General features: G+C 72.9%; 36 protein-coding genes (1 of these 36 running past the window's edge). 23 read left to right on the top strand and 13 right to left on the bottom strand.

All coding sequences use genetic code 11. From position 1 onward, the window contains the following. The 12 genes from ACH4OW_RS25920 to ACH4OW_RS25975 form a co-directional block, all read left to right on the top strand. On the top strand, positions 1 to 12,984 hold a 12,984-nt coding region (locus tag ACH4OW_RS25920; RefSeq protein WP_398030236.1), incomplete at its 5' end, for an SDR family NAD(P)-dependent oxidoreductase. A gap of 70 nt (positions 12,985 to 13,054) precedes the next feature. Next, positions 13,055 to 19,180 carry a type I polyketide synthase gene (locus ACH4OW_RS25925; protein WP_398030237.1) on the top strand — a complete coding sequence of 2,042 codons (6,126 nt, stop codon included), beginning with the start codon at positions 13,055 to 13,057 and terminating at the stop codon, positions 19,178 to 19,180. A gap of 324 nt (positions 19,181 to 19,504) precedes the next feature. Beyond that, positions 19,505 to 20,737 carry a glycosyltransferase gene (locus ACH4OW_RS25930; RefSeq protein WP_360140718.1) on the top strand — a complete coding sequence of 411 codons (1,233 nt, stop codon included), beginning with the start codon at positions 19,505 to 19,507 and terminating at the stop codon, positions 20,735 to 20,737. Continuing rightward, on the top strand, positions 20,734 to 21,447 hold the full coding sequence (locus tag ACH4OW_RS25935) for a PIG-L deacetylase family protein (RefSeq protein ID WP_360140715.1): 714 nt from the start codon (positions 20,734 to 20,736) through the stop codon (positions 21,445 to 21,447). The genes ACH4OW_RS25930 and ACH4OW_RS25935 overlap by 4 nt, the downstream gene beginning before the upstream one ends. Positions 21,448 to 21,494: 47 nt before the next feature. Then, positions 21,495 to 22,742 (top strand): nucleotide sugar dehydrogenase, encoded by a 1,248-nt coding sequence (locus ACH4OW_RS25940; protein ID WP_398030238.1) that lies wholly within the window; start codon positions 21,495 to 21,497, stop codon positions 22,740 to 22,742. 42 nt (positions 22,743 to 22,784) lie between these two features. Then, complete coding sequence (locus ACH4OW_RS25945) at positions 22,785 to 23,996, top strand: glycosyltransferase (RefSeq protein WP_398030239.1); 1,212 nt, start codon at positions 22,785 to 22,787, stop codon at positions 23,994 to 23,996. 170 nt (positions 23,997 to 24,166) lie between these two features. Further along, entirely contained in the window at positions 24,167 to 24,328 is a 162-nt protein-coding gene (locus tag ACH4OW_RS25950; RefSeq protein ID WP_360140706.1) for a hypothetical protein, read from the top strand. Positions 24,329 to 24,356: 28 nt separating this feature from the next. Then, positions 24,357 to 26,069: an MDR family MFS transporter gene (locus ACH4OW_RS25955; RefSeq protein WP_398030240.1), complete on the top strand. Its 1,713-nt coding sequence runs from the start codon at positions 24,357 to 24,359 to the stop codon at positions 26,067 to 26,069. A 145-nt stretch (positions 26,070 to 26,214) separates the two neighbouring features. Beyond that, positions 26,215 to 26,532, top strand: coding sequence for a hypothetical protein (locus ACH4OW_RS25960; protein WP_398030241.1), 318 nt, complete (start codon positions 26,215 to 26,217; stop codon positions 26,530 to 26,532). A gap of 9 nt (positions 26,533 to 26,541) precedes the next feature. Further along, positions 26,542 to 26,697, top strand: a complete 156-nt coding sequence (locus ACH4OW_RS25965; RefSeq protein WP_360140697.1) for a hypothetical protein — start codon at positions 26,542 to 26,544, stop codon at positions 26,695 to 26,697. Positions 26,698 to 26,780: 83 nt separating this feature from the next. Beyond that, positions 26,781 to 27,881: a histidine kinase gene (locus tag ACH4OW_RS25970; protein ID WP_360140694.1), complete on the top strand. Its 1,101-nt coding sequence runs from the start codon at positions 26,781 to 26,783 to the stop codon at positions 27,879 to 27,881. A 139-nt stretch (positions 27,882 to 28,020) separates the two neighbouring features. After that, on the top strand, positions 28,021 to 29,487 hold the full coding sequence (locus tag ACH4OW_RS25975) for an FAD-dependent oxidoreductase (RefSeq protein ID WP_360140691.1): 1,467 nt from the start codon (positions 28,021 to 28,023) through the stop codon (positions 29,485 to 29,487). A 172-nt stretch (positions 29,488 to 29,659) separates the two neighbouring features. On the opposite strand, the gene ACH4OW_RS25980 is transcribed toward ACH4OW_RS25975, so the two are convergent. Then, the gene (locus ACH4OW_RS25980) at positions 29,660 to 31,063 is read right to left on the bottom strand and encodes a class I adenylate-forming enzyme family protein (RefSeq protein WP_360140688.1); all 1,404 of its coding nucleotides are present in this window, start codon (positions 31,061 to 31,063) and stop codon (positions 29,660 to 29,662) included. Between the two features lie 210 nt (positions 31,064 to 31,273). Beyond that, entirely contained in the window at positions 31,274 to 32,932 is a 1,659-nt protein-coding gene (locus ACH4OW_RS25985; protein ID WP_398030242.1) for a flavin monoamine oxidase family protein, read from the bottom strand. 261 nt (positions 32,933 to 33,193) lie between these two features. Between ACH4OW_RS25985 and ACH4OW_RS25990 the strand changes: the two genes are divergently transcribed. Then, positions 33,194 to 34,144 carry an ACP S-malonyltransferase gene (locus ACH4OW_RS25990; protein WP_398030243.1) on the top strand — a complete coding sequence of 317 codons (951 nt, stop codon included), beginning with the start codon at positions 33,194 to 33,196 and terminating at the stop codon, positions 34,142 to 34,144. 34 nt (positions 34,145 to 34,178) lie between these two features. Here ACH4OW_RS25990 and ACH4OW_RS25995 read toward each other — a convergent pair whose 3' ends face one another. From ACH4OW_RS25995 to ACH4OW_RS26010, 4 genes are all read right to left on the bottom strand, one after another. Next, positions 34,179 to 35,948: an acetyl/propionyl/methylcrotonyl-CoA carboxylase subunit alpha gene (locus tag ACH4OW_RS25995; RefSeq protein ID WP_398030396.1), complete on the bottom strand. Its 1,770-nt coding sequence runs from the start codon at positions 35,946 to 35,948 to the stop codon at positions 34,179 to 34,181. 69 nt (positions 35,949 to 36,017) lie between these two features. After that, on the bottom strand, positions 36,018 to 36,251 hold the full coding sequence (locus ACH4OW_RS26000; RefSeq protein ID WP_398030244.1) for an acyl-CoA carboxylase epsilon subunit: 234 nt from the start codon (positions 36,249 to 36,251) through the stop codon (positions 36,018 to 36,020). Further along, on the bottom strand, positions 36,248 to 37,852 hold the full coding sequence (locus tag ACH4OW_RS26005) for an acyl-CoA carboxylase subunit beta (protein WP_398030245.1): 1,605 nt from the start codon (positions 37,850 to 37,852) through the stop codon (positions 36,248 to 36,250). The genes ACH4OW_RS26000 and ACH4OW_RS26005 overlap by 4 nt, the downstream gene beginning before the upstream one ends. Then, on the bottom strand, positions 37,849 to 39,636 hold the full coding sequence (locus tag ACH4OW_RS26010) for a fatty acyl-AMP ligase (protein WP_398030246.1): 1,788 nt from the start codon (positions 39,634 to 39,636) through the stop codon (positions 37,849 to 37,851). Before ACH4OW_RS26010 ends, ACH4OW_RS26005 begins: the two co-directional genes overlap by 4 nt. Positions 39,637 to 40,354: 718 nt before the next feature. Here ACH4OW_RS26010 and ACH4OW_RS26015 point away from each other — a divergent pair. Continuing rightward, the gene (locus ACH4OW_RS26015; RefSeq protein WP_398030247.1) at positions 40,355 to 43,183 is read left to right on the top strand and encodes an AAA family ATPase; all 2,829 of its coding nucleotides are present in this window, start codon (positions 40,355 to 40,357) and stop codon (positions 43,181 to 43,183) included. A 130-nt stretch (positions 43,184 to 43,313) separates the two neighbouring features. Here the strand turns inward: ACH4OW_RS26015 and ACH4OW_RS26020 are convergent, their stop codons facing one another. From ACH4OW_RS26020 to ACH4OW_RS26030, 3 genes are all read right to left on the bottom strand, one after another. Further along, positions 43,314 to 44,096, bottom strand: a complete 783-nt coding sequence (locus ACH4OW_RS26020; protein ID WP_398030248.1) for a thioesterase II family protein — start codon at positions 44,094 to 44,096, stop codon at positions 43,314 to 43,316. A 195-nt stretch (positions 44,097 to 44,291) separates the two neighbouring features. After that, positions 44,292 to 45,020, bottom strand: coding sequence for an alpha/beta hydrolase (locus ACH4OW_RS26025; RefSeq protein WP_398030249.1), 729 nt, complete (start codon positions 45,018 to 45,020; stop codon positions 44,292 to 44,294). A 136-nt stretch (positions 45,021 to 45,156) separates the two neighbouring features. Continuing rightward, positions 45,157 to 45,753 carry a TetR/AcrR family transcriptional regulator gene (locus ACH4OW_RS26030; protein WP_360139519.1) on the bottom strand — a complete coding sequence of 199 codons (597 nt, stop codon included), beginning with the start codon at positions 45,751 to 45,753 and terminating at the stop codon, positions 45,157 to 45,159. A 111-nt stretch (positions 45,754 to 45,864) separates the two neighbouring features. Between ACH4OW_RS26030 and ACH4OW_RS26035 the strand changes: the two genes are divergently transcribed. From ACH4OW_RS26035 to ACH4OW_RS26070, 8 genes are all read left to right on the top strand, one after another. Then, the gene (locus ACH4OW_RS26035; RefSeq protein ID WP_360139596.1) at positions 45,865 to 46,893 is read left to right on the top strand and encodes an NADP-dependent oxidoreductase; all 1,029 of its coding nucleotides are present in this window, start codon (positions 45,865 to 45,867) and stop codon (positions 46,891 to 46,893) included. A 231-nt stretch (positions 46,894 to 47,124) separates the two neighbouring features. After that, positions 47,125 to 47,949: a HipA family kinase gene (locus ACH4OW_RS26040; RefSeq protein ID WP_398030250.1), complete on the top strand. Its 825-nt coding sequence runs from the start codon at positions 47,125 to 47,127 to the stop codon at positions 47,947 to 47,949. Further along, positions 47,946 to 48,341 carry a DUF3037 domain-containing protein gene (locus ACH4OW_RS26045; RefSeq protein WP_398030251.1) on the top strand — a complete coding sequence of 132 codons (396 nt, stop codon included), beginning with the start codon at positions 47,946 to 47,948 and terminating at the stop codon, positions 48,339 to 48,341. Before ACH4OW_RS26040 ends, ACH4OW_RS26045 begins: the two co-directional genes overlap by 4 nt. Positions 48,342 to 48,530: 189 nt before the next feature. Next, positions 48,531 to 49,292 carry a 3-oxoacyl-ACP reductase FabG gene (gene fabG, locus ACH4OW_RS26050; protein WP_360139528.1) on the top strand — a complete coding sequence of 254 codons (762 nt, stop codon included), beginning with the start codon at positions 48,531 to 48,533 and terminating at the stop codon, positions 49,290 to 49,292. 17 nt (positions 49,293 to 49,309) lie between these two features. After that, positions 49,310 to 50,080, top strand: a complete 771-nt coding sequence (locus tag ACH4OW_RS26055; RefSeq protein ID WP_360139531.1) for an SDR family oxidoreductase — start codon at positions 49,310 to 49,312, stop codon at positions 50,078 to 50,080. Between the two features lie 170 nt (positions 50,081 to 50,250). Continuing rightward, positions 50,251 to 51,219: an aldo/keto reductase gene (locus ACH4OW_RS26060; RefSeq protein ID WP_360139534.1), complete on the top strand. Its 969-nt coding sequence runs from the start codon at positions 50,251 to 50,253 to the stop codon at positions 51,217 to 51,219. A 91-nt stretch (positions 51,220 to 51,310) separates the two neighbouring features. Beyond that, positions 51,311 to 51,988, top strand: a complete 678-nt coding sequence (locus ACH4OW_RS26065; protein WP_360139537.1) for a uracil-DNA glycosylase — start codon at positions 51,311 to 51,313, stop codon at positions 51,986 to 51,988. A gap of 109 nt (positions 51,989 to 52,097) precedes the next feature. Then, complete coding sequence (locus ACH4OW_RS26070; RefSeq protein ID WP_398030252.1) at positions 52,098 to 52,580, top strand: hypothetical protein; 483 nt, start codon at positions 52,098 to 52,100, stop codon at positions 52,578 to 52,580. 99 nt (positions 52,581 to 52,679) lie between these two features. On the opposite strand, the gene ACH4OW_RS26075 is transcribed toward ACH4OW_RS26070, so the two are convergent. After that, positions 52,680 to 53,159, bottom strand: coding sequence for a hypothetical protein (locus ACH4OW_RS26075; protein WP_360139540.1), 480 nt, complete (start codon positions 53,157 to 53,159; stop codon positions 52,680 to 52,682). Positions 53,160 to 53,348: 189 nt separating this feature from the next. On the opposite strand from ACH4OW_RS26075, the gene ACH4OW_RS26080 reads away from it, so the two are divergent. Next, a complete protein-coding gene (locus ACH4OW_RS26080) occupies positions 53,349 to 54,254 on the top strand; it encodes a Gfo/Idh/MocA family protein (protein ID WP_398030253.1) in 906 nt (301 codons plus the stop codon). Positions 54,255 to 54,272: 18 nt separating this feature from the next. Here the strand turns inward: ACH4OW_RS26080 and lnt are convergent, their stop codons facing one another. The 3 genes from lnt to ACH4OW_RS26095 all read right to left on the bottom strand — a co-directional run. Beyond that, the gene (gene lnt / locus ACH4OW_RS26085) at positions 54,273 to 55,802 is read right to left on the bottom strand and encodes an apolipoprotein N-acyltransferase (protein ID WP_398030254.1); all 1,530 of its coding nucleotides are present in this window, start codon (positions 55,800 to 55,802) and stop codon (positions 54,273 to 54,275) included. Positions 55,803 to 55,873: 71 nt separating this feature from the next. Beyond that, complete coding sequence (locus tag ACH4OW_RS26090; RefSeq protein WP_398030255.1) at positions 55,874 to 56,371, bottom strand: nuclear transport factor 2 family protein; 498 nt, start codon at positions 56,369 to 56,371, stop codon at positions 55,874 to 55,876. A 101-nt stretch (positions 56,372 to 56,472) separates the two neighbouring features. Beyond that, a protein-coding gene (locus ACH4OW_RS26095; protein ID WP_360139549.1) for an ABC transporter ATP-binding protein crosses the window boundary here: on the bottom strand, positions 56,473 to 57,671 show its 3' portion. 718 nt of this gene lie beyond the right edge of the window; the window shows 1,199 of its 1,917 coding nt (coding positions 719-1,917); the start codon falls outside the window, past its right edge; it ends in the stop codon at positions 56,473 to 56,475.

Consider the following 57,671-nt stretch of genomic DNA (forward strand, 5'->3'; position numbering starts at 1 on the left):
GAGCTGGTGGCCGGGTGCGAGGCGGAGGGGGTGCGGGCGCGTCGTATCGCGGTGGACTACGCCTCGCATTCGGCGCAGGTGGACGTGTTGCGTGACGAGCTGCTGGACGTACTGGACTCGATCCGGCCCCAGACCTCCCGCATTCCGTTGTTCTCGACGGTGACCGGTGACTGGCTGGACACCACTGCCATGGACGCGGGCTATTGGCACCGGAATCTGCGCCAGACGGTGGAGTTCGAGACGGCGACGCGGTCCCTTGCCGAGCAGGGCTTTGGCTTGTTCGTTGAGGTGAGTCCGCATCCGGTGTTGACGGTGGCGGTGCAGGATGTGCCGGCGGTGGGGACGCTGCGGCGCGACGATGGTGGCTGGGACCGGTTCTTGGCGTCGGCGGGTGAGGCGTTCGCCCAGGGCGCGGAGGTGGACTGGTCCGGCCTGTTCCCCGCGGATACGGCCCCGGTGGACCTGCCGACGTATGCCTTCCAGCACGAGCACTACTGGCTGGAGTCCGAGCAGCTCGACGAGGTGTTTGCCGACCCGGCGGATGCCCGGTTCTGGGAGGCCGTGGAGAACGCGGACCTTGACACGCTCAGCGCCGAGCTGGGGCTGACCGGCGAGGAGCAGCAGCACCTCGTGCGCTCGGTGCTGCCCGTACTGGTGAACTGGCGGCGGGAGCGCCGCGACCGGGCGGCCGTCGACTCGTGGCGGTACGAGGTGACCTGGCGGCGGGCGGACGACGGCGCCGCGTCGGCGCTGGACGGGGCGTGGGTGGTGGTGGCCGAGCCGGGGGCCGGCGAACGGGTCGCCGCGCTGCTGGCCGCGCACGGTGCCACGGTCGTCCCGGTGGACTGGCGGGCCGCCGACACCGACCGCGCAGCGCTCGCCGGCCTGCTCGGTGAGGCAGCTGCCGCGGCTGACACGACCGAGAACACCGAGGGCGGCATCCGCGGGGTGCTTTCCCTGCTGGGCTCCGCCGAGGCGCCGCACCCCGACCAGCCTGCCGTACCGTCCGGGACGGCAGGCACACTCACCCTCGTCCAGGCGCTCGGTGACGCCGGGATCGACGCGCCCCTGTGGCTCCTCACCCATGGCGCGGTCCGGGCCACCCCGACCGACCCCGCCCCGTCGCCGGAGCAGGCGCAACTGTGGGGTCTGGGCCGGGTCGTCGGTCTGGAGCACGCCGAGCGCTGGGGCGGCTTGGTCGACGTTCCGCAGGACCTCGACGACCGGTGCGGAGCCCGGCTCGCCGCCGTGCTCGCGGGCGGCGGCGACGAGGACCAGGTCGCGGTGCGGGCGGACGGTGTCCGGCTGCGCCGGCTGACGCACGCCCGGCCCGCCGGCGCGCCCGCCCGGCCGTGGACGCCGCACGGCACCGTGCTGGTCACGGGTGGCACCGGCGCCCTCGGTGCCCACGTCGCGCGCTGGCTCGCCGAGCACGGCGCCGAGCACCTGGTGCTCACCAGCCGCCGCGGCGAGGCCGCCCCCGGCGCCGTTGCGTTGCGGGACGAACTGGCCGCACTCGGCTGCCGGGTCACCGTCGCGGCCTGCGACGCCGCCGACCGGGACGCGCTCGCCGTGCTCCTTGGCGACCTGCCGGCCGACGCGCCACTCACCGCCGTCGTCCACACCGCGGGCGTCGCCGACGTCCGCGCGCTCGACGCCACGTCCCTCGACGACCTCGCCTACGCCGCCGAAGGCAAGGTCACCGGTGCCCGCAACCTCGACGAGCTGCTGGCGGACACCCCGCTGGACGCGTTCGTGCTGTTCTCCTCCAACGCCGGGGTGTGGGGCGGCGGCGGGCAGGGCGCGTACGCCGCTGCCAACGCCGCCCTCGACGCACTGGCCGAGCAGCGCCGCGCCCGCGGCCTGGCCGCCACCTCGATCGCCTGGGGCCTCTGGGCGGGCGACAGCGGGCTCGCCGACCAGGGCGGCCTGGACTACGTCCTGCGCCGCGGGGTGCGCCCCATGGCCGCGCCCACGGCGGTCAAGGCGCTGGTGCAGGCCGTCGAGCTCGACGACACCTTCGTCGCGGTCGCCGACGTCGACTGGGCGCGGTTCGCTCCGTCCTTCGCCGCGGCCCGTCCCCGCCCGCTGATCGCCGACCTGCCCGAGGTGCGGCGGCTCGCCGCGGCCCAGGAGCCGTCCGGCGAGACCTCGGCGCTCGCCGTCCGCCTGAAGGACGTGGCCGAGGCCGACCGGACCGACGTGGTGCTCGGGCTCGTACGGGAGCACGCCGCCGCCGTCCTCGGCCACCCGGACGCCTCTGCCGTCGAGCCGCGGCGCGCCTTCCGCGATCTCGGCTTCGACTCGCTCACCGCCGTGGAGGTACGCAACCGCCTGGGCGCGGTCACCGGGCTGCGGCTGCCCGCCACGCTCGTCTTCGATTACCCGAGCGCCGCCGACGTGGCGGAGTACCTGGTGGCGCAGGTGGCCGGCGACGGCGGCACGGCCGCCGGGCGTACGTCCGGCGCCGTCGCGGTGGCCCCGGGTGGGGTTGACGAACCGATCGCCATCGTCGCGATGAGCTGCCGCTTCCCCGGCGGTGCCGACTCTCCGGAGCAGCTGTGGGACCTCGTCACGTCCGGTACCGACACCGTCGGTGACTTCCCGCAGGACCGTGGCTGGGACCTCGACGGTATCTACCACCCCGACCCGGACCACGCGGGGACGACCTATGCCCGTGAGGGCGCGTTCGTGCACGACGCGGGCTCCTTCGACCCGCAGTTCTTCGGGATCTCGCCGCGCGAGGCGCTGGCCATGGACCCGCAGCAGCGGCTGCTGCTCGAAGCGGCCTGGGAGACCCTGGAGCGGGCCGGTATCGACCCGGCCACCCTCCGCGGCAGCCGCACCGGCGTGTTCGTCGGCGCCAGCGCCCAGGGCTACGGCGCCGAAGGCTACGAGGTCCCCGAGGGCGGCGAGGGCTACTTCGTCACCGGCGGCCAGACGTCCGTCGCCTCCGGCCGGATCTCCTACACCCTCGGCCTTGAGGGGCCGGCCCTCACCGTGGACACGGCGTGCTCGTCGTCGCTGGTCGCGCTGCACCTGGCGGCGCAGGCGCTGCGCCAGGGCGAGTGCACCGCGGCGCTGGCCGGCGGGGTGGCGGTGATGGCGAGCCCGGGCGCGTTCGTGGAGTTCTCGCGCCAGCGGGGCATGGCTGCCGACGGCCGCTGCAAGCCGTTCGCGGCGGCGGCCGACGGCACGGGGTGGGGCGAGGGCGTCGGCCTGGTGCTGCTCGAACGTCTCTCCGACGCCCGCCGTGCGGGCCGTACCGTTCTCGCCGTACTGCGCGGCTCGGCGCTCAACTCCGACGGTGCCTCGAACGGGATCAGTGCGCCCAACGGCCCTTCGCAGCAGCGGGTCATCCGCGACGCCCTTGCCGGCGCCCGGTTGACCACGGCGGATGTGGACGTGGTGGAGGCGCACGGTACGGGGACGACGTTGGGTGACCCGATCGAGGCGCAGGCGTTGCTGGCGACCTACGGTCAGGACCGTCCCGAGGACCGCCCCCTGTGGCTGGGGTCGGTCAAGTCCAACATCGGGCACACCCAGACAGCGGCTGGTGTGGCGGGTGTGATCAAGATGGTGCTGGCGATGCGGCACGGTGTGCTGCCGCAGACGTTGCACGTTGACGAGCCGTCGCCGCATGTGGACTGGGCGTCGGGGGCGGTGCGGCTGCTGACGGAGAACCGGGCGTGGCCGGAGCTGGACCGGCCGCGCCGGGCCGGTGTGTCCTCGTTCGGCGTCAGCGGCACCAACGCGCACCTGATCCTCGAACAGGGCGACGCCATCGAGGAGTTCGCCGAGGAGGCGGCTGCTGAGGACGGTGGCACGCCGGTGCCGTTGCTGCTCTCCGCCTCCTCCGGTGAGGCGCTGCGCGGACAGGCCGAGCGGCTCGCCGCCTGGCTGACCGAGCGCCCGGGCCTCCGCCCGGCCGAGGTGGGCCACGCGCTGGCGACGACCCGGGCTTCCTTCGACCACCGGGCCGCCGTACTCGCCGCCGACCGCGCCGAGGCACTCGCGGGGCTCGCGGCGGTCGCCGAGGGCACTGCCGGGCCGGGTGTGGTCACCGGCACCCCCTCGGGCGGGAAGGTGGCGTTCTTGTTTGCGGGGCAGGGGAGTCAGCGGGTTGGTATGGGGCGGGAGTTGTATGAGGCGTTTCCGGTGTTCCGGGAGGCGTTTGATGAGGTGTGCGGGGTGTTGGATGGGTTTGTGGGGCGTTCGGTGCGGGATGTGGTTTTCGGTGCTGGGGGTGGGGCCGGTGTTGGGGTGTTGGATCGTACGGGGGTGACGCAGCCTGCGTTGTTTGCGTTTGAGGTGGCGTTGTTTCGGTTGGTGGAGTCGTGGGGTGTGCGGCCTGATGTGTTGTTGGGTCATTCGGTGGGTGAGTTGGTGGCTGCGTGTGTGGCGGGGGTGTTGTCGTTGGGTGATGCGGCGGAGTTGGTGGCTGCGCGGGGTCGGTTGATGGAGGCGTTGCCTGAGGGTGGGGCGATGGTGGCGGTGGAGGCGTGTGAGGAGGAGGTGGTGGCGTCGTTGGTGGGGCGTGGTGCTGGTGTGGGGGTTGCTGCGGTGAATGGTCCGCGGTCGGTGGTGGTGTCTGGTGTGGAGGGTGTGGTGTTGGAGGTTGCGGCCGAGTGGCGGGGGCGGGGTCGTCGTACGCGGCGGTTGTCGGTGAGTCATGCGTTTCATTCGCCGTTGATGGAGCCGATGGTGGCGGAGTTTCGTGCGGTGGCGGAGCGGGTGCGGTATGGGGTGCCGGTGGTTCCGGTGGTGTCGAATGTGACGGGTGGGGTGGTGGAGTTTTCGGCGGATTACTGGGTGGAGCATGTGCGGTCTGCGGTGCGGTTCGCGGATGGCATGAAGTATGTGGCGGGGTTGGGTGCGTCGGTGTTTGTGGAGATCGGCCCGGACGGGGTGCTGTCGGGCATGGCCCAGGACAACGCCGACGGGGAGTTCGTCGCCGTCCTGCGGGGCGACCGCCCCGAGGTTCCCTCGGCGGCCACCGCGCTCGCCCGGCTCGCCGTCCACGGCGTACCGCTGGACTGGGACACGGTGTTCGCCCACCGCGGCCCGCGGCGGGTCGAGTTGCCGACGTACGCCTTCCAGCGCGAGCACTACTGGCTCAAGCCCGCCCGCACCGACGGCGATGTGACCACGGCCGGGCTCGGCGCCGCGCAGCACCCGCTGCTCGGCGCGGTGGTCGCGCTGCCGCAGTCCGACGGCGTGGTGCTGACCGGCAGGCTCTCGCTCCAGCAGCTGCCCTGGCTGGCCGAGCACGTGGTGCTGGACGACGTCCTGCTGCCCGGCACGGCCTTCGTCGAACTGGCCCTGCGCGCCGGGGAGGAGGTCGGCTGCGACCGCATCGACGAACTGACCCTCGCGGCCCCGCTCGTCCTGGCCGAGGGCGGCGGAACCGATCTCCGGGTCGTCGTGGGCGAGGCCGGACCCGACGGCCGACGGGAACTGTCCGTCCACGCCCGCGCCCAGGGCGCGGCACCGGGCGAGCCGTGGACCGCGCACGCCACCGGACTGCTCGCCACCGCCGGCCTTGACCTCGGCACCGACCTCGCCGCTTGGCCGCCCGCGGACGCCACGGCCCTCGACGTCAGCGAGCTGTACACGGACTCGGCGGAGCACGGGTTCCGCTACGGGCCGGTGTTCCGCGGGCTGCGTGCGGCATGGCGCCGCGGCGACGAGGTGTTCGCCGAGGTCGCCCTGCCGCAGGATGCGGACGCCGGCGCGTTCGGCCTCCACCCGGCCCTGCTGGACGCCGCGCTGCACGCCGTCGGGCTCGGCGGGTTCTTCGCGGACGACCGGCCGCGGGTCCCGTTCTCGTGGTCCGGTGTGACCCTGCGCGCGGCCAACGCTGCGGCGCTGCGGGTACGTCTGGCGCCCAGCGGCGCTGACACCGTCACGGTCACCGTGGCCGACGGCTCCGGAGCGCCGGTGGCGTCCGTCGAGACGCTGCGGTTCCGCGAGGTGACCGGGGCCCCGGCCGCGGCCCGCGCCGCCGGACTGCTCCACGACGTGGTGTGGCGCGGGATACCGGCACCGGACGCCGCGCCGGACGTCTCCGTCGCCGTCCTCGGCGCCCCGGCCGGCGACCTGCCGGGGTACCGGGGGCCGGCCGAGGTGCCGGGGCCGCTCGACGCGCTGGTGCTGCCGGTGGCGAACGAGGACCGGGACCCGCGGGCCGTCCGCGGGGAACTGGCCGCTGCCCTGACGCGCATCCAGGACTGGCTGGCGGACGAACGGTTCTCCGAGGCGCGGCTGGTCGTGCAGACCCGCAACGCGGTCGAGGCCGCCGAGGGCGGGCCGGTGGACCTGGCGGCGGCGGCCGTCAGGGGGCTGGTCCGTACCGCGGCCCAGGAGAACCCGGGCCGGTTCCTGCTGTTGGACTGCGACCTGGCGGCCGTCACCGCAGACCTGGTGTCCCGGGCGCTCGCCGCCGGCGAGGACGAACTCGTGGTACGCGACGGTGTCTTCCGCGCACCGCGCCTGGTCCGCCGTGCTGTCACCGACCGTAAGCCGTCCCTGGGTTCGGGGACGGTGGTGATCACCGGTGGTACGGGTGGGTTGGGTGCTTTGGTGGCGCGGCATGTGGTGGTGGAGCACGGGGTGCGTGAGTTGCTGCTGCTGAGTCGTCGGGGGGCTGGGGCTCCGGGTGCGGTGGAGTTGGTACGGGAGTTGGAGGGGTTGGGTGCTTCGGTGTCGGTGGTGGCTTGTGATGTGGCGGACCGGGTTGCGCTGGAGCAGGTTCTTTCCGACGTTGAGGTGTCTGCGGTGGTGCATACGGCGGGTGTGGTGGATGACGGTGTGGTGGGTTCGTTGACGCCTGAGCGGGTGGCTGCGGTGTTGCGGCCGAAGGTGGATGCGGCCTGGCATTTGCACGAGCTGACGCGTGGTCGGGAGTTGTCGGCGTTTGTGTTGTTCTCGTCGGCTGCTGGTGTGTTCGGTACGGCGGGGCAGGGCAATTACGCGGCGGCCAATGCGTATCTCGATGCGCTGGCGGCGCATCGCCGGGCCGCCGGGCTGCCCGCCACCTCCCTCGCCTGGGGCATGTGGAACACCACGGCCAGCGCGATGACCGGCGCCCTCGCCGACGTCGACCGCTCGCGTATGGCGCGCTCCGGGGCGATCGGCCTGTCCGAGGAGGAGGGGCTGGCGCTGTTCGACGCCGCGATCGCCGACGACCGCGCGCTGTCCGTCGCACTGCGGCTCGACCCGGCGGCCCTGCGCGGCCAGGACGTCCCCGCGCTGCTGCGGGCGCTCGTACGGGCCCCCAAGCGGCGCGCCGCGGCGGGTACCGGACCGGACGGCGGCTTCGCCGGACGGCTCGCCGGCCTCGCCCCCGACGCCCGCCGGGCCGCCGTGCTCGACCTCGTACGCACCCATGTCGCCGCCGTCCTCGGCTTCGCGGGCCCGGACGAGATCACACCGGACCGTGCCTTCCAAGACCTCGGCTTCGACTCCCTGACCGGGGTGGAGCTGCGCAACCAGCTCGGCGCCGCGGCGGGTCTCAGGCTGTCCGCCACGGCCGTCTTCGACTACCCGACACCGCAGGCACTCGCCGACCACCTGGTCACCGAACTTCTCGGCGACCAGGCACCCGCCGCGCGTCCGGTGGTGTCCGCGCCCGCACCGGCGGCGGACGAGCCCATCGCGATCGTGGCCATGGGGTGCCGCTACCCCGGCGGAGTGTCCTCCCCCGAAGACCTGTGGGAGCTGCTGGCCGCGGGCGGCGACGCGATCTCGCCGTTCCCGCAGGACCGAGGGTGGGAACTGGACCGCCTGTTCCACCCGGACCCCGACCACCCCGGCACCTCCACCAGCAACGAGGGCGGATTCCTGCACGACGCGGCCGAGTTCGACCCGCAGTTCTTCGGGATCTCACCGCGCGAGGCGCTGGCCATGGACCCGCAGCAGCGGCTGCTCCTGGAGGTGTCCTGGGAGACGCTGGAGCGGGCCGGCATCGACCCGGGCACCCTGCGCGGCGAGCAGGTCGGCGTCTTCGCCGGAGTGATGTACCACGACTACGCGACCCGGCTGCGCCAGATCCCCGACGAACTCGAAGGGTTCCTGAGCACCGGCGCCTCCAGCAGCGTGGTGTCGGGCCGGGTCTCCTACACCTTCGGCTTCGAGGGGCCCGCGGTCACCGTGGACACGGCGTGCTCGTCGTCGCTGGTCGCGCTGCATCTCGCGGCGCAGGCGCTGCGCCGCGGCGAGTGCCGGATGGCGCTGGCCGGCGGGGTCACCGTCATGGCGACGCCGGACACCTTCGTGAACTTCTCCCGCCAGCGGGGCCTGGCGGCCGACGGCCGCTGCCGCTCCTTCGCCGCCTCGGCGAGCGGCACCGGCTGGTCCGAGGGCATCGGCGTACTGCTCGTGGAACGGCTCTCCGACGCGGAGCGCAACGGGCACCAGGTCCTCGCCGTGCTGCGCGGCTCGGCGGTGAACCAGGACGGCGCCTCGAACGGCCTGACCGCCCCGAACGGCCCTTCGCAGCAGCGGGTCATCCGCACCGCGCTCGCGGACGCCCGGTTGACCACGGCGGATGTGGACGTGGTGGAGGCGCACGGTACGGGGACGACGTTGGGTGACCCGATCGAGGCGCAGGCGTTGCTGGCGACCTACGGTCAGGACCGTCCCGAGGACCGCCCCCTGTGGCTGGGGTCGGTCAAGTCCAACCTCGGACATACCCAGGCGGCCGCTGGTGTGGCGGGTGTGATCAAGATGGTGCTGGCGATGCGGCATGGTGTGCTGCCGCAGACGTTGCACGTTGACGAGCCGTCGCCGCATGTGGACTGGGCGTCGGGCGGGGTGCGGCTGCTGACGGAGAACCGGGCGTGGCCGGAGCTGGGCCGGCCGCGCCGGGCCGGTGTGTCCTCGTTCGGCGTCAGCGGCACCAACGCGCACATCGTCCTGGAACAGGGCCCCGCACCGGCCGAACGGCCCGCCGCCCACCCGGCCCCCGAGCCGGCGGACCGTCCCGTGCCGTGGGTCGTGTCCGGGCGCACCGAGGCCGCGGTACGGGCGCAGGCCGCCCGGCTGCTGACCCACGCCGCCGCGCTCGACCCGGCGGACGTCGCGCTGTCGCTGGCCACGACCCGGGCCTCCTTCGACCACCGGGCCGTCGTCGTCGGCTCCGACCGCGAGACCCTGCTGTCGGGCCTCGCCGCCGTTGCGGAGGGACGCGCGCCCGTGGTGACCCCCTCGGGCGGGAAGGTGGCGTTCTTGTTTGCGGGGCAGGGGAGTCAGCGGGTTGGTATGGGGCGGGAGTTGTATGAGGCGTTTCCGGTGTTCCGGGAGGCGTTTGATGAGGTGTGCGGGGTGTTGGATGGGTTTGTGGGGCGTTCGGTGCGGGATGTGGTTTTCGGCGCTGGGGATGGGGCCGGTGTTGGGGTGTTGGATCGTACGGGGGTGACGCAGCCTGCGTTGTTTGCGTTTGAGGTGGCGTTGTTTCGGTTGGTGGAGTCGTGGGGTGTGCGGCCTGATGTGTTGTTGGGTCATTCGGTGGGTGAGTTGGTGGCTGCGTGTGTGGCGGGGGTGTTGTCGTTGGGTGATGCGGCGGAGTTGGTGGCTGTGCGGGGTCGGTTGATGGAGGCGTTGCCTGAGGGTGGGGCGATGGTGGCGGTGGAGGCGTGTGAGGAGGAGGTGGTGGCGTCGTTGGTGGGGCGTGGTGCTGGTGTGGGGGTTGCTGCGGTGAATGGTCCGCGGTCGGTGGTGGTGTCGGGTGTGGAGGGTGTGGTGTTGGAGGTTGCGGCCGAGTGGCGGGGGCGGGGGCGTCGTACGCGGCGGTTGTCGGTGAGTCATGCGTTTCATTCGCCGTTGATGGAGCCGATGGTGGCGGAGTTTCGTGCGGTGGCGGAGCGGGTGCGGTATGGGGTGCCGGTGGTTCCGGTGGTGTCGAATGTGACGGGTGGGGTGGTGGAGTTTTCGGCGGATTACTGGGTGGAGCATGTGCGGTCCGCGGTGCGGTTCGCGGATGGCGTGAAGTATGTGGCGGAGCAAGGCGCGTCGGTGTTTGTGGAGATCGGCCCGGACGGGGTGCTGTCGGGCATGGCCCAGGACAACGCCGACGGGGTCTTCCTGCCCACCGTCCGGGCCGACCGCGACGAGGTGACGACCTTCACCGGCGCGCTGGTGCAGGCCCACCTCCACGGCGCCGACCTGGACTGGTCGCGGGTACTGCCCGCCGGCGCCGCCACCGTCGACCTGCCGACGTACGCCTTCCAGCACCGGCACTACTGGCTCTCCGACGGCCCGGGTGCCGGGGACGCGGCCGCGGCCGGCCAGCGCGCCTCCGGGCACCCCCTGGCGGGTGCCGTGGTGTCGCTGCCGGACGACGGCGCGGTCCTCACCGGACGCGTCTCACTCACCGCGCACCCCTGGCTGGACGGACACGCCGTGGGCGACGACGTCCTGCTGCCCGGCACGGCCTTCGTCGAACTGGCCCTGCGCGCCGGCGAGGAGGTCGGCTGCGACCGCATCGACGAACTGACCCTCGCGGCCCCGCTGGTGCTCTCCGGCGCGGGCGGGATCGCCCTGCGCGTCACGGTCGGCGCACCGGACGACAGCGGCCGCCACGAGGTCACCGTCCACTCACGCGCCGACGACGCGGTCACCGGCGAACCGTGGACCTGCCACGCCACGGGCACCCTCGGCACCGGCGGCGCCCCCGGCGCCGACCTGCGCCAGTGGCCGCCGGCCGGCGCCGAGCCGATCGGCACCGAGGAGCTGTACGACGACCTCGACCGGGCCGGGCTGCGCTACGGGCCGGTGTTCCAGGGCCTGCGGCGGGCCTGGCGGCGCGGCGACGAGGTGTTCGCGGACATCGCGCTGCCCGAGGGCACCGACGTCGCCGGGTTCGGGCTCCACCCGGCGCTGCTGGACGCGGCGCTGCACACGGTCGGGCTCGGCGGCTTCTTCGCCGACGACCAGGCCCGGCTGCCGTTCTCCTGGTCGCAGGTGAGCCGGTACGCCACGGGCGCGACCGCGCTGCGCGTACGGGTGACCCGGGCCGGGACCGACGCGGTGTCGCTCGACGTCGCGGACGGCACCGGCGCCCCGGTCGCGGCCGTCGGCTCCCTGACGCTGCGGCCGGTCGGTGACGGCCGGCCGGGCTCCGCGGCCGATGCGCTGTTCCGCCTCGACTGGCTGCCGCTGACCGCCGGGCACCGGCCCGCCGGGCGGTGGGCCGTCCTCGGCGACGCGGACCACGAACTGGCCGCCGTCGCCCCGGCCGCCGCCGGCAAGCTCGCCGACCTCGCCGCCGACGCACCGGACGTGGTCCTCGTCCCGCTCGACGGCGCCCCGCCCGGGGACCAGGTCGCCGAGGTGCACGAGGCGGTCCGGGACGCGCTGGCCCTGGTGCAGGAATGGCTCGCCGAAGAGCGCTTCGCGGCGGCACGCCTGGTGTTCGTCACCCGGCACGCGGTCGCGGCCCGCCCCGAGGAGGGCGTCGGCGACCCGGTGCGGGCGGCCGTCCGTGGCCTGGTCAGGTCAGCGGAGTCGGAGAACCCGGGCCGCTTCGGGCTGATCGACCGGGCGGACGGGACCTCGGCGGACGCCTTGGCCGCGGCGCTCGGCTCGGGCGAGCCGGAGGTCGCCGTACGGGGCGATGCCCTGTACGCGCCCCGGCTGGTCCGCCACCGCGACGCGTCGGACGCCAGCGGAGCCCTGGGCTCGGGGACGGTGGTGATCACCGGTGGTACGGGTGGGTTGGGTGCTTTGGTGGCGCGGCATGTGGTCACGGAGCACGGGGTGCGTGAGTTGCTGCTGCTGAGTCGTCGGGGGGCTGGGGCTCCGGGTGCGGTGGAGTTGGTACGGGAGTTGGAGGGGTTGGGTGCTTCGGTGTCGGTGGTGGCTTGTGATGTGGCGGACCGGGTTGCGCTGGAGCAGGTTCTTTCCGACGTTGAGGTGTCTGCGGTGGTGCATACGGCGGGTGTGGTGGATGACGGTGTGGTGGGTTCGTTGACGCCTGAGCGGGTGGCTGCGGTGTTGCGGCCGAAGGTGGATGCGGCCTGGCATTTGCACGAGCTGACGCGTGGGCGGGAGTTGTCGGCGTTTGTGTTGTTCTCGTCGGCTGCTGGTGTGTTCGGTACGGCGGGGCAGGGCAATTACGCGGCGGCCAATGCGTATCTGGATGCGCTGGCGGCGCATCGCCGGGCCGCCGGGCTGCCCGCCACCTCCCTCGCCTGGGGCATGTGGGACCAGTCCGTGGGCATGGCCGCCGCCCTGAGCGAGGACGACGCGCGCCGGGCCGCGAACTCCGGCGTCGACGCGCTGTCCGAGGAGGACGGGCTGGCGCTGTTCGACGCGTCGCTCGGCGCGGACCGTGCCGTAATGGTGCCGGTCCGGCTGGACCTGCCGGCCCTGCGCCGGGCGGGCAACCTGCCGTCGCTGCTCACTGCGCTGGTCCCGGCCCGCAACCGTACGGAGGCCGCCGGCGCCGCGGCCGCCGGCGGCCTGCGCGACCGGCTGAGCGGGCTCGACGCAGGGCAGCGGGAATCCGCCCTGCTCGACCTGGTCCGTACGGAGATCGCCGCGGTGCTCGGCTTCACGGCGACCGACGAGATCGCCCCCGCGCGTGCCTTCCGCGAGCTGGGCTTCGACTCGCTCAGCGCGGTGGAGCTGCGCAACCGGCTCACCGCGGCGACCGGACTGCGTCTGGCGGCCACGCTGGTCTTCGACCACCCGAGCCCGGCCGGACTGGCCGCGCACCTGGCGGCGGAACTCACCGCGGCGGACGCCGCCGAGGGCTCCGCCGCCCTGGTCGCCGAGCTGGACCGGCTCGCCGGGCGGCTCACCGCCGTACCGGAGGACGACCGCGAGCGCGACCGGCTCGTCACCCGGCTCCAGGCGATGCTCGCCGGCCTGACCGGGGCCGGGGAAGCGGCCGGCGGCCGTGACGAGCTCGCCGAGGCCATCGTGGACGCCGACGACGAGGCGATGTTCGACCTCCTCGGCAAGGAGTTCGGCATCTCGTGAGGCCCGTCCCCGAGCCCGTTCGCGCATCCCGCGCTGTCGAAGCACGTAGTGAAGAAGGGGGAGGAACCGTATGACGACGAACGAGGACAAGCTCCGGCACTTCCTGAAGCAGGCCACCGCCGAGCTGCACCAGACCCGGCAGCGCCTGCGCCAGGAAGAGGCCCGCCAGACGGAGCCGATCGCGATCGTCGGGATGGCCTGCCGCCTGCCCGGCGCGGTGCACGGCCCCGACGACCTGTGGGACCTGGTCGACCAGGGCCGGGACGCCATCACGGGCTTCCCCGACGACCGGGGCTGGGACCTGGACGGCGCGGACGGCTCGACGCCGTACCGCAGCGGCGGGTTCCTGCACGACGCCGCGGAGTTCGACCCGGCCTTCTTCGGGATCGTGCCGAGCGAGGCCGTGGCGATGGACCCGCAGCACCGCATCGCGCTGGAGGTCGCCTGGGAGGCCCTGGAACGGGCCGGGATCGACCCGCAGTCGGTGGGGGCCACCAGGACCGGCGTGTTCGTCGGCATGATGAACGGCTCCGACTACGTCTCGGAGCACACCGAGGTACCGTCCGGCGCCGAGACGTTCGTGGGCACCGGCAACACCGGTGCCGTGGTCTCCGGCCGCATCGCCTACACGCTCGGCCTCCAGGGCCCGGCGATGACGGTGGACACCGCCTGCTCGTCCTCGCTGGTCACCCTGCACCTCGCCTGCCAGTCGCTGCGCCAGGGCGACTGCACCCTGGCGCTCGCCGGCGGCGTCACCGTCCTGTGCGCGCCCGACTTCTTCGAGCTGAGCGAGCTGCAGGCGCTGGCGCCCGACGGCCGCTGCAAGGCGTTCGCCGAGGGCGCCGACGGCACCGGCTTCGCCGAGGGCGCCGGCATGCTCGTCCTGGAGCGGCTTTCGGACGCGCGCCGCAACGGCCACCGGGTACTCGCCGTCGTCCGCGGCAGCGCCGTCAACTCCGACGGCGCCTCCAACGGGCTGACCGCGCCGAACGGCAGCGCCCAGCGCGCGGTCATCCAGGCGGCTCTGGCCAACGCCCGCCTGACCCCGGGCGAGGTCGACGCCGTCGACGCGCACGGCACCGGGACCGCGCTCGGCGACCCCATCGAGGCCCAGGCGCTGCTCGCCGTCTACGGGCAGGACCGCGCGCCGGAACAGCCGCTGTGGCTCGGCTCGCTCAAGTCCAACATCGGCCACACCCAGGCCGCCGCCGGTGTGGCCGGGGTGATCAAGATGGTCCAGGCGATCCGGCACGGCGTCCTGCCGCGAACCCTGCACGTGACCGAGCCCTCGCGGAAGATCGACTGGTCGTCCGGAGCGGTGTCGCTGCTCACCGAGGCCAGGGCGTGGCCCCGGACGGGCGCGCCGCGCCGGGCGGGCGTCTCGTCCTTCGGGCTCAGCGGCACCAACGGGCACGTCATCCTGGAGCAGGCGCCGGACGAGGAGCCCGCCGAGGCCGCCGGACCGCCCGTCGACGCCGGGCCGGTGCCGCTGCACCTGTCCGCCAGGTCGGCGGACGCGCTGCGCGCCCAGGCCGCCACCCTGCGCGCCTGGATGGCCGGGCACCCCGGCCTCCGACCGGCCGAAGTGGCCCGCTCGCTGCTGACCACCCGCTCGGCGTTCGAGCACCGCGGCGCGGTGGTCGGCACCGACGCCGGCGAACTCGATGCCGCCCTGGCCGTACTGGCGGCGGGGGAGAGCGCGGACAACGTGGTGCGCGGGGTGGCCAGGCCCGGCGCCAAGGTCGCGTTCGTCTTCCCGGGGCAGGGCTCCCAGTGGGCCGGTATGGCCGCTCGGCTCATGGAAAGTGCCCCCGAGTTCGCCGCGAGTGTCGCCGCTTGCGACGCGGCCTTCGCGGAATTCCTCGACTGGTCGGTGGCCGCCGCCCTGCGCGGCGGGTCGGGCCCCTCCCCGGACCGCCTGGACACCGTACAGCCCATGCTCTTCACCGTGATGGTGTCGCTCGCCGCCCTCTGGCGCGCCCACGGCGTCGAACCGGACGCCGTGCTGGGGCATTCGCAGGGCGAGGTCGCCGCCGCGTACGTGGCAGGCGCGATCGGCCTGCGCGACGCGGCCCGGCTGGTGGCCCGGCGCAACGACGCGCTGCAGACCCTCTTCGGGCACGGCGCGATGGCCTCCGTACTGGCCGCGCCGACGGAGGTCCTGGAGCGCATCGCACGCTTCGACGGCCGGCTGTCCCTCGCCGCCGTCAACGGCCCCGGCGCCTGCGTCGTCTCCGGAGCCACCGACGCCGTCGACACGTTCGTCGCCGAGTGCACCGAAGCCCGCCTGCGCGCCCGCCGGATCCGCGGTGCCGACGCCGCGGGCCACTCCGTACAGGTCGAGAAGCTGCGCGAGCGGATGCTGACCGAACTCGCCGTCCAGCCGGCCGCCGCACCGGTCCCCTTCTACTCCACCGTCGAGGGCGCGCCGCTCGGCACCGAGGCGCTCACCGCCGAGTACTGGTACCGCAACGCCCGCAACACCGTGCAGTTCGACGCCGCGGCCCGCGCCCTGCTCGCCGACGGTCACCACATCCTGATCGAGGTCAGCCCGCACCCGGTGCTGACCGTGCCGCTCCAGGGCATCGTGGACGACACCGCAACCCGCGCGGCCGTCGTCCCCACCCTGCTGCGCGACCAGGGCGGCCTGGCACGGTTCCGTACGGCGGTGGCCGACGCGGCGGTGCACGGCGCCAGGCCCGACTGGACCGCGGTGCTCCCCGGCGGCGCACCGGTCGAGCTGCCCACCTACGCCTTCCAGCGCAAGCGGTTCTGGATGCCGGCCACCCGCTCGGCCGGAGACGTCACCTCCGCAGGACAACAGCCCGCAGGGCACCCCCTGCTTGCCTCGGCGATCTCGCTCGCCACCGGCGACGAACTCCTCCTCACCGGTCGGCTGTCACTCACCTCGCACCCCTGGCTGGCCGACCACGCCGCCCGCGGCACCATCCTGCTCCCCGGCACCGCCTTCGTCGAACTCGCGCTGTGCGCGGGCGAAAAGCTCGGCTGCCCGGCCCTTGAAGAGCTGACGCTCGCCGCACCGCTGGTGCTGCCGGACGACGGCGGGGTCGCGGTCCAGGTACTGGTGGGGGAGCCCGACGGCGAGGGCAGGCGGCCGGTGCGCATCCACAGCCGGTCCGACGCCGCGGGCGAGGACCGCCCCTGGACCCCGCACGCGACCGGCCTGCTCGCCCCGGACCCGGCGGCCCCCGCCGACCTCGGCACCTGGCCGCCGCCCGGCGCCGAACCCGTCGACCTGACGGGCCTGTACGAGCGGCTGAACGCGGCGGAGGTCGGCTACGGCCCGGCGTTCCAGGGCCTGCGGACCGCCTGGCGGGCCGGCGACGGCACCGTTTACGCCGAGATCGCCCTGCCGGACGACATCGCGGGCACGGCGGGAGACTACGGGCTGCACCCGGCGCTCCTGGACGCCGCGCTGCACGCCGCGACGGCGGGCACCGAACCGTCCGCGACCGAGGCGCTGCGCCTGCCGTTCTCCTGGACCGGCGTCCGCCGCCACGCCGCGGGCGCCGGGCGGCTGCGCGTCCGGCTGGTGCGCGGTACGGGCGACGGCCGCCACGAACTGCGCCTCGACATCGCCGACGAGACGGGACGGCCGGTGCTGTCCGTCGCCTCGCTCGTCCTGCGGGAGATCTCCGCCGAGCAGCTGAGTGCGGCCGGCGGCGACCACGACACTCTCTTCCAGGTGGACTGGGTCAGGACGCGTGACCGGACGGCGGCCCCGCCCGTCACCCCGGCGGTGCTGGGGGACGGGCCGGCCGGTACCGGGACCAGGTACGCGGACCTGGCCGCGCTGACGGCCGCGGTGGAGTCCGGCACCCCCGTACCGGACCTGGTCCTCACCGAGATCGCCGCGCCGCCCGGCGGGACGCCGGACGCCCGCACGGTCCACGAGGTGACCGCGCGGACCCTGGCCCTGCTCCAGGACTGGCTCGCCGCCGCGCCGCTCGGCGGCGCCCGGCTCGCGGTGCTCACCCGCGAGGCGGTCGCCGCCCGTACCGACGAGGCGGTGCCGGGCCTGGCCCAGGCCGCGGTCTGGGGCCTGGTGCGCGCGGCGCAGTCCGAGAACCCCGGCCGGTTCGTCCTGGTGGACACCGACGGCAGCGATGCCTCGGCCCGCGCGCTCGCCGCCGCGGCGGCCGGCGGTGAGCCGCAGCTCGCCCTGCGCGACGGTACGGCGCTGGTGCCCCGGCTGGCCCGGGTGCCGCTGGACGCGCCGGAGCGCCCGGCGGGCATCGACCCGGTCGGCACGGTTCTGGTCACCGGGGCGAGCGGCACCCTGGGCGCGCTGGTCGCCCGCCACCTGGTCGCCGAGCGCGGCGTCCGGCATCTGCTCCTCACCAGCCGGCGCGGCCCGGGCGCCCCCGGCGCCGCCGAACTGGCCGCCGATTTGGAGGAGTTGGGCGCTTCGGTGGAGAATGTCGCGTGTGACCTCGCCGACCGGGACGCGGTACGCGCGCTGCTCGCCCGGATACCCGACGGCCACCCGCTGACCGCGGTGGTCCACTCGGCGGGCGTCCTGGCCGACGGGGTGCTCGGCTCGCTGACCCGCGACCGCCTGGACCTGGCCCTCGCGTCCAAGGTCGACGCCGCCCTCCACCTGCACGACCTCACCCGCGACCACGACCTCGGCGCGTTCGCCCTGTTCTCCTCGGCAGCCGGCGTCATCGGCAACGCGGGCCAGGCCAACTACGCGGCGGGCAACGCCTTCCTCGACGCCCTCGCCCACCACCGCCGCGCCCGCGGGCTGCCCGCCGCCTCGCTGGCGTGGGGCCTGTGGGAGGAGCGCAGCGGCACGGCGGGCGACCCGGCCGGCGACGCGTTCAAGGAACTGCTCAGGCCCGGGTTCGCCGGGCTGAGCAGCAAGGAAGGGCTGGCCCTGCTCGACACCGCGATGGGGCTCGACCGGGCACTGCTCGTCCCGATGCGGTTCGACGCCGCGGCCGTCGCCGGCCTCGACGAGATCCCGCCGCTGCTGCGCAAGCTGGTACGGACGACGGCCCGGCCGGGGAAGGCGACGGACGAGGCCGCGGCGTTCCGGCAGCGGTTCGCCGCCGCCGGACCGGACGAGCGGGCCGAGGTGGTGCTCGGCACCCTGCGCGCCGCCGTCGCCGCGGTGCTCGGGCTGCCGGACGCGGACGCCGTCGCCGCCGACCGGCCCTTCCTCGAACTCGGCTTCGACTCCCTCACCGCACTCGAACTGCGCAACCGTCTGGCCGCCACGGTAGGCACCCGCCTGCCGCCCACCATCGCGTTCGAATACCCCACGCCAAGCGCGCTCGCCGCCTACCTCGTCGAGACGCTCGCCGAGGCGGCCCGCGGCCCCGAAGGCGCACCCGCCGAGGGGACCGCTGCCGCGGCCGGCGCATCGACGTTCGCGCCGATGATGGCGCGGGCCGCCGCGCTGGGGAAGGTGTCCCGGCTGGTCGAACTGGTCACCGCCGTCGCCGAGTTCCGCCCGGTCTTCGACCGGCCCGAGGACGCCCCCGTCGACCCGGTGCGCCTGGCGACCGGACCGGACGGGCCGCGGCTGTTCTGCGTACCGTCCGTCCTGGCCATGTCGGGACCACAGGAGTACGCGCGGTTCGCGGCGTCGTTCCGCGGCGAACGCGAGGTCCTGGTCCTCCCGGTGCCCGGCTACCGGCCGGGCGAGCCGCTGCCCTCCTCCGTCGGCACGCTGGCCGCGGCCCACGCCGACCGGCTGCTCGCCGCAGCCGGCGACGCCCCCTTCGCGGTCGCCGCGCACTCGTCCGGGAGCGCCCTGGCCCACGCACTGGTGGCGGAACTGGAACGGCGCGGGGTGCGGCCCGCGGGACTGGCGCTGCTGGACCCCTACGTCCCGGTGCGCCGGAAGTTCGCCGGGCTGGAGGACCGGCTGCTCGGCGGGGCCGGCGGCGACGAACGCTTCCTGCCGGCCGACGACAGCAGACTGACCGCGATGGGCGGCTACTTCCGGCTGCTGGGCCAGTGGCGGCACACCCCCGTCGAGGCACCCACCCTGCTCGTACGGGCCACGGACCCGCTGCCTGCCTGGGGCGACGCCGCCGACTGGCGCGCCACCTGGGAGGGCCCGCACGCCGAGACGCAGGTGCCGGGCGACCACTTCACGATGATGGAGGACCTGGCCGACGGCACCGCCGAGGCCGTCCGCGGCTGGCTCACCGCACTGCGCTGAGCCGGTACCGCCCCGCCGCCCCGGCCCGTGCCACGCCCTAAGGGCCGGGGTAGGGGCGGTAGGGGTTGATCGCCCCGCAAAACGATCGCTAATTTCTTGGCGTAAGGCAATCTCGACATTGTGCCGACATGACCCGGTGCCGGCGTATCGAATTTCCGCCGTCGATCCCCGTCCGCCCGCGAGAAGGAATCCACCACCTTCTCGACCACGGCGGAACCGCCGCTGTGCCTACCGGGCCGGCGGGGTGGCAGTGCTTTCCACAATGCCGAACGACGTGGCCTTTTCCCATTCACGCTGGATCAACGTTTCTCGAAGGGTCGGCTCATGCGAGTTCTATCGACGGTCACGGGTTCCCAGGGGCATGCGCGCGCGGTGCTGCCGATGGTCCGCGGACTGGTCGACGCCGGACACGAGGTGCTGGTGGTGCTGCCCGCACACCTGACGACGGTGTTCGAGGGTTCCGGCGCGCGGGTGGAGCCGGCGATGCCGGACCTGGTCGACGCCATCGTGGGGGAGGTGACCAGGATCCTCTCCGGCGGCGGTGACGGCACGATCGACCCGAAGGACTTCGGGGACCCGCGGATCAAGATGATGATCTTCGCCGCGGGGCCGCACGTCACCGGCGCCTACCGGGCCGTGCTGCCGCTGGCCGAGGAGTTCCGGCCCGACCTGGTGCTGCGCGACGGCGGCGAGCTCTCGGGCGTCCTGGTGGCCGAGAAGCTGGGCGTCCCGCACATCTCCGCACCGTCCGGCACCGGCAACGTGGTCGACCCCGAGGGCGCCAACGAGCTGCTGAACCACCGCCGCAAGGAGGTCGGCCTGCCGGAGCGCGCCGACGCGTGGTCCATCTACGCCCACGGCAAGATCGACTGCGTACCGCACGCCTACTCTTTCGCCCAGTACCCGGTGCCCCCGGCCTTCACCTACCGGCAGCCGATGCTGGGCGCCGCCCAGCACGTCCTGCCCGCCGAACTCGCCGGGCTCTCCGGCGACAAGCCGATCGTCCTGGCCTCGGTGGGCACGTCACTGCCGGTGCTGCTGGAGATGCAGGAGCGCGGCATCGGCCTGCCCGACGGCATGCTCGAACCGGTCGAGACCTTCTACATGATCGTGCAGGCGCTGTCCTCCGTGGACTGCCACGCGGTGGTCTCCACCGGCGGCGTCCCGGTCGAGGGCATCGAACTCGGCCCCAACGTCCACCTCATGGACTTCGTCCCGCAGCCCCTCCTCCTGGAGTGCACCCAGCTCTTCCTCACCCACGGCGGCTACAACGGCATCCGCGAGGGCATCAGGGCCGGTGTCCCGATGGCGGCGCTGCCGCAGTTCGGCGACGAGCACCACAACGCCGGCCGGCTGGCCGAGCTGGGCCTGGGCGAATGGATCACCGAGGTCAGCCCGGAAGGCATCGCCAAGGTCGTCGAGCGGGTCCTGTACGACGAGAAGACCCACCAGAACCTGCGCACCGCACAGCGCGCGATGCTGGGCCTGCCCGGCATCGAGGCCGTCGTGGGCCACCTGGAGTCCCTGGCGGCCGGCACCACGGCGCCCCGGTCATGACCGCCGCCCCCTCCGCGCTCGGACTGCGCCCTGGCGACCGCGTGCTGGTGGTCGCCCCCCACCCCGACGACGAGACCATCGGCCCCGGCGGCACCCTCGCCCGGCTCGCCGCCGAGGGCGTCGAGGTCCATGTGCTGTGCGTGACCGTACGGGCGGCCCGTATGTGGGGGAGCACCAGCGAACCCTCCGTACGCCTCCAGGAGTTCGAGAAGGCCTGTGCCGCGCTCGGCGTCACCTCCGGCACCATCGCCTGGGTCGACGCCACCGGCGAGATGGACATCTGCAACCGCCGGCGGGAACTGGTCAACCTGATCGAACAGCACGAGGACGTGTCCCTCGGCACGGTCCGTCCGCACGCCCTGTTCATCCCGTCGGCCGGCGGCTACCACCAGGACCACCAGGCGGTGCACGCCGCCGCGTTCGCCGCCGCCCGCGTGCAGCCGGCCGGCCTGAAACCGACGCCGCGCATGGTGCTCGGCTACCGCGGCGTCGAAGACCGCTGGTCGTCGGTGAACGAGTCCTGGTGGCTGCACGTGGACACCTCGGCCTTCTGGCAGGCCAAGCAGGACGCCCTACAGGCGTACGGCACGCAGATGCGCCGGAGCGGCCCCCGCTCGATCGAGCAGATCCGCGGCATCGACGCCGCCACCGGCTCGTCGTGGGACTGCGCGTACGCCGAGTCTTTCGTTCCCTACCGCCTCGCCTTCTGACGAGCGCGTCACCCTTCCGCTTCACCCGTGGACTCAGGAGGTCTGCCATGGGGAGATTTGATGTCGGCATGGTCGGAATCGGCTACGCCGGACTGCCGTTGGCCGTGGCACTGGCCAGGGCGGGCAACGACGTGGTGGGCTTCGACATCGACCCGGAACGGGTCGGCGCGGTCAACGACGGCCGTTCGCCGGTGGACACCGTCACCGACGCCGAGGTCCACGCGCTGGACGGCCGGCTGAGCGCCAGCACCGACCCGGCCGTGCTCGCGGACAGCGCGGTGATCGTGGTCTGCGCTCCCACCCCCGTCAACGGTGACACCCCCGACCTGGAGCCGCTCACCCGCGCCGTCGAGACCGTCGCCGGACGGCTGCGGCCGGGCCAGCTCGTCATCGTCGAGTCGACCACCCACCCCGGCACCACCGACGGCCTGCTCCAGCCGATCCTGGAGCGGACCGGGCTGCGCGCCGGCACCGACTTCCACCTCGCCTACTCGCCCGAACGCATCGATCCAGGCAACACCGCCTACCGCATCGGCAACACCCCCCGGGTGGTCGGCGGTCTCACCACGGCGTGCGCCGAGCGGGCCGCGGAGTTCTACCGGCAGGTGACCGAGGTGCACGTCACCCGCGGCATGCGGGAGGCCGAGGCCGCCAAGATCCTGGAGAACACCTACCGCCAGATCAACATCGCCCTGGTCAACGAGTTCTCCCAGCTCTGCCACGGCATGGGCATCGACGTCTGGGACACCGTGGCCGCCGCGTCGACCAAGCCGTACGGGTTCCACACGTTCTGGCCGGGGGCCGGCGTCGGCGGCCACTGCATACCCGCCGACCCGCTGTACCTGATCCACCACGCGGGCACCCTGGGCATGTCCTTCCAGATGGCCGAGACCGCGCACCGGGTGAACGAGGGCATGCCCCTCTGGGTCGCCGACCGGATCGCCAAGGACATCGAGCAGAGCGGTGTCCCGGTGAGCGAGGCGACCGTTCTGCTGCTCGGGGTGACGTACAAGGCCAACACCGACGACACCCGCCACACCCCGGCCGTCCCCATCGCCAGGGCGCTGACCGAGCGCGGCGCCACCGTGCTCTGCCACGACCCGTACGCCGACGGCCTGAGCTGGCCGGGCGGCCGCGTCGAGGCGGTGCCCGACCTGGCGGCCGCGCTGGCGGAGGCGGACGTGAGCGTGCTGCTCCAGCGCCACGACCGGTTCGACATGGACCTGATCGGGCGGGCCCGGCGCCTGTTCGACACCACCGGCTCCGTCCGTACGGAGCGCAGCGTGCTCCTGTGAGCCGCACCGACTGATTCCCGCGATTACTGGAGCTGTCCTCAGATGCGCGTTCTGGTCACGGTCACCGGCTCGGCCGGGCATGCCAACTCCATGCTGCCCATCGCCCGGGCACTGGCCGCCGCCGGCCACGAGATCCTCGTGGTCACCACCGAGCAACTGGCGCCGCGGTTCGCCGGGGAGTTCCCCGGCGTGCGGCCGCTGCTGCCCGGCCTGCTGGAGAAGTTCGCACCGGTGCTGGAGATCCTGCGCTCCGGCGGCGAGCCGCCGCCCGAACTGCTCGCCCAGTTCGCCGACATCGCCGGCCAGATGGCATGGGTGGACACCGCCCCGCACGTCACCACCGCGGTGCGGGCGGTCCTCCCGGTGGCCAAGGAGTTCGGCCCCGACCTGATCGTGCGCGACGGCGCGGAGCTGGCGGCCTGCCTGGTCGCCGAGGCACTCGGGGTGCCGTTCGTCTCCGCGCCGTCGGGGGACGGCAACGTGCTCGACCCGGTGCGGGTGCTCGGCCCGCTCAACGAGCGCCGGGCCGAGGCCGGCCTGCCACCGCAGCAGGACCCGCAGTCGATCTACCGGCACGGCCGGATCGACTGTGTGCCGGCGGCCTACTCGTTCGCCGCCTTCGAGGTCCCGCCGGCGTTCTGCTACCGGCAGCCCGTCGCCACGGGCGGCGGGCTGCCGGCGGACATCGCGGACCGGCTCGCCGGGCGGCCGCTGGTACTGGCCACCGTCGGCAGCGAGTTCGCCATCACCGAGGAGGCCATGGACGCCGGCCTGGGAGTGACGGACGCGCACGGCCCCACGCCCGCCGAGGCGGTCCGCGCGATCGCCTCGGCGCTGGCCGGGATCGACTGCCTCGCGGTGCTCTCCACCGGCGGCCTGGCGCTGGACGGGTTCGCCGCGGCGGACAACCTCCTGGTACGCGACTGGGTGGACCAGCCGGCACTGCTGCGCCACGCCGAGCTGTTCGTCACCCACGGCGGCTACAACGGCATCCGCGAGGCGATGGCGGAGGGCGTACCGATGGTGGTGGTGCCGCAGGACGGCGAGCAGGAGCACAACGGCCGGCGGCTGCACGACTTCGGCATCGGCGAACCGGCCGCCACACCGGGCGCCGAGGCCATCGCCGCCGCCTGCCGCGGCGTACTCGCCGACACCCGGTACCGCGAGCGCGCCGCTGCGGTACGCGGCGCCATGCGGGCGCTCCCCGGCACCGCCGAGCTGGTGGCCCACCTGGAATCGCTCGGCGCGGGTTGACGGCGTATCTCCAACCAGAAGTCCACCCACGGACGATCGAAAGTCCACCGGAAGCACCCTTAGCGTCGGATCACGACCTCGTCGAAAAATGCCGAGTGGCCGGCGGCCCGGAATCCGTAACCGTATCCGGGCCGCGCTCTCGGGCCTGCCCCTTCGAAAGGACCTGACCGATGAACTCGTTCGCCGCGATCGAAAACCCGGTGCATACGGCCATGGACGCCGAGACGCTGATGAACTTCGCCCTGCTCCGCTTCGGGCTGATCGTCGGCGGCGGTCTCCTGGTGGTGCTGGTGGCGTTCACCCTACTGATGATCTTCAAACGCCGGCGCTGACCGCGCAGCGAGGCAGGAGAGGCGAAGCGTGACACAGGCGACCGGACCGTCCCCGACCCCGGACCGGGCGGCCGCCCGCGCCCGGCAGCACCGGCTCGTCCTGGCGGTGATGCCGGGGCTGATGGCGGCGATGTTCCTCTCCGCACTGGAACAGACGATCATGAGCACGTCCATCCGGACGATCGCCGACAGCCTCGGCGGGCTCAGTCTCCAGGCGTGGGCGACCACCGCGTACCTGGTCACCTCCACCATCGCCGCCCCCGTCTACGGCAAGCTCTCCGACATCTACGGCCGCAAGCCGGTCTACCTCGTCTCCATAGCCGTCTTCCTACTGGGCTCGCTGACCTGCACCTTCGCCCAGTCGATGTACCAACTGGCGGCATTCCGCGGCCTCCAGGGGCTGGGTGGCGGCGGACTGATGGCACTGGCCTTCGCCATCACCGCCGACCTGGTCCCGCCCCGGGACCGCGCCCGCTACCAGGGCTACTTCATGGCGGTGTGGATCGCGGCGAGCGTCTGCGGACCCACCGTCGGCGGCGTGCTCGCCGGCGCCGACCGGATCCTCGGACTGGCCGGCTGGCGATGGGTGTTCCTGGTGAACCTCCCCATCGGGCTGCTGGCCATGGCCGTCATCGCCAAGGTCCTCGATCTCGAACACCACCGGCAGAAGGCACGGATCGACGTCTGGGGCGGTGTGACGATCACCATCGGCCTGGTCCCGCTGCTGGTGCTCTTCGACCACGGCCGGGACTGGGGCTGGAGCTCGCCGGTCTCGCTGGGCGCCCTGGCCGTCGGCCTGGCGGGACTCGCGGCGTTCGCGGCCGTGGAGAAACGGGCCGGGGACGACGCGCTGATCCCGCTGCGCCTGTTCCGCATACCGACCTACCGTACGGCCATCCTCACGGCGCTCACCGTCGGCGTGGGGATGTTCGGCGCGGTCTCCCTGGTGCCGCTCTACATGCAGCTGGCCCGGGACGCCACGCCCATGCAGTCGGGCCTGGTCATGCTGCCGATGATGGGCGGCATCATGATCGCCACGGTGGTGTCGGGCGCGCTGATCTCGCGGCACGGGCGGTACAAGATCCTGCCGGTGGCCGGAGCCGCGGTCACCGCCGTCGGCATGTTCGCCTTCTCGTACGTCGGCATCGACACCCCGGTCTGGATCCCGCTGCTGCTCGTCCTGTTCTTCGGCATCGGCATCGGCAACTGCACCCAGGCCGTCACGGTGGCCGCGCAGAACGCGGTGGCCGCCCGCGACACCGGCGTGGCCACGGCCTCCCTGATGTTCCTGCGGCAGATGGCCGGCGCGCTGGGCGTGGCCCTGTTCCTGTCCGTCCTCTTCGGGACCCTGGGCGGCAACATGACGGCGGCCGTCTCCCGCGCCACCGCTGACCCCGCGGTGGCCGCCGCGATCCACGACCCGGCGGTGGCCGCCGCGCCGCGGAACCGCCCCTTCTTCGACCTGCTGCACGGCGGCCAGGACGTCTCCGTGGACTCGTCGTTCCTGCACACCATGGACCCGGTCCTGGTGCGGCCGTTCCGCGAGGCGTTCGCCGAGTCCCTGAACGTGGGATTCCTGGTCGGTTCCGCCACCATGCTCCTCACCCTGGCCCTGGCCCTCTGCCTCAAGGAGGTACCGCTGCGAGAAATCAGCGCCTCCGAAGCGCTGGCCCAGGAGGCCGAGGCCGAGGCGGCGGCCCGCGACGGGAGCGGGCGTACGGCGGACGAGGGCCCGGCATAACCGGCCGGGTGGACGAGAAATCCACCTGCCTCCACCCGGATTCCACCCGCGGTACAGCCCGGCGCCTGCGCTCGACGCGCTAGCGTCGAAGGGAAATTCCGCAAGGGAATCCGAAGCGGGAAACAGCGACAGAGCGGAGAGAATCGTGGTGACAACGGCACTGGGCAGCGGGGGCATGATGAATTTCGTGCTCCTGCGGTTCGCCCTCATCGCAGGCGGCGTGCTGATACTCCTCATCATCGGGTTCGCGGTCCTGATGATGCTCAAACGCCGGGGCACCGTCAGCCAGGAGACCATCAACCGGGCCCGTGAGCACGCCGTGCCGCTCGCCCGGTCGGTGATGGAGAACCGGCGCCGCGGCGGCCGCGGCCGCGGCGGACTGCTGGGCACGGTGGCCAGTGCGCTGAACGACAGCCGCGACCGTGACCGAGACCGTGACCGCGACCGCGACCGGCGGCGGTGATCCGGCGCCATGACGGACGTGACCTTCCTCGCCGCCGGTGACGACGACGAGCTGTTCCAGCACCTGCTGATGGACAAGATCTGGAAGATGGGGATCATCGTCGGCGCGGTGATCATCGCGCTGATCGTGATGGTTATCATCTACCGCAAGTTCGGCCGCCGCTGACCGCCGCGGCCGGGCGCGAGGGAAAGGGGGACACCACGGACGGCAAGTGGGGACTCCCCGGGTCGCACGTGTCGGCGAGCCTGGTGACGCAGATCGTCGGATTCGCGCTGCTGGTCGGCACGTTGGCCACCGCCCGCGAGGGCGCCCTGGCCATGTGGGTGGTCTACGGCGCGGCCCTCGGCTGCTGGTTCGCCTTCCACTTCCTGGTCGGCACCCGGCCCAGGTGGGCCGGATACGCGCTGGTGGCCAGCGCCGCACTGCCCGCGGCCACCGCAGGCTGGGCGCAGGACTCCACCGCGGTGATCATGGTGAGCGTGGTGCTCGGCCGGTTCGCCGCCTGGCACCGCCCCAGGGCGGCCGCGCTCTGGCTGGTGCTCGGCGGATGCCTGCCACTGACGTTGCTCACCTCGGCGGCCGGCGGCGCCGGACTGGGCGACCTGGCCGGCTACACCGTCATGATGCTGCTGCTCACGCTGCTGGGCCTGAACCAGCGGCAGTACCAGCTGCGCGCCGACCAGGCCGAGCAACTGCTGCACCAGGCCACATTGATGCAGCGGGAACAGGCGCAGGTCGCCGTCCTGGGGGAGCGGGCACGTATCGCACGGGAGATCCACGATGTGCTCGCGCACTCCCTCGGCGCGCTGACCGTACAGCTCAAGGCGGCCGACTCACTGCTGGAGAACGGGGACATCGCGGCCGCGCACGCCCGGGTACAGCGCTCCAACCGGCTGGCCGACGAGGGACTGGCCGAAGCCGCGGCCGCCGTCACGGCCCTGCGCGACGACGTGATCCCGCTCCCGGACATGCTGGCCGACCTGGTCGGCCACTTCGGCCGCGACCACCACACCGAAATCCACCTGACCTCCACCGGAACCCCCCGGCCGCTGCTCTCCGGGCCCATCGTCGCCCTCGTCCGCGCCACCCGCGAGGCGCTCACCAACGCCGCCAAGCACGCGCCCGGCGAAGCGGTGTCCGTCGCCCTGGACTACGGCGCCGACCGCGTCCGGCTGGAGGTGCGCAACGCCATCCCGCGCACCGCCAAGCTCGTCGACGACGGCCCGCCGGTGTCCGGGTACGGACTCGTGGGAATGCGCGAACGCCTCGCACTGGCCGGCGGAACGCTGGAGAGCGGCCCGGACGACGAGCACCACACCTGGCGGCTCGTGGTCGAGGTCGCCGCCTGATCACCCACCGATCAAGGGGCGGTTAGGGGTTGGGCCGGGCAATAGGGGCCGCTTAGTTTTGGCATCAAGAATTCGGGGGCGCTGTGCGAAATACGACGCGATCCCGATCGTCAGCCCGGCCAAAAGGGAGACTGTGACCGTGACCACCAGCGCGATAGAGCAGAAAAACTTCGATGTGGTCGTCGTCGGAAATGGAGTATTGGGTCTTTCGCTCGGACTGACGCTGGCCCGGCGCGGGCTCGGTGTCGCGCTCATCGGCGAGGCACACCGGCCGACCGCGGCGTCCACCGCCGCCGGCGCCATGCTCGGCTGCTTCGGCGAGGTCACCACCACGCTGCTGAAATCCCCTTACGGGCGCACCAAGATGGACTTCGGCGTGCAGGCGGCGAAGCTGTGGGACGGCTGGCTGGCCGAGCTGGACCAGGACGTCCCGGGCGAGGAGCTGCGCACCGCCGACGGCACCACCGTCATGCTCAACACCGTCGGCATGGCCGACGTCGACGACGCCAACTTCGCCGCCATCCGCGACATGCTCGTCAAGTACGACGAGCCGTACGAGGACGTCGACCCGGCCGACATCGACTGGCTCGACCCCGACCCCAACGCCCGCCCCCTGCGCGCAATGCACATCCCGGGCGAACACGCCGTCAACACACCCGCGTTGCTGAACCGGCTGCAGGATGCCTTCGTCCGGCGCGGCGGCACCGTCGTCGCGGACACCGCCGTCCGGCTGCACCACGCCGACGGCCGTGTCGACGGCGTCACCCTCGCCTGCGGCACGCGCCTGTCCAGCGCCCGCGTGGTGCTGGCCGGCGGCGCCCGCACCCAGGAACTGCTCGACACCGTGCCTGAGCTGTCCGCCCGCATCCCGCGGCTGGTCAGCGGCTACGGGGTGTCCGCCCTGATGCGCACCGAGGGCAGCGGCGGCCCGCGCAGCGTGCTGCGCACCCCGAACCGGGCCTTCGCCTGCGGTCTGCACGTCCTGCCGCGCGGCGAGGGCGAGGTCTACGTGGGCGCGACCAACGTCATCTCGCCGGAACCGGTGACCGTCCCCGCCATGGGCGACGTCCTCTTCCTGCTGGAGTGCGCCGCCCGCCAGGTACGGCGCGACCTGTGGGGCAGCGGCGTACAGACCCTCCAGGTCGGCAACCGCCCGGTGTCCCTCGACGGGTTCCCGCTGCTGGGCGAGGCCGGCGTCGAGGGCCTGTGGATGCTCACCGGCACCTACCGCGACGGTCTGCATCTCTCACCGCTCCTCGCCCAGGAGATGACCCGCCGGCTGCTCGGCGAGGAGCCGCGGCTCGACTGGGACGCCTTCCGGCCCGTACGGGCCCCCATCGCCCCCGAGAGCCGGGAAGAGATCATCCAGACCGTCACCACCCACCTGCTCGCCACCGGCTACGAGTACCCCTGGCGGATGCCGGTGATGTACCCGCTGCTCATCGAGGCGGGATTCCAGAGCTCGTTCGCCGCGTGGGCGGACGAACTCGACCCGGAGTTCACCCCGCCCGCCGAGCTGCTGGCGGTCTCCCGGCGGCTCTACCCCGAGATCGGCAAGTGGCTGCGCGAGTACTACGCGGCCAGCCGTTCGGCGCGCGGCGCCTGAGCCGCAAGGACCTTCCCGGCCGGCCGCGAGGCCGGCCGGGAGCGGGGCGGTACCGCGGCGGCCGCCCCGTCACCCACCCCCGAGCCGCAGGCGCTCCGGCTCCGGCCGGAACGCCCCGGAGCCCCGGGACGGACCTGCCGTCCCGGGGCTCCGTCGCCCTGCGGGCGCCGCCTCACTGCTGGGCGAGGCGCTCCAACTGACGCTTGTCCGGCTTGCCGTTGCGGTTGAGCGGGAAGCCGCCGAGGACCACTACCCGGTCGGGGCGCTCGTAGGCCGCCAGCATGTCCCGCAACCGCTCCCGCCAGTACGACGCCTCCCGCTCCTCGCCGTCCTCCACGAAGAACACCAGCTGCGTCCCGCGCCGCTCGTCCGGCAGCGCCACGATGCGGACCGAGCACCCCTTGGCGGCCACCGCCCGCTCGATCAGCTCCGGATGGAGCGTGTAGCCCATCCGGTGCACCGCGTACTTGCGGCCCAGGACGTACAGGTTGCCGGTGGCGTCCAGGTACCCCAGGTCACCGGTGGGCTGCCAGCCCTCGGGCAGCGGCAGCAGCGAGCCGTCCTCGGCGAGCAGGCCCTCCATGGCGTCCGGGGTGCGGACTTCCAGCTCGCCTGCCTGGCCCGCGGGCACCGCCCGCCCCTCCCCGTCGACGACCCGCAGCCGGATACCGTCCATGACCTGCCCGCAGGCGACCGGGTTCTCGGACGTCGCGAACGCGATGTTGCCCAGCTCCGTGCTGCCGTAGCTGTCCAGCAGCGGCCGGCCGAACTCGCGTACGTAGCTGTCCACCAGCGGAGCGTCCAGGGGCGCCGCGCCGACGCAGAACATCCTGGCGCAGTCCAGCCCGGGGCGCAGCGCCGGTTTCCTGGCAGCGAGGTTGAGCATGCTGCGGTAGCTGGCCGGCGTCGCGTCGATCACCGTGGCACCCGACTCGGCAGCCATGGTCAGCGCCCGGTCCAGCCTGCGGTACGGTGCGATCACCAGCGAACACCGCACCAGCCAGGCGATCAGCACCATGGACAGCCCGTACTGGTGGGCGAACGGCAGCAGGGGCAGCAGGACGTCGTCCTCGCGGTGGCCGACCTGCGCCGCGTTGCGCCGGAGGTTCTCCAGGAACTTGCGGCCCGACTTCACCACGCCCTTCGGCGAACCCGTCGACCCGGACGTCCACATGATCAGGCCGTCCTGGAGGTCGCACCACTGCTCGATGTCCAACCGCTCCGCGTCCGGCGCCCGGCCGGCCGCGGCGACCAGCAACTCGTAGAGGTGCAGGGCTTCCTGCCCGGCGTCGAGCGGGGCGTCCTCGTCGCACAGCACCAGCTTGGTGCCGGTCCGCAGGACGATCCGGTGGGTCTCCTCGGCATGCTCCTGCTGATCGACCAGCACGATCGAGGCGCCCAGGTGCATCAGGGCCAGCAACGAGGCCACCCAGGCGGGAGAGTTGCCGGCCTTGAGCGTCACCCGCTCGCCGGGGCCGACGCCCCGCTCGCGGAGCACCTGGGCGAGGCGCAGCGCGTCGCGCTCGAAATCCTCCAGGGTCCGTACCGAGTCGGGGGCAAAGATTTTCGCGGGCATTCTTCGCACGCTTCCTTCCTCATGCCGGGCATGGGCGGTGTGCTACTCAGCGGTGTGCTGCATCAGCGGCCCCGGAGCTGCGTCACGGGAGTCGCGGCCGGCGTGGCGGAGAAGGCCACTCACCAGGGAAGAGTCTTCAAGCCGGAAAGCCGGCGGGGAACCCTTATCCGGCCCCCTACCCGCCCTTTTCTTCGCGCCGGGACCGGCGGCTCAGTCGTCCGGCAGCTCGACCGGCGCCAGTTCGTCGAAGAGGTCGCCGGGGCCCGGGTTGCCCGCTGCCGACGCTCCGCCCAGATGCCGCACCACACCCCACACCGCGTTCAGTGCCGTGGTCACCGCGCCCTCGGCGAAGCCCGCCGTCCACGAGATGTCGTCGCCGCACAGGAACAGCCCGCGCTGCGCGGGCGGCAGCCGGTCCTGCATGAAATGCGTGAACAGCCGCCTCTGGTAGCGGTACTGGCCCGCGAGGTTCGCCTTGAAGGCGCCCATGAAATGCGGCTCCGTCTCCCAGGTGACCGTCACCGGGTCGCCGACCACATGCGAGGCGATGTCCACCCCCGGGTAGATCTCCGCCAACCGCTCCAGCAGCACGGCCAGCCGTTCGTCCGCCGACAGCGTCGCCATTTTCAGCGAGTCGTCGTTCCAGGTGTACGACAGGCACATCACCCCGGGCCGGTCCGGGCCGTCGTCGAAGAGGTACACCCCGCGCGCCAGCCGGTCGGTGAGGGTCATGCCCATCGTCTCCCGCCCGCCACCGGGCACCTCGTCGCGCCAGAACGGCCGGTCCGTCAGCACGAACAGCTTCGTCGCGCCCATGTAGTGAGTGCGCTCCACCGCCGTCCAGTGCTCGGCGGGCAGCAGGCCGGGCGGGCACGAGACGCGGTTGAGCAGCGTCCACACGTGCGGGGTGTAGACCACCGCCGGGTAGGTACGCACCTCGCCGGAGCGGTCCGTGAGCCGGAAGCCGTCCGCCGCCCGGCGGATCGCCGTCACGCCGGGCAGCGGCGTCCCCGCGTGCAGGGAGGCGAGCGAGGTGCCGCGTGGCCAGTGGACCGGCCGCTCGGGCCGGTGTTCCCACAGCCCGCGCGGCAGCCGCTCCGCGCCGCCCGTCAGCGCCAGCTGGTGCGCGTCGGCCTCGGTCGCGACGACCCGCAGGACTTCCAGCACCGAGTTGGGGAAATCGGTGTCCCAGCCGCCGGTGCCGAACCCGACCTGGCCGAAGAGCTCGCGGTGGCGGAAGGAGCGGAATGCCGGGCTGGTGGCCAGGAACCCGTAGAAGGACTGGTCGTCGAGGGCCGCCACCAGCCGGTTCCACACCAGCTTGAGTGTGCGGGTGTCCCGCTGCCGTATCGCGCTGGAGAGGGTGGACAGCTCCGCGCGCTCCTGGAGGGTCTTGTCCCATGCCTCGGCCACCTCCTGGAAGACGGCCGGCAGGTCCTCGGTGGTACGGGCCCACTCCTGCCGCCCGTTCAGGTCGATCAGGGTGCCGGGGGTGGCGGGGGACAGCGGGTTGGGGAACGGCCGGGTGTCCAGCCCCAGCAGGCCGATGTAGTGGAACAGCGCACGCGCCGAGACGGGGAAGCGCATCGCGCCCATGTCGGCGACCCGGTCGGGAGCGGTCGCGAAGGGCACCGAGCGCATGCGTCCGCCGATCCGCTCCGCCTCGTACACCACCGGCCGCAGCCCGAGCCGCAGCAGCTCGTACGCCGCCGTCATCCCGGCCATACCGGCGCCGACGACGGCCACCGGCGTCCCGGCCCGCCCGGCGGGCAGCGACCCCAGGCCGGCCGGGTGCGCCAGCCACCTGTCGTAGGAGAACGGGAAGTCCGGCACCAGCATGGTCGTCGGCGCTGGGGTGACTGACGTCATCGGAAAAACCTCTCGGCCGCTGGGCGGTGCCGGCGCGGAATTCGGCACGTCCGGTGCACCTCGACCAGAAACGGGGAAACGGGATCGCACGGGTCGGGGAAAGCACGCTATTTCGCCGTCCGGAGGGCGGACAACCCCTGTCACCACCACGCCTGCCGGCCGGGCGGTGGGGAGATAGGGGTTCTATGGGGTGTCGGCCGCCGAGTCGCGGCCCATAGCGTGGCGCACACCGACCGTGAACCGATGGGATGTGGAGCGCCGATGGACGAGAAGACCGCCGTGGTATTCCCGGGAATGGGACCGTCGAGCTTCGCTGCGGTCGGCAAGTTCATGGTCCTCGACCCGTATGTCGGGCAACTGCTCCCGGAAGCCGACGCGGCCCTCGGATATTCGCTGCTGGACCGCTTCTACTCATCCGACGAAGAGTATTCCGAGTACACCCAGGTCGCCTTTCTCGTCAACTCCCTCGCGCTCGCCCGGCGCGCCGGGGACGAACTGGGCATGCGCCCTGGCTACTGCACGGGCCCCAGCTTCGGGCAGAAGGCCGCCGCGGTGTGGACCGGATGCCTGGACTTCCCCGACGCCGTGCGGATGACCGCCGAACTCGCCCGCTGCGAACAGGAGTTTTTCGCCACCGAGTACTCCGATGTAGTGACCCACACGGTCATGCGGGTGCCCGGCGAAGCGCTGCGCGACTATCTGTCCGGACTCACGGACCGGGGCCACTGGTACGAGGTCTCCGGCCGCCTCGACGACGGTTTCGTCATGGTGTCGCTGAGTGCCGGACTGCTGGCGGAGTTCAAGCGGGCGGTCAGTGCCATGGGCGGCTACTCCATGTCCACCATGCGCCCGCCGGTACACGCCACGGCATTTCGCGGACTCCGCCGGAAGGCGGCCGAAGAGATATTCCCCCGGTACGAAGTGCGGGCCCCCGGGATTCCGGTGGTCGCCGACCAGGACGGCCGTCTCGTGGAAACCGCCGAAGACATGCGCCGCATGCTGCTCGACACTTTCGACGTGGCCATCGACTGGCCCGCCGTGGTGGATTCCCTGGTGCGCCTCGGCGTGCGCACGGTGTATGTCACCGGACCGGAGAACCTTTTCCGCCGGGTGCGCTGCACGACCCGGAACTTCGAGGTGGTCCCGGTAGACCCCAAGAACACCCTCCAGAATATGCTCCGGCCGGTCCGGCCGACCGAGCCGGCGCTCTGACGCCGGCTCTTCGGCCCCGCCTTTTCAGTCCTTTTCAGTCCTTGATTTCGCAGATGACGGCGCCGGAGGAGAGGGAGGCGCCGACCTCGGCGGTCAGGCCCTTGATCGTGCCCGAGCGGTGCGCGTTCAGCGGCTGCTCCATCTTCATCGCCTCCAGGACGACGACCAGGTCACCCTCGGCGACCTGCTGGCCTTCCTCGACGGCGACCTTGACGATGGTGCCCTGCATCGGCGAGGCGAGGGTGTCGCCGGAGGCGGCGGAGCCGGACTTCTTGGCCGCCTTGCGCTTGGGCTTGGCACCCCCGGCGACCGCGGCGCGGGCCAGCGGCATGCCCAGCGAGGACGGCAGCGAGACCTCCAGGCGCTTGCCGCCGACCTCGACGACGACCGTCTCGCGGGTGTCGGCCTCGGCCTCGTCGGTGCCGGGCGCGGCGAACGGCTTGATGTCGTTGACGAACTCGGTCTCGATCCAGCGGGTGTGCACCTTGAACGGCTCGGCGGAGCCGGTCAGCTCGGGCGCGAACGCCGGGTCCTTGACGACCGTGCGGTGGAACGGGAGGGCGGTGGCCATGCCCTCGACGGTGAACTCGTCGAGCGCGCGGGCGGCACGCTGCAGGGCCTGCTGGCGGGTGGCGCCGGTGATGATCAGCTTGGCGAGCAGGGAGTCCCAGGCCGGGCCGATGACCGAGCCGGACTCCACGCCCGCGTCCAGGCGCACGCCGGGACCGGCCGGGGCCTCGAACGTGGTGACCGTGCCGGGGGCCGGCAGGAAGTTGCGGCCCGGGTCCTCGCCGTTGATGCGGAACTCGAAGCTGTGGCCGCGCACCGGCGGGTCGGTGTAGCCCAGTTCCTCGCCGTCGGCGATGCGGAACATCTCGCGGACCAGGTCCAGGCCGGTGACCTCCTCGGTGACCGGGTGCTCGACCTGCAGGCGGGTGTTGACCTCCAGGAAGGAGATCGTGCCGTCCTGGCCGACCAGGAACTCGCAGGTGCCCGCGCCCTGGTAGCCGGCCTCCTTGAGGATGGCCTTGGACGCGCGGTACAGCTCGGCGTTCTGCTCGTCGCTCAGGAACGGCGCGGGCGCCTCCTCGACGAGCTTTTGGTGGCGGCGCTGCAGGGAGCAGTCACGGGTGGAGACGACGACCACGTTGCCGTGCTTGTCGGCCAGGCACTGGGTCTCCACGTGCCGCGGGCGGTCCAGGTAGCGCTCGACGAAGCACTCGCCGCGACCGAAGGCCGCCACCGCCTCGCGTACGGCGGAGTCGTACAGCTCCGGAACCTCTTCCAGCGTGCGAGCCACCTTCAGGCCGCGCCCGCCGCCGCCGAAGGCCGCCTTGATGGCGATCGGCAGGCCGTGCTCCTCGGCGAAGGCCACCACCTCGTCCGCGCCGGAGACCGGGTCGGGGGTGCCGGCGACCAGCGGCGCACCGGCGCGCTGCGCGATGTGACGGGCCGCCACCTTGTCGCCGAGGTCGCGGATGGCCTGCGGCGGGGGGCCGATCCAGGTCAGCCCGGCGTCCAGGACGGCCTGCGCGAATTCGGCGTTCTCGGAGAGGAAGCCGTAACCGGGGTGAATGGCGTCGGCGCCGGAGTCGGCGGCGGCGGCCAGGACCTTGGCGATGTCCAGGTAGCTGGTGGCCGGGGTGTCACCGCCCAGCGCGTAGGCCTCGTCCGCCGCGCGCACGTGCAGGGCGTCCCGGTCGGGATCGGCGTAGACGGCTACGCTCCCGATGCCGGCATCCCGGCACGCCCGGGCAACGCGGACAGCGATTTCGCCTCGGTTGGCGATCAGTACCTTGCGCACCATCGGTTCTCTCGTTCTTCTCGGCGGTGTGCCGCGTCGGCGGCGTCTCGTGGAGGGGCACGGCGGGGCTCACACGCCCGCGTGCCAGGCACTGGCGCCCCGCGGGCCGGGCGGGCGGGTCATCCGCGTGTCCGGCGCCGCCCAGCGACGCCGTGCGGGCGGGCGCGTGGCCGCGGCCCGCTGCGCCGCCGCCGAGTTCAGCCGGGCGAGGATGGCCACGACCGCGGCGGCCACTTCCTCGTCGCTGGCCCGGCCGCGGAGCACCCGGATGGCGGCATCGGCCGCCGCGTCGGCGGCACTCACAGCGGGATGTTCCCGTGCTTGCGCGGCAGCCGGGAGGTGCGTTTGCCGCGCAGCGTCTCCAGCGCCGTGGCCACCGCCGTCCGGGTCTCGTGCGGCATGATCACCGCGTCGACGTAGCCGCGTTCCGCCGCCGTGTAGGGGTTGAGCAGCGCGCGTTCGTAGGCGTCCAGCAGCCGGGCCCGCTCCGCGGCGGGGTCCTCCGCCGCCTGGAGGGTGCGCCGGTGCAGCACCTCCACCGCGCCCTCGCCGCCCATGACGGCGATCTCGGCGGTGGGCCAGGCGAGGTTGACGTCGATGCCGAGGTGCTTGGACCCCATGACGCCGTAACCGCCGCCGTACGCCTTGCGGGTGACGACGGTGACCATCGGCACCGTCGCCTCGGAGTAGGCGTAGAGCAGCTTGGCGCCGCGCCGGATGATGCCGCCGTGCTCCTGGTCGAGACCCGGCATGAAGCCGGGGACGTCCACGAAGGTCAGCACCGGCACATGGAAGGCGTCGCAGGTGCGCACGAAGCGCGCGGCCTTCTCGCTGGCGTCGATGTTGAGCACACCGGCGGATACCAGCGGCTGGTTGGCGACGACGCCGACGCTGTGCCCGTCGACCCGGCCGAAGCCGCAGATGATGTTCGGGGCGAACAGCGGCTGCACCTCCAGCAGTTCGCCGTCGTCCAGTACGGCCCTGACCGCTCGCAGCATGTCGTAGGGGCGGCTCGCCTGGTCGGGGATGAGGGTGTCCAGCTCCTCGCCGGCCGCGGTGCCGCCGTCGGCCGGCCCGTCGAAGACCGGGGGGTCCTCCATGTTGTTGGACGGAAGGTGCGAGAGAAGCTGGCGTACGTATTCGAACGCCTCCTTCTCGTCCTGCGCGAGGTAGTGTGCGTTGCCGGAGACGGTGTTGTGGCTGTGCGCGCCGCCCAGCTCCTCGCGGTCGACCGCCTGTCCCGTGACGCTGCGCAGCACCTCGGGTCCGGTCACGAACATGTGCGAGATGCCGTCCACCATGACCACGAAGTCGGTGAGCGCCGGCGCGTAGACAGCGCCGCCCGCGCACGGGCCCATCAGCAGGGAGATCTGCGGTATCACCCCCGAGCTGTCGACGTGCCGTTTGATCAGCTCGGCGTAGTAGCCCAGCGAGACGACACCCTCCTGGATGCGGGCGCCGCCGCCGTCGTTGATGCCGATCACCGGGCAGCCGATGCTCAGCGCCAGGTCCATCAACTTGTGCAGCTTGGCGCCCGACGCCTCGCCGAGGCTGCCGCCGAAGACGGTGAAGTCCTGGGCGAAGACGCACACCCTGCGCCCGTCGACCAGGCCGTGGCCGGTGATCACGCCGTCGCCGAGCGGGCGCCGCTCGTAGAGGCCGAACTCGTGGCTGCGGTGCCGTGCCACCGCGTCCAGCTCGACGAACGTACCGGGGTCGAGGAGGGCGTCGATGCGCTCGCGCGCCGCCATCTTGCCCCGCTCGTGCTGGCGGCGCTCCGCCTCAGGGCCGGCGTGCGCGGCCAGCTCAGCGCGGCGCCGCGCCAGTTCGGCGATGCGTTCCGCGGTGGTCTGCTTGCCGCGCGGCGGCTCCTGCGTCCGCCCGGTTCCCTGCTCCGCGGTCATCGGGCGCTCCGTTCCACAGCGGCGGCGCCACCGGTGGCGGCCACGGACGTTTTCAGTTCGCCGTTCAGGTAGCGCTCCCGGCAGGCCCGCCGTTGGATCTTGCCGCTGGTCGTCCGTGGCAGCACCCCCCGGCGTACCAGCACGATGTCGTCCGGGTCCAGCCGCTGGCCGTCGCGTACCGCCTGCCGGATCAGCTCCCGTACGACCTCGGGAGAGTGCCTGCCCAGTACCCGGCCGTCGGCTTCCACCACCAGCACCAGCCGTTCGCCGGTGCCGTCGTCCACGGAGAACGCGGCGGCGCAGTTGGGCTGCAGCCCCGGCACCGTTCTCTCTGCCGACAGTTCGATGTCCTGCGGGTAGTAGTTGCGACCGTTACGGATCACGACGTCCTTGAGCCGGCCGGTCACGTACAGCTCCCCGTCGTGGAGGAAACCCAGGTCGCCGGTGCGCAGGTACCGGTCCGTGCCCTCCCCGGCGATCCGCGCCCCGAAGGTCTCCTCGGTCTCCTCGGCGCGTCCGAGATAGCCGTCGGCCACACACGGGCCGCTGATCCAGATCTCGCCCACCTCGCGGGGGCCGCACGCGGTACGCGTGCGGGGCGCCACGATCCGCAGGGTGCTGCCCGACACGGTGACACCGCAGCTGACCAGCGGTTGCGCCGTCCCGTCGCCCGCCGGCAGCGGTATCACCCGGCCCTTGGTCAGCTCCTGGCCGTCCACCCAGAGCACGGGCGGTTCCTGGTCCCAGCGGCCGCCGGTGGCCTTGAGGGTGTTCTCGGCGAGGCCGTAACCCGGGCACATCGCGGTGGCGGCGAAGCCCGCGGGGGCGAAGGTCTCGGTGAACGCGCGGATGGTGCGCCAGCGCACCGGCTCGGCGCCGTTGGCCGCCACCCGCCACGAGGACAGGTCGATGCCGTCGGCGACCTGGCCCTCGGCCTGGGCCCGTACGCACAGCTCGTAGGCGAAGCTCGGCGCCGCCGCGTGGGTGCCGCGGAACCGTGAGATCGCCTCCAGCCAGCGCCCGGGCCGGCGGATGAACGCCTCCGGCGCCATCAGGTACGCGGGCACACCGGAGCAGATCGGCAGCATGACGCCGAACAGCATGCCCATGTCGTGGAAGAGCGGCAGCCAGGACACCACCGCGCCGTCCGACGGCGAAGGCCACAGCTCCTCGGTCTCGGCCACGTTGCTCAGGAAGTTGCGGTGGGTGATGACCACGCCCTTCGGGTTGCCGGTGGAGCCCGAGGTGTACTGGAGCAGCGCGACGTCTTCCGGTTCCGGCTCCGCCAACGTCCTTCCTCGACCCGCCCCTTCGGGGGTGCGCTCCGTGTCGACCAGGACCAGACCGGCGAGTTCGGGCCGACCGCCGAAGCGGTCCTCCAGGTCGCGCTTGACCGCTCCGGTGGTCAGTACGGTGGTCGCGCCCGCGTCGTCCGCGATCCGGCGCAGCCGCTCCAGCCCGCGCTGCCGGGTGGGCACTTGTACGGGGGCGGCCGCCACCCGGGCGTACATGCAGCCCAGGAGGGTGCGTACGAACTCCAGGCCCGAGGGGTAGAGCAGCACCGCACGGTCGCCGCCCAGCCCGGCGTCCGTCAGGGCGGCCGCCCGGTCGAGTGCGGCGTCGTGCAGCTGCCGGTAGCTGAGCGAGCCGGCCGGCTCCGCACCGTCGGAGAGGAAGACGAACGCCGTCTCGTCGGGCTCCTTCACGCTGCGCAGCCGCAGTGCCTCCGGCACGGTGCCGGCGACGCCCACCGCTGCTTCCTGGGGGGACAAGTGCGTGGTCATGGTCGAGGTACCTCGTTCCGTGCGGAGCGTGAAGGTGACGGCCAAGAAGGGGGCGGGCCGGCTGGAGGCCGCCGCACCCGCCCGCGCGAAATCCGCGCGGTGCGGCCGCTGTCCGCTTCCTCCGGCGGGGCCGGGTGGCAGGGCGCCGGACCGGGCCGGAGGGGCCGGCCGAGGGACGGTGCGTCGGCGAACCGAAGTTATTCTCGGGCGGCGAAGCGGGACAACCCCTATCCACCCTGACCACGGGGAAGCGGCCCGGTGACGGCCGCGCCGGCCCCTCGGGGAGGCCGGGGTTCCCCTGGTGCCGAGTGGCGTGCGTCACTGGAGGAATCGCCAATTGATAGGCCGTCAACCGGATGTTCCACTTCCGGAACTCTCTGGTCTGCGTTTCTGCGAGGTGGGGCCAGCGAGACTGGTGGTGTACCGAGGGTCCCAGGCGCCCCACGTACCCCTTGGGTAATGGGGTTTAGGGGTACCCCTCAACCTTTCCACGCTGCTTAAATGCGGAACGGGCCAGAGCAACGAGCGTTCCCGTCAAGTGCCCGAATGGCAGGGCATGACTCTGCTCGCGTGGCGCACGATGCGGAAGGCCGCGACGGCGTACCTGTCGATCGATCCGCCGCGCCGTGCTCGGGACTGACAGGCTGGCCCGCAGAGCCTACGGGGGACCCGTGGCCCGGCCGAACGTCCGGGCGCGGGTCAAAGCGAGGGCGTCGGGGTGCGCCGCGGGAACGGGGGAAGAAAACTGTTAGTCACAACGCGTCTTGTAGAACGTGAAATGGAAATGGCCGCCCTTGGAGAAATGCACAAAGCCGCCGACGAGGGGCGCGGCAGAGTGGCGGTGATCACCGGATCCGTGGCCAGCGGGAAAACCGAGTTCCTGACCCGGTTCACCCACCGCGCCGTCACCGACGGTGCCCTTCTGCTCGACGCCACCGGAGCAGGGGCGGAGCGCGGCTGGGCGCTCGGGCTGGCACGCCGGCTCTTCGCCGGCCTCCCGCAGTCGTCCGCGGTACGCGACGAGGTGACGCGTCTGGTGGAGGAGGCCGTCACGGACGCCGCGGGAGTCACCGAAAGGATCTTCCCGCGCCTCGCCGACACCCTCCTGCAACTGGCGGAGGACCGCACGCTCGTCCTCGCCGTCGACGATGTGCACCTCGTCGACGACCTCTCCCTCCAGTTGCTGCTCAGCCTGGCCTACCGGGTGCGCAGCGCCCGCGTCCTGATGGTTCTCACCTCGTCGTCCCAACTGCCCCAGTACCAGACGGCACTTCTGGGCGAACTGCTCAGCCAGCCGCACTGCCGGCGGCTGCGGCTGCAGAGGCTCACCGAGAACGCGGTCGGTGAACTGGTCGCCCAGCACCTGGAGGGGCCGCCGGCCGACGGCCTCGCCGCCGAGCTGCACGCGGCCACCGGCGGCAACCCGCTGCTGGTCCGTTCGCTGCTGGAAGACCTGAAGGACCAGACCGCCGGAGCCGAACAGGACGGCGCCGTCGGCACACCGAACCGAGGGGAGAGCTATGTCGGTGCCGTCCTGGACATCCTGCACCGCTGCGGACCCGGGGCACTGGCCCTCGCCCGCGGCACCGCCGTCCTCGGTGACGCCGCGACCGCACCCTTGCTGAGCCGGCTCCTCGGCCTCCCGGTCCGGGTGGTCGAGGCCGTCACGCGGGGCCTGGCGCACAACGGTCTCTTCCGCCGCGAGCGGTTCCGCGACGAGGCGGCCGCCCGCGCCGTGCTCGACACCGTCCCGGAGACCGTCCTCGCCGGTCTGCACCACCGCGCCGCGGTGCTGCTGCGCCAGGACGGCGCCCCCGCCTCCGAGGTGGCCCGCCACCTCGTACGGACCACGCCGCACGGCGAGGTGTGGACCGTACCGGTGCTGCGCGAGGCGGCCGAGTACGCCCTGATGGAAGGAGACCCGGCCACCGCCAGGGACTGCCTGACGATGGCCCAGGGCTGCTGCACCGACGAGCAGGAGCGCATCGCCGTACGGGTCAGGTTGGCCAATGTGCTCTGGCGCACCAACCCCTCGGCCCTCGGCGAGCACCTGTCGACGCTCGTCCCCGACATGGCACAGGAACGGCTCGCCCCGGACGAACTGACCGTCTGCGTGGGCTACCTGATCTGGGCGGGCCAGTTCGACGAGGCGGACACCGTCCTCGGCGCCCTGGAGCGGTCCGCCACCTGGACCGGGCCAGCGCAGCGCGAGGCCGTCGGCGCCGCCCGCCAGTGGCTCGCCACGGTCAGCCCCGGCCACCGCACCTCGGTGCCCGGCCCCCTGCCCGACGCCGCCGTGACCTCCGAACCCCTCGCCGACACGGCCTGCGTCGCACACCGGCACGCCGCGTCGGCCGTCATCGAGTCGCTCGGTGACGCGCCGAAGCGGGGCATCTCCCTCGCCACGCGCGTCCTCCAGCGCTTCCGCCTCGGCGACGGCTCCGTGTGGCCGCTGGCGCTGGCCCTGCTTGCCCTGGTCTACGCGGGTAGTACGGGACTTGCCCTCACTTGGTGCGAACGGCTCCTGGTCGAGTGCGACGAAGGCCACGGAGTCACCTGGCAAGCCCTGCTGCTGGCGGTCCGCGGCGAGATCGCGATGCGCCAGGGCGATCTCATCAAGGCCGCCGACCAGGCGGAGTCGGCCCTCGCCCTGCTGCCACGCCAGGCGTGGGGGTCGGCGGCGTACTTCCCGCTGTCCACGCTCGTCCTCGCGTACACCGAGATGGGCCGCTACGACGACGCCATGGAACTGCTCCACCACACCACCCCCGGAAGCCGGCTCGACACCGTGCCCGGACTGCATTTCCGCCGCGCCCGCGGCCGCTGGTACCTGGCGACCGGCCGCTTCCACGCGGCGCTCGGCGACTTCATCACCTGCGGCGAGCTCATGCGGCGCTGGCAGGTGGACGCCCCGGAGCTGGTCCCCTGGCGGATCGACGCGGCCGACGCCTGGCTGGCCGTCAGCGAACCGAAGAAGGCCCTCGCGCTCGCCGAGGAACAGCGCACCCTCACCCCCGACAGGGAACGCGGCATGGTGCTGCGCGCCCTGGGCACGGCGGGCGCGGGCCGCGAGCGCCTGGAAGCCTTGGAGGAGGCCGTCGACATCCTTCGCAGCGGCGGCAACCGCGTACAACTGGCCATGGCCCTCGGTGAACTGGGCCGCGGCTATCGGGCGGCGGGCGATGTGCACCGCGGCCGGATGTTCGCCCACAAGGCGTGGCACACGGCCAAGCTGAGCGGGGCGGAGCTGCTGTGCCAGCGGCTCTTCCCCGGCGACACGGCGCCCGACAGCCGCATCGAGATCTCCGTCCAGGGCGCCGACGCGCCTCCCGGCGCCGAGGCCCTGACCGGAGCGGAGGCACGGGTTGCCGTCCTGGCCGCGCACGGACACACCAACCGTGAGATCGCCGCCAAGCTGTACGTGACGGTCAGCACGGTGGAGCAGCACCTCACCCGCATCTACCGGAAGCTACAGGTGCGGCGCCGGAGAGACCTGCCCAAGACGCTCTCCAGCGCGGAGTCGGTGGGCTGCGCACACGACCTGTAGGCCGCAGGCTCGCGCCACACACGTGCCGGTCCGGCAGGGCTCTCCACCCCCTGCCGGGCCGGCACCGTTCTTGCTACCCAGGCGGACGGGGGAGCCACACGTACCGGACGGCTTCCGCGGGCACGTCCCCTCACACCACCAGGAACGGCCCGAGCGCCTCGGTCACCACATCGGTCACCGCCTCCTGGTGCTGTTCCAGGAAGAAATGCCCGCCGCTGAACGTGACCAGCTCGAACCCGCCCCGCGTGTGCTGCCGCCAGGCTTCCGCCTCCGCCAGGCTGGTGTGCGGATCGGCGTCGCCCGTCAGAACGGTGACCGGGGCGTCGGTCACCCGGTCGGCCCCGCCGCGGTACAGCTCCACCGCGCGGTAGTCGTTGCGGATCACCGGCAGCACCACGGCCATCAGCTCCGGGTCCTGCAGCCACCGGGCGTCGGTGCCGCCCAGCCGGCGCATCTCCTCGACCAGCACGGCGTCGGACTCCCTGTGCACGGCGTCGGGCCGGTGCCGGCCGGGCGCCCGGCGGCCGGAGGCGAACACCCGGACCGGGCCCGGCGCGCCCTCTTCTTCGAGCCGCAGCGCCACCTCGAAGGCCAGCACCGCGCCCATGCTGTGGCCGAAGAACGCCATCGGCGTCCCGGCACCGGCCGGGTCGCCGGACAACTCCGCCGTGATCCGGTCCGCCAGCTCCCCGATGTCCGGAATCAGCGGCTCCCGCCTGCGGTCCTGGCGGCCCGGGTACTGGATCGCCACCGTCTCGACGCCGGGGGGCAGCGCGGCCGACATCGGAAAGTAGTAACTCGCGGACCCGCCCGCGTGCGGAAAGCACACCAGTCGTATACGGGCCTGCGGATCGGGATGAAAACGGCGCAGCCAAGCGCCTTGCGGGGTGGTTCGCGCGGTCGGAGAAGTCACGGTTCGTTCCTGCCGTAGAGAGATGGCCGTAAAGACACCAGACAACTGAACCTCCCATCGCGGCGATACCCGGACAACCCCTGAATGCCCCTGACGACGGCACGCGGTACCGCGCGAGGCGGTGGTTCTCCCCGCACGTCCGGCGACCATTCGGCGAGCGTGGCCGTAGCCGCGGGCCACCTGCCCGCCCCGGCATCACAGAAGCGGCTCGGCCATCTCGCCACAGGCCGCTGCTTCGCCGCAGTGACGCTGTGCGTCGTCGTTGCGGAAGCCACCGTGCAGCAGCGCGCCCACGATGTCCCTTCGGTCCTGCGGGTGGCCGGCCAGCCACGTCCCGAGCCGGTGGTCGGCCCCGGTGAGCCGCAGTTCGCCGAAGTCCGCGCGGGTGGCCAGCGCGGTGCGAAGAAGCCCGGTCACACCGTCGGGGATGACCGCGTCCTGTTCCGGTACGACGAGGAGCGCGCGGCCCGCGAAGCGCGCGTAGGTGTCCGGAGCCCGGCTGTCCCGCCAGCTCTCCGGCCGCCGGATCAACTCGGTGAACCCGGCACCGAAGGGAACGTCCCAGGCGTCCTTCGCGTAGATCCCCGGTGCGCAGAGGACGATGGCCGCCACGCGCCCGCCGTACAGCTCCACCAGATCGGCGACGGTCTGACCGCTCATGCTGAACCCGACCAGTACCAGCGGGCGTTCGGCGCCGAGAACGGCGTCGATGACGGCAGCGGCCTGGTCGCGCCGCCGCTTGAGGCTGAGGTCGAGGAGTTTCCCGGTGCTTTCCCCGTGCCCCGAGAAGTCCAGTGCGACGGCGGGGTGCCCGCACTCGGCGAAGCCCTCGGCGAGCGGCAGGTTCCGCTCTTTGTTGCCGTTGCCGCCGCCGTGCATGACGACGACACCGCTCGCTCCGGCGCGCTCGCTCCGAGGCGTCACGGTATAGAGGCTGAGCTGTTCACCGTCAGCGGCTTGCACGGATTTACGCACGACAACACCCATTGCATCTCCCGGACGAAGCGACGACTCCGAAAGCTACTCCCTTCGCGACCCGGCCGGTCAGCAGGTGGCCATGTCAGCTACGGGGCTCAGGGCGGCGGCGTCCCTCCTCGGCGTCGCCGCTGCCTGTGCTCGTCAGAATCGCGCTCGCGACAACATCGAAGAGGTGGTCGGCGCGTGGTGCGAGCGAGGGTTGATCCCCGAGCCAAGCGAGCATGGCGACCAGCGCGAACACGTCGGCGCCATCGAGATCGCTCCGTGCCGTGCCCGCGGCCTGGGCCCGGGCGAGGAGCCGCGCACCGGCTGCGCGCAGGGTGACGCACGCAGCGTGGAGCGCGGATTCGGTGTCCTCGATGGCGGCTGCCATCAGCACGGTCACGCCCCGGTACTCGGTTGTCCATACGACGCAGTCGCGCAGCCACGAAACGAGAGCGTCTTCGGGTGAGTCCGACGTTTCGAGCTCGACTGCCTTCGCCGTCAGGTCGTCGAAGCCCGTACGCAGCAGGGCATCGAGCAGCGCCTCGCGCGTCGGGAAGTGCCGCAGCAAGGTCGCGAGCCCGACCTCGGCCCTGCGCGCGATGTCACGCAGGGACACGTCGACGCCTTGCTCGGCGATGGCGGTGCCCGCTACTGCGAGCAGGTGGTCGCGGTTCTTCCTGGCGTCGGCCCGCATCTGTCCCTCTTGACTATCCGGATCAGTGGTCCATATATTCGGATCAGCGATCCACTTATTCGGATCGCTGATCCGAATAAGCGTATCCCGCGGCGCGGGCAGGAGAAGACGATGCCGACACGCACGATGAGAGCGGTCCGGGTGCACGAGCACGGCGGCCCTGGGGTTCTGCGCTACGACGAGGTGCCGATTCCCGAGCCGGGGCCGGGCGAGGTGCTCGTTCGCGTGCACGCGGCCGGTGTCAACCCTCCGGACTGGTACCTGCGCGACGGGATGTCCAACCTGCCGCCGGAGACGAGGCCGAAGTTCAGCCTGCCCGTGATTCCGGGAACGGATGTGTCCGGTGTCGTCGAGGCCGTCGCCGCGGACGTGGACGGCCTCTCCGTCGGCGACGAAGTCTTCGGTCTCCTCCGCTTCCCGAGCTTCGACGGCAGCGCCTACGCCGAGTACGTGGCCGCGCCCGCGTCGGACCTCGCGCTCAAACCGGCCGGCATCGACCACGTACACGCCGCCGGGGCGCCGATGGCAGGGCTCACCGCATGGCAGTTCCTGATCGAACTCGGACACGATCACCCGTCGCCCTTCCAGGCGGCGAAGCACCGTCCGGTGCCGCTCGACGCCAACGTGACGGTGCTCGTCAACGGCGCAGCGGGCGGCGTGGGCCACCTCGCGCTCCAGCTGGCGAAATGGAAGGGCGCACGGGTCATCGCGGTGGCATCGGGCGCGCATGAAGCGTTCCTGAACCGGCTCGGCGCCGACGAGTTCATCGACTACACCAAGGGCCGTCCCGAGGAACTCGTGCGCGGGGTCGACCTCGTACTCGACACCGTCGGCGGCCCCGACAGCAAGCGCTTCCTGCGCACCCTCAAGCGCGGCGGTTCCCATTTCCCCGTGTTCTTCGGCGCATTCGACGAAGAAGAGACCGCGAGGCTGGGCGTCACGGTCACGGGCACCCAGGTCCGCTCGAACGGCGCGCAGCTCGCCGAACTGGGACGCCTGCTCGACGCGGGTACGGTCCGCACCGCGATCGACAGCACGTTTCCGCTCTCGGATGCCCGAGCTGCGCACGAACGGGCTGCCCGAGGCCACATCCAGGGCAAGATCGTACTCACGGTCGCCCAGGAACGAGCCGTTTCGTAGACGCGTCCGGCGCTCACCGCCGAGCCCGAGGGCGTCGAGCTGATGTACGCCCGACTTCGGAGCCCTCCAGGGTTGGTGAAGCCTGCGGGCGGCGGCTGGAGGGGCGGCTGGAGCGGCGGCTGCGAGGTGGAGTCGATGCGGTTGTATCGATATAGTTGCATCGATATCGGCGCGCTGCCTCACTCATCAGCCGTCGACCTGCGACGACTCCCAGGAAGTAGCCTGATCCGCATGTTGTCCGAAGTCATCGCGACCCGCTACGTCACGCCCTTGCGTGAGGGTGGGTCGCTTCCCGGGATCGTCGAGGCCGACGATCTTGGTACCTACGTCATGAAGTTCACCGGGGCGGGGCAGGGGCGCAAGACCCTGGTTGCCGAGGTCGTCTGCGGGGAGCTGGGGCGCCGGCTCGGGCTGCGGGTGCCGGAGCTGGTGCGGATGCAGCTGGACCCCGTGATCGGGCTGAGCGAGCCCGACCAGGAGGTGCAGGAGCTGCTGAAAGCCAGTGGCGGCCTGAACCTGGGGATGGACTACCTGCCGGGGTCGCTGGGGTTCGATCCGCTCGCCTTCGAGGTGTCCGCGCGCGAGGCGGGCCGGGTCGTGTGGTTCGACGCGCTGATCAACAACGTGGACCGGTCGTGGCGCAACCCGAACCTGCTGGTCTGGCACGGTGAGCTGTGGCTGATCGACCACGGTGCCACGATGATCTGGCAGCACAACTGGCCGACCGCCGAGAAAGCCGCGGTCAAGCCGTACGACGCCTCCGACCACGTGCTGGCGTCGTACGAGCCGGACGTCGCGGCGGCCGCGGCCGAGTTCGCGCCGCTGGTCACCGAGGAGCTGCTGACCGAGGTCGCGGCGGCGGTTCCGGACGAGTGGCTGGCGGACGAGCCCGGCTTCGACTCGCCGGACGCGCTGCGTCGCGCCTATGTGCGGGCGCTGCTGGCCCGTGCCGCGGTGATCAGTGACCAGATCACCGTTGGTGAGCGTACGAAGGACGGGCCTTCCCGGGTGCCGGGCTGGCTGGCGACCGAATTGCCGCGGAGGGCAGTGAAGTGAGCGGCCTGCACAACGGGCGCGACGTGTTCGAGTACGCCCTGCTCAAGGTCGTACCCCGGGTCGAGCGCGGCGAAATGATCAACGCGGGCGTGGTCGTGTACTGCCGTGCGCGGCGCTTCGTCGAGGCGCGTACGCACCTGGACGAGGGGCGGCTGCGGGCGCTCGACGCGACGGTCGACGTCGAGGGCGTCCGGGCGGCGCTGAACGCCGCCGAGTGCGTCTGCGCGGGCGGCGAGCGGGCCGGGCAGGCGGCGGGCGACGACGCGGGGCGCCGCTTCCGGTGGCTGATCGCGCCGCGCAGCACCGTCGTCCAGCCCGGTCCGGTCCACACCGGGCTGACCACCGACCCGGCTAGCGAGGCGGAGCGGCTGCTGGACCTGCTGGTGAAGTGAGACCGGTGGCGGGGTGAGGGGAGGGCCGCGGCGGTCCGCAGGCGTGCGGAGGAGGCGTTGACAGCGGGTGGCGGGGCTTCTAGCGTCAGCCCTGCTGAAGCTACTAAGCGGTTGCTCACCTGCTTGCTCACCTGCTGGTGCGGTGCGGCGGACCGCTCGTCGAGGTTTCGAGGGTGAGGAGAACCCCGCATGTCCACCACCGAGCAGCGCGTAGCCATCGTCACGGGCGCGGCCCGCGGCATCGGCGCGGCCACCGCCGTACGCCTGGCCGCCGAGGGTCGCGCCGTCGCCGTCCTCGACCTGGACGAGGCGGCCTGCAAGGACACCGTCGAGAAGATCACCGCGGCCGGCGGCAAGGCGCTGGCCGTCGGCTGTGACGTCTCGGACGCGGAGCAGGTGGAGGCGGCGGTCGCACGGGTGGCGGCGGAGCTGGGCGCGCCGACCGTGCTCGTCAACAACGCGGGCGTGCTCCGCGACAACCTGCTGTTCAAGATGAGCGACAGCGACTGGGACACCGTCATGAACGTGCACCTGAGGGGCGCGTTCCTGATGTCGCGGGCCTGCCAGAAGCACATGGTCGACGCCAAGTTCGGCCGGATCGTCAACCTCTCCTCCAGCTCGGCGCTCGGCAACCGCGGCCAGGCCAACTACTCGGCGGCAAAGGCCGGCCTGCAGGGCTTCACCAAGACCCTCGCCATCGAACTCGGCAAGTTCGGCGTCACCGCCAACGCCGTCGCGCCCGGGTTCGTCGTCACCGACATGACCGCCGCCACCGCCGAGCGCGTCGGCATGGGCTTCGAGGACTTCCAGGCCGCTGCCGCCACCCAGATCCCCGTCCAGCGCGTCGGCCGGCCCGAGGACATCGCCAACGCCATCGCCTTTTTCACGGGCGAGGCGGCCGGCTTCGTCTCCGGCCAGGTCATGTACGTGGCCGGCGGCCCGCTCAACTGACCCGGGGAGCAACGCTCATGACTGCACAGGACAAGGCGCTGCCCCCGCTCTCCGGCAAGGCGGCGCTGGTCACCGGCGCCAGCCGGGGCATCGGGTACGGCATCGCGCAGGCGCTCGTGGCGCGCGGCGACAAGGTGTGCATCACCGGTCGCAACGAGGACGCCCTCAAGGAAGCCGTCGAGGCGCTGGGCGCCGACCGCGTCATCGGCGTCGCGGGCAAGGCCCACGACGAGGCCCACCAGGGCGTCGCCGTCGAGCGCGCCATGGAGGCGTTCGGCCGCGTCGACTACCTCGTCAACAACGCCGGTACGAACCCGGTGTTCGGCCCGATCGCCGACCTCGACCTGAACGTCGCCCGCAAGGTGTTCGAGACCAATGTCGTCTCGGCGCTCGGCTTCGCGCAGCGCACCTGGCACGCGTGGCAGAAGGACCACGGCGGCGCGATCGTCAACATCGCCTCCATCGCCGGCGTCTCGGCCTCGCCCTTCATCGGCGCGTACGGCATGAGCAAGGCCGCGATGATCAACCTGACGTTCCAGCTGGCGCACGAGTTCGCGCCGGCGGTACGGGTCAACTCCATCGCCCCGGCGGTGGTGAAGACCAAGTTCGCGGCCGCGCTGTACGAGAACCGCGAGGAGGAGGCCGCCGCCGGCTACCCGCTCGGGCGCCTCGGCGTGCCGGAGGACATCGGGGGCGCGGCGGCGTTCCTGCTGTCCGACGCCGCCGGCTGGGTCACGGGGCAGACGCTCCAGGTGGACGGCGGGCTGTTCCTGAACGCGGGCGTCTGAGGGCGGGCGTACGCGGGGTGTGCGCGCCGCGTACGGAAGCGCGTGCAGCGGCTTGCGTTCGCGTGCACTCCAAGAGGCAGGGTCTGTGGTGCCGGTCCGGAAGGGGTCGGCACCACAGCTGTCACGGGCCGGTACGCAGCCCGTGACGTGACTTGGCGAAGGAGACCGCGATGCGGTACCGCACTCTCGGCGGCGCCCGGGGACCCGAGGTCAGCGCCCTGTGCCTGGGCACCCTGCCGTTCGGCACCACCGTCGACGAGGAGACGTCGTACGCCGTCCTCGACCGCTTCGCCGAGGCGGGCGGCACCTTCCTGGACACCGCCAACAACTACGCCTGCTGGGTGCCGGGCGGGACCGGCGACGAGAGCGAGCTGCTGCTCGGGCGCTGGCTGCGCAGCAGGGGCGCCAGGGACCGTACGGTGCTGGCGACCAAGGTCGGCGCGCGCCCCGACCCGTCCCGCGGGCCCGAGTGGCCCGCCAACCTGGAGGGGCTGGGCGAGAAGACCGTACGGGCCGGGATCGACGGCAGTCTGCGGCGGCTCGGCACCGACCGGGTGGACCTGTACTACGCGCACGTCGAGGACCGGGACGTGCCGCTGGAGGAGACCGTCGGGGCGTTCGCCGGCCTGGTGCAGGACGGCACCGTGGGCGTACTCGGACTCAGCAACCACGCCACGTGGCGGCTCGCCGAGGCCCGCCGCGTCGCCGCCTCGCAGGGCCTGCCCGGCTTCCGCGCCGTACAGCAGCGGCACACCTACCTGCTGCCCCGGCACGGCGCGGACTCCGGCCTCCAGCAGGAGACCGACGAGGGACTGCTCGACTACGCCGCCGCGCACGACGAGGACCTGACGCTGCTCGGCTACTCGACGCTGATGCACGGCGCGTACGCGCGCCCCGGGCAGCCGCTGCCCGACCGCTACGACCACCCCGGCTCGGTGGCCCGGCTGCGGGTCGTCCGCGAGGTCGCGGCGGAGGCCGGGGCCACCGTCAACCAGGTGGTGCTGGCCTGGCTGATGGGCGGCCGGGTGCCGGTCGTACCCGTCCTCGGTGTGAGTTCGGTGACACAGCTGGACGAGGCGCTGGCGGCGGTGGACCTGCAACTGGACGCGGTGCAGCGGGCGCGGCTCGACACGGCCTGAGCGAGCCGGAGCGGCGGGGGTGCGGGCGTTGTCAGTGGGTGCCGGTAAGTTCGTTGCCGAGAACGGATCGCACACCGGAGGTTGCTCAGTGATGACCGACATGCTGCCCGAGTCCTGGCGCGGCGTCCTCGGCGAGGAGTTGGCGAAGCCCTACTTCAAGGAGCTCACCGAGTTCGTCGAGCAGGAGCGGGCGAAGGGGCCGGTCTACCCGCCCCGCGAGGAGGTCTTCGCGGCCCTCGACGCCACCCCGTACGACCAGGTCAAGGTGCTGATCCTGGGGCAGGACCCGTACCACGGCGAGGGGCAGGGGCACGGGCTGTGCTTCTCCGTGCGGCCCGGCGTCAGGACGCCGCCGTCGCTGCGCAACATCTACAAGGAGATGAAGGAGGAGCTGGGCCACCCGGTCCCTGACAACGGCTACCTGATGCCCTGGGCCCGGCAGGGCGTGCTGCTGCTGAACGCGGTGCTGACGGTGCGGGCGGGCGAGGCCAACTCCCACAAGGGCAAGGGGTGGGAGAAGTTCACCGACGCGGTGATACGCGCCGTGGCTTCCCGCCCGGACCCGGCGGTGTTCGTGCTGTGGGGCAACTACGCGAAGAAGAAGCTGCCGCTGATCGACACGGAGCGGCACGCGGTGGTGGAAGGCGCGCACCCCTCCCCGCTGTCCGCGAAGAAGTTCTTCGGCTCCCAGCCCTTCACCCGGATAAACGAGGCGGTCGCCGCGCAGGGCCACACCCCGATCGACTGGCGCATCCCCGACCTGGGCTGAGCAGGCGGCCGCGGCGCGTCGCGCACACCGCGCGGCGCGGTCCGGTGCCGGTTAGCGTCGGGGGAGGCAAGCCGTGCGGGGCGGCGGACGAGCGCGGGAGTGTGCGGCGGTGGACAGGCAGCGTGCGGAGGCGACCGGTGACGTGGTGCTGACCCGCATCGGGCAGGCGGTCATGCTGCACCGGGGCGGCGACCGGGAAGAGGCCCGCAACCGCCTCTCGGAGCTGTGGGCCGAGGTCGGGCCGGGCGGCGACGCCTTTCACCGCTGCACGCTCGCGCACTACATCGCGGGCACCCAGGACGACCCGGCCGACGAACTGGACTGGGACCTCAAGGCGCTCGCGACGGCGCGGGGGACACCGGGGGAGCGGCGGCGCCCGGCGCGCCGTACGGCCCGGGCGGTGGCGGCGCTGCTGCCCTCCCTGCATCTGAGCCTGGCCGCCGACTACGCCGCCCTGGGCCGGCGCCCCGAGGCGCGCACCCAGCTGGACCGGGCGCGGGAGGCGGTGGCGGCGCTGGCCGACGACGCGTACGTCCGCGGCGTGCGGCAGGCCATCGAGCGGCTGGCGGCACGAGTCGCGGGGGACGGCTGACGCCCCGCGCCCGGCCGCGGGCCGCCCGGCCGCCCGGCCAGCGGGCGGGGCACCGGGCGCGGGGCCACCGGGCGCAGGGCCACGCGGGCGCTTGTGCGATCAGCCCCCGTAGACGTCCCGGCAGAGCAGGGCCGCACGGTCGTCGTGCTGCCAGCGGCCGTACTCCCGGCCGAGTGCGCACAGGGCGGGGGCCGGGGGCAGACGGCGCTCCTTGGCGCGCGGGAAGGGAAGGCCGTACCGGCGGGCCTTCGGCGACCGGTGCTTGCCCCGTGCGCCGCCCTTGCCCGCGGCCTTTCCCTTGGCCGCGGGGGCCGGGCGCGCCCGCTCCGCCTCCCGCGCGCCGGGTGCCGGAGTACGTACCGGTGCCGGTCGCCGCGCGGCAGGGCCGGACGGCGTCGTCGGCCGCTCGTGCGGCGGGTGACGGCTGACCTCCGGGCCGATGGGCTCCACGGAGGGCGCGGGCAGCGCGGGGCGCGGCTGGAGGCTTTCGTAGGCCGGGCGGTGGACGACGGTGACGCAGCCGGTGGCGGCCGCGGCCGCCACCACCGTGAGGACCGCCGCTGCGGGAATACGGGGCACCGGCCAACTCTCCCGACCGCGACGGCCGTTGTGAATGCCCCGCAGGGGTGACCGGGCCGGGCGCCGTTGACCTGGTGGGACCGGCTCACCACGGCGCCTCCGGCCGGAACCTGGCGGTCGCAGGCAGGCACGTATGCTGCCGGGGCGCCGGGAACAGCACCGGCGCACAGCGCAACCCAAGGAGTGCCCGTGAAGGTCGGCTGCATCGGACTCGGCGACATCGCACAGAAGGCGTACCTGCCGGTGCTCGGCGCGCAGCCCGGTGTCGAGCTGCACCTCCAGACCCGTACCCCCGCCACCCTGGAGCGGGTCGCCGGCACGTACCGCCTGCCCGCGGCGCAGCGCCACACCGACCTGGACACGCTGCTCGCCGCCGACCTGGACGCGGCGTTCGTGCACGCGCCCACCACGGTCCACCCGGAGATCGTGACCCGGCTCGTCGAGGCCGGGATACCGACCTATGTCGACAAGCCGATCGCCTACGAGCTGGCCGAGACCGAGCGGATCGTGCGCCTCGCGGAGGAGCGCGGCGTCAGCCTGGCGGTCGGCTTCAACCGCCGCCACGCGCCCGGCTACGCGCAGTGCCTGGAGCACCCGCGCGACCTGATCCTGATGCAGAAGAACCGGGTCGGCCTCCCGGAGGACCCGCGGACGCTGGTCCTGGACGACTTCATCCACGTGGTCGACACGCTGCGCTTCCTGGTGCCCGGCACGGTCGACCACGTGGACGTGCGGGCCAAGGTCGAAGGCGGCCTGATGCACCACGTGGTGCTGCACCTCTCGGGCGACGGGTTCAGCGCCGTCGGCAGCATGAACCGGCTCAGCGGTTCCGCCGAGGAGATCCTCGACGTGTCGGGGCAGGACACCAAGCGCCAGGTCGTCAACCTCGCCGAGATCATCGACCACAAGGGGCAGCCGAGCGTGCGGCGGCGCGGCGACTGGGTGCCGGTGGCCCGGCAGCGCGGCATCGAGCAGATCGTGCTCGCCTTCCTGGACGACGTACGCGCGGGCAGGCTCGTCCGGGCCGAGGACGCGCTGCGCACGCACGAGTTGTGCGAGCGGGTGGTCACCGAGGCGCTGGCACAGGCGACGTGAGGCCGCGCACCTGAAAGGTCAGCGGTTCCGTGCCCGGCGGGACCGGATCGTTCGCGCCGCCGCCACCACCGCGTACCCGCCGAGCGCCAAGACCGCGCCGTACACCGCCCAGTCGCCGAAGCGGACGTACGGGCTGGTGCCGGTGGCCAGCGGCACGTCGTACACGGCCGCCCCGCCACGCTCGGTGCCGAGCCGGCCGCCCACCGGCTCGCCGCGCGGCCCGTACACCGCGCTGACCCCGGTCAGCGTGGCGTGCGCCATCGGCCGCCAGGTCTCGGCGGCACGCAGCGCGGCCAGTGAGGCGTGCTGCGCCGGCGCCCAGCTGTCCTGGAAGGTCGACGTGGAGGACTGGGCGACCAGCAGCTGCGCACCGTCGCCCGCCAGCCGGCGGCTCATGTCGGGGAACGCCGACTCGAAGCACACCAGAGGCCCCACGCGCAGCCCGCCCGCCGAGCCGACCGGCATCAGGACCTGGCGGGTGCCGCGCATCCGGTTCTGGTCGGCGGCCTTGCCGACGTGCGTCGCCCAGCCCAGCACGGAGCGCAGCGGAATGTACTCGCCGAAGGGGACCAGCCGCATCTTGTCGTAGCGGTGGCCGGTCGCGCCGTGCGGGCCCACCAGGACGGAACTCTTGTAGATGCCGGGCTGCCCGGCGTGCCGCCCGTCGACGTTCACCAGGAGGTCGGCGCCGGCCTCGCGGGAGAGCGCGGCGAGCCGGGCCGCCATCGCCGGGTCCCGGGCCAGATCGCGGTTGACGCTGCTCTCGCCCCAGAGCACCAGCCGCGCGCCGCGCCCGGCCAGGGAGCGGGTCAGTGCCTCGCCGCGCGCTATCCGCGCTTCGGGGCCCGCGACTTCGCCCGGCTGGACGACGCCGATCCGTACGGTGCCCGCCGCACGCGGCACCGGCGCCCACAGCCACGCCGCCGTCCCGCCGAGCACGCAGACCAGCAGTCCCACAACGGCAGGGACGCGCGCCCGCGGCAGTGCGACGAGCACGGCGAGCGCGGTGTTGACCGCCACGACGAGCAGGCTCAGCAGCCACACCCCGCCGATGGAGGCGAGCCGCAGGGCGGGCGGCACCTGCCACTGACTGGCGCCCAGCAGCCCCCACGGCCCGCCCAAGTACTCCCAGGACCTGACCAGTTCGACCATCAGCCAGCCGGACGGTACGAGGACGAGGGACGCCGCGCACCGGCCCGCGCCGGGCGCGCCGCCCAGGAGCGCCCGTACGAGCAGCCCCCAGGGCGCCCACAGCAGCCCGAGCAGCGCGGCCAGTACGAGGATGAACACGTGCAGGCTCGGCAGCAGCCAGTGGTGGACCGCCAGCATGAAGCCGGCCCCGCCGAGCCAGCCGTCCAGCGCCGCCCGGCGGGCCGTGCGGGCCGTGCGCACCAGCAGGATCCAGGGGACGAGGGCGGCATGGGCGAGCCACCACAGGGCGGGCGCGGGGAAGGCCAGCGCGGGCAGCGCCCCGGCCGCGACCGCCGCGGCCCCGCGCACCCAGGGCGACGTGGGCCCCGCCTCCCACCGGCCGGTCGACACCCGCATGCCGCCTCCCTCCATCGGATCGCCGCACCCAGTGTGCGCGCCCCGGCCGATCTTGGACAGCGGACGCCGCGTCAGGACTGTTCAGGGAAGAGCCGGCGCCACTTCTCGTGGACGACGACCTCGCTCAGCCGCCAGCCGTCGGCGGCGCGGCGGGCGGTGAACCGGTAGCGCCCTGCGCAGGTGTAGTTGGGGGCGGCGGCCTTGCCCGCGGTCTCGCCCGGCGGCGCCTGGCGGGGGTCCCCGAGGTGCATCGGGTTGAGGTAGTCCGCCTGCACGGTGGCCGTGTCGCCGGGCGCGCCGCCGTCCCGCAGCGCGATGCCGATCCGCCGGTTGACGATCAGGTGCTGGCGTACGGGGAAGTGCCGCATCATGTCGGCGAGCCAGTCCGCGATGTCGGCGACGCCGCCCGCGATGCCGCCCGCCGAGCGGTAGTCGACGCGGCCCTCCGGGACGAACAGGGCCCGGTACGCGGCCCAGTCGCCGTCGTCCACGGCGATCGCGTAGCCGGTGACCAGGTCGTCGATGGCGAGGCGGTCCATGACAGTGGTGTGTTCCGCACGCTGGGTCATCGCCTCAGTTTTCGGCATGCGCAGGTCCCCGCCAAGAGGACGGGGCGGGTACGGCCGCGGGCCCCCGCCGGCAGACGGGGACCCGCGGGCGGCGCGGCCGGTCAGTGCGCCGGGGCCGGCTCCGGCGTTTCGCCGGCGGCGCGCCCCTCGGAGGTCTCCGACTGCGCGAACTGGGTGCGGTACAGCTCCTGGTAGCGGCCGCCCGCCGCGAGCAGCGCGTCGTGGGTGCCGCGCTCCACGATCCGCCCGTCCTCCACCACCAGGATCAGGTCGGCGGCCCGTACGGTCGACAGCCGGTGGGCGATGACCACGGAGGTACGGCCCTCCAGGGCCTCGGTCAGCGCCTCCTGCACCGCCGCTTCCGAGGTGTTGTCCAGGTGCGCGGTGGCCTCGTCCAGGATCACCACGCGCGGCCTGGCCAGCAGCAGGCGGGCGATGGTCAGCCGCTGCCGTTCACCGCCGGAGAGCCGGTAGCCGCGCTCGCCGACCACCGTGTCGAGGCCGTCGGGCAGCGAGGCGATCAGGCCGTCCAGACGCGAGCGGCGCAGCGCGTCCCACAGCTCCTCCTCGGCCGCTTCGGGCCTGGCCAGCAGCAGGTTCTCGCGGATGGTGTCGTGGAAGAGGTGCCCGTCCTGGGTCACCATGCCGAGGGTGTCGCGCAGCGAGTCGGCGGTCAGGTCGCGTACGTCCACGCCGGCCAGCCGTACCGCGCCGGTGTCCGCGTCGTAGAGCCGCGGGAGCAGCTGCGCGATCGTCGACTTGCCCGCTCCCGAGGAGCCGACCAGGGCGACCATCTGTCCCGGCTCGGCGCGGAAGGAGACACCGTGGAGCACCTCGGCGCCGCCCCTGGTGTCCAGGGTCGCCACCTCTTCGAGGGAGGCGAGGGAGACCTTGTCGGCGGACGGGTAGCCGAAGCGCACGGTGTCGAACTCCACCGAGACCGGCCCGTCCGGCACGGCGCGGGCGTCCGGCTTCTCCTCGATCAGCGGCTTGAGGTCGAGCACCTCGAAGACCCGCTCGAAGCTGACCAGCGCGCTCATCACCTCGGTGTGCGCGCCGGACAGGGCCGTCAGCGGCGCGTACAGGCGGGTCAGCAGCAGCGCCAGCGAGACGATCGAGCCCGCTTCGAGGTGGCCGCGCAGCGCCAGGAAGCCGCCGAGGCCGTAGACGACGGCCAGGGCGAGGGCGGACACCAGGGTGAGCGCCGTGACGAAGTACGTCTGGACCATGGCGGTACGGACGCCGATGTCGCGTACCCGCCGGGCACGGGTGGCGAATTCGGCGGACTCGCGGGACGGGC

The organism is Streptomyces sp. NPDC017056 (assembly GCF_044332485.1).
In the GTDB taxonomy this organism is placed as follows: domain Bacteria; phylum Actinomycetota; class Actinomycetes; order Streptomycetales; family Streptomycetaceae; genus Streptomyces.

What these genes read in the sequence shown, in the direction of transcription:
- ACH4OW_RS25990 (WP_398030243.1), top strand. Translation starts at nt 33,194, where the DNA reads ATGGACGAGAAGACCGCCGTGGTATTCCCGGGAATGGGACCGTCGAGC.
- ACH4OW_RS25965 (WP_360140697.1), top strand. Translation starts at nt 26,542, where the DNA reads ATGACGGACGTGACCTTCCTCGCCGCCGGTGACGACGACGAGCTGTTC.
- ACH4OW_RS26035 (WP_360139596.1), top strand. Translation starts at nt 45,865, where the DNA reads ATGCCGACACGCACGATGAGAGCGGTCCGGGTGCACGAGCACGGCGGC.
- ACH4OW_RS26040 (WP_398030250.1), top strand. Translation starts at nt 47,125, where the DNA reads ATGTTGTCCGAAGTCATCGCGACCCGCTACGTCACGCCCTTGCGTGAG.
- ACH4OW_RS25985 (WP_398030242.1), bottom strand. Translation starts at nt 32,932, where the DNA reads ATGACGTCAGTCACCCCAGCGCCGACGACCATGCTGGTGCCGGACTTC.
- ACH4OW_RS25945 (WP_398030239.1), top strand. Translation starts at nt 22,785, where the DNA reads ATGCGCGTTCTGGTCACGGTCACCGGCTCGGCCGGGCATGCCAACTCC.
- ACH4OW_RS25980 (WP_360140688.1), bottom strand. Translation starts at nt 31,063, where the DNA reads ATGCCCGCGAAAATCTTTGCCCCCGACTCGGTACGGACCCTGGAGGAT.
- fabG (WP_360139528.1), top strand. Translation starts at nt 48,531, where the DNA reads ATGTCCACCACCGAGCAGCGCGTAGCCATCGTCACGGGCGCGGCCCGC.
- ACH4OW_RS25940 (WP_398030238.1), top strand. Translation starts at nt 21,495, where the DNA reads ATGGGGAGATTTGATGTCGGCATGGTCGGAATCGGCTACGCCGGACTG.
- ACH4OW_RS25950 (WP_360140706.1), top strand. Translation starts at nt 24,167, where the DNA reads ATGAACTCGTTCGCCGCGATCGAAAACCCGGTGCATACGGCCATGGAC.
- ACH4OW_RS26005 (WP_398030245.1), bottom strand. Translation starts at nt 37,852, where the DNA reads ATGACCGCGGAGCAGGGAACCGGGCGGACGCAGGAGCCGCCGCGCGGC.
- lnt (WP_398030254.1), bottom strand. Translation starts at nt 55,802, where the DNA reads ATGCGGGTGTCGACCGGCCGGTGGGAGGCGGGGCCCACGTCGCCCTGG.
- ACH4OW_RS26090 (WP_398030255.1), bottom strand. Translation starts at nt 56,371, where the DNA reads ATGACCCAGCGTGCGGAACACACCACTGTCATGGACCGCCTCGCCATC.
- ACH4OW_RS26065 (WP_360139537.1), top strand. Translation starts at nt 51,311, where the DNA reads ATGACCGACATGCTGCCCGAGTCCTGGCGCGGCGTCCTCGGCGAGGAG.
- ACH4OW_RS26010 (WP_398030246.1), bottom strand. Translation starts at nt 39,636, where the DNA reads ATGACCACGCACTTGTCCCCCCAGGAAGCAGCGGTGGGCGTCGCCGGC.
- ACH4OW_RS26055 (WP_360139531.1), top strand. Translation starts at nt 49,310, where the DNA reads ATGACTGCACAGGACAAGGCGCTGCCCCCGCTCTCCGGCAAGGCGGCG.
- ACH4OW_RS25930 (WP_360140718.1), top strand. Translation starts at nt 19,505, where the DNA reads ATGCGAGTTCTATCGACGGTCACGGGTTCCCAGGGGCATGCGCGCGCG.
- ACH4OW_RS25925 (WP_398030237.1), top strand. Translation starts at nt 13,055, where the DNA reads ATGACGACGAACGAGGACAAGCTCCGGCACTTCCTGAAGCAGGCCACC.
- ACH4OW_RS26030 (WP_360139519.1), bottom strand. Translation starts at nt 45,753, where the DNA reads ATGCGGGCCGACGCCAGGAAGAACCGCGACCACCTGCTCGCAGTAGCG.
- ACH4OW_RS25935 (WP_360140715.1), top strand. Translation starts at nt 20,734, where the DNA reads ATGACCGCCGCCCCCTCCGCGCTCGGACTGCGCCCTGGCGACCGCGTG.
- ACH4OW_RS26060 (WP_360139534.1), top strand. Translation starts at nt 50,251, where the DNA reads ATGCGGTACCGCACTCTCGGCGGCGCCCGGGGACCCGAGGTCAGCGCC.